The organism is Pseudomonas sp. GM78 (assembly GCF_000282475.1).
Classification (GTDB): Bacteria; Pseudomonadota; Gammaproteobacteria; order Pseudomonadales; family Pseudomonadaceae; genus Aquipseudomonas.
Genome location: NZ_AKJF01000083.1, coordinates 1 through 57,671, shown reverse-complemented (window position 1 = coordinate 57,671; position 57,671 = coordinate 1). Strand labels below are relative to the sequence as shown.

The 57,671-nt window shown below is 58.5% G+C and carries 49 protein-coding genes and 2 pseudogenes (1 of these 51 running past the window's edge); 33 read left to right on the top strand and 18 right to left on the bottom strand.

Annotated elements, in window-relative coordinates; translation table 11 throughout:
- The 4 genes in view from PMI35_RS17510 to PMI35_RS17525 are tightly spaced (at most 32 nt apart) and all read right to left on the bottom strand, a layout consistent with a single transcriptional unit that may run on beyond the window.
- Positions 1 to 630: the 5' portion of an SDR family NAD(P)-dependent oxidoreductase gene (locus PMI35_RS17510; protein WP_008059174.1), read on the bottom strand. It extends 204 nt beyond the left edge of the window; the window shows 630 of its 834 coding nt (coding positions 1-630); the start codon lies at positions 628 to 630; its stop codon lies off the left edge, out of view.
- A 32-nt stretch (positions 631 to 662) separates the two neighbouring features.
- Positions 663 to 1,085: a MaoC family dehydratase gene (locus PMI35_RS17515; protein WP_008059172.1), complete on the bottom strand. Its 423-nt coding sequence runs from the start codon at positions 1,083 to 1,085 to the stop codon at positions 663 to 665.
- 12 nt (positions 1,086 to 1,097) lie between these two features.
- Entirely contained in the window at positions 1,098 to 1,538 is a 441-nt protein-coding gene (locus PMI35_RS17520; RefSeq protein ID WP_008059170.1) for a MaoC family dehydratase N-terminal domain-containing protein, read from the bottom strand.
- Positions 1,539 to 1,548: 10 nt separating this feature from the next.
- Complete coding sequence (locus tag PMI35_RS17525) at positions 1,549 to 2,733, bottom strand: lipid-transfer protein (protein WP_008059168.1); 1,185 nt, start codon at positions 2,731 to 2,733, stop codon at positions 1,549 to 1,551.
- A 113-nt stretch (positions 2,734 to 2,846) separates the two neighbouring features.
- On the opposite strand from PMI35_RS17525, the gene PMI35_RS17530 reads away from it, so the two are divergent.
- The 10 genes and pseudogenes from PMI35_RS17530 to PMI35_RS17575 all read left to right on the top strand — a co-directional run.
- Positions 2,847 to 3,860, top strand: a complete 1,014-nt coding sequence (locus tag PMI35_RS17530; protein WP_008059167.1) for an AraC family transcriptional regulator — start codon at positions 2,847 to 2,849, stop codon at positions 3,858 to 3,860.
- 125 nt (positions 3,861 to 3,985) lie between these two features.
- On the top strand, positions 3,986 to 5,128 hold the full coding sequence (locus PMI35_RS17535; protein ID WP_008059166.1) for an acyl-CoA dehydrogenase family protein: 1,143 nt from the start codon (positions 3,986 to 3,988) through the stop codon (positions 5,126 to 5,128).
- A gap of 1,147 nt (positions 5,129 to 6,275) precedes the next feature.
- Positions 6,276 to 7,397 carry a CaiB/BaiF CoA transferase family protein gene (locus PMI35_RS17540; RefSeq protein WP_008059165.1) on the top strand — a complete coding sequence of 374 codons (1,122 nt, stop codon included), beginning with the start codon at positions 6,276 to 6,278 and terminating at the stop codon, positions 7,395 to 7,397.
- A 125-nt stretch (positions 7,398 to 7,522) separates the two neighbouring features.
- Positions 7,523 to 8,503 carry an AAA family ATPase gene (locus PMI35_RS17545; RefSeq protein WP_008059161.1) on the top strand — a complete coding sequence of 327 codons (981 nt, stop codon included), beginning with the start codon at positions 7,523 to 7,525 and terminating at the stop codon, positions 8,501 to 8,503.
- Entirely contained in the window at positions 8,500 to 9,435 is a 936-nt protein-coding gene (locus tag PMI35_RS17550; protein WP_008059154.1) for a DUF58 domain-containing protein, read from the top strand. Before PMI35_RS17545 ends, PMI35_RS17550 begins: the two co-directional genes overlap by 4 nt.
- Positions 9,432 to 10,022 (top strand): DUF4381 domain-containing protein, encoded by a 591-nt coding sequence (locus PMI35_RS17555; RefSeq protein WP_008059152.1) that lies wholly within the window; start codon positions 9,432 to 9,434, stop codon positions 10,020 to 10,022. Before PMI35_RS17550 ends, PMI35_RS17555 begins: the two co-directional genes overlap by 4 nt.
- A complete protein-coding gene (locus PMI35_RS17560; protein WP_008059150.1) occupies positions 10,009 to 11,001 on the top strand; it encodes a vWA domain-containing protein in 993 nt (330 codons plus the stop codon). The genes PMI35_RS17555 and PMI35_RS17560 overlap by 14 nt, the downstream gene beginning before the upstream one ends.
- 1 nt (position 11,002) lies before the next feature.
- Positions 11,003 to 12,583, top strand: coding sequence for a VWA domain-containing protein (locus PMI35_RS17565; RefSeq protein ID WP_008059149.1), 1,581 nt, complete (start codon positions 11,003 to 11,005; stop codon positions 12,581 to 12,583).
- Positions 12,580 to 14,025 (top strand): BatD family protein, encoded by a 1,446-nt coding sequence (locus PMI35_RS17570; RefSeq protein ID WP_008059148.1) that lies wholly within the window; start codon positions 12,580 to 12,582, stop codon positions 14,023 to 14,025. The genes PMI35_RS17565 and PMI35_RS17570 overlap by 4 nt, the downstream gene beginning before the upstream one ends.
- Positions 14,022 to 14,380 (top strand): annotated as a pseudogene (locus PMI35_RS17575) (haloacid dehalogenase-like hydrolase); the annotation flags it as partial. The gene PMI35_RS17570 and the pseudogene PMI35_RS17575, both read left to right, overlap by 4 nt.
- Positions 14,381 to 14,540: 160 nt before the next feature.
- Here the strand turns inward: PMI35_RS17575 and PMI35_RS17580 are convergent.
- From PMI35_RS17580 to PMI35_RS17590, 3 genes are all read right to left on the bottom strand, one after another.
- The gene (locus PMI35_RS17580) at positions 14,541 to 15,050 is read right to left on the bottom strand and encodes a hypothetical protein (protein WP_008059146.1); all 510 of its coding nucleotides are present in this window, start codon (positions 15,048 to 15,050) and stop codon (positions 14,541 to 14,543) included.
- A 75-nt stretch (positions 15,051 to 15,125) separates the two neighbouring features.
- Complete coding sequence (locus PMI35_RS17585; protein ID WP_008059145.1) at positions 15,126 to 15,536, bottom strand: addiction module antidote protein; 411 nt, start codon at positions 15,534 to 15,536, stop codon at positions 15,126 to 15,128.
- Between the two features lie 461 nt (positions 15,537 to 15,997).
- Positions 15,998 to 16,906, bottom strand: a complete 909-nt coding sequence (locus tag PMI35_RS17590; RefSeq protein WP_008059144.1) for a site-specific integrase — start codon at positions 16,904 to 16,906, stop codon at positions 15,998 to 16,000.
- 172 nt (positions 16,907 to 17,078) lie between these two features.
- Between PMI35_RS17590 and PMI35_RS17595 the strand changes: the two genes are divergently transcribed.
- A complete protein-coding gene (locus PMI35_RS17595) occupies positions 17,079 to 18,059 on the top strand; it encodes a DNA-binding protein (protein ID WP_008059143.1) in 981 nt (326 codons plus the stop codon).
- A gap of 21 nt (positions 18,060 to 18,080) precedes the next feature.
- On the opposite strand, the gene PMI35_RS17600 is transcribed toward PMI35_RS17595, so the two are convergent.
- A complete protein-coding gene (locus tag PMI35_RS17600; protein ID WP_157295658.1) occupies positions 18,081 to 18,749 on the bottom strand; it encodes a hypothetical protein in 669 nt (222 codons plus the stop codon).
- Positions 18,750 to 19,971: 1,222 nt separating this feature from the next.
- Here PMI35_RS17600 and PMI35_RS17605 point away from each other — a divergent pair.
- The 10 genes and pseudogenes from PMI35_RS17605 (at position 19,972) to PMI35_RS17635 (ending at position 34,488) form a co-directional block, all read left to right on the top strand.
- A complete protein-coding gene (locus PMI35_RS17605; RefSeq protein WP_008059140.1) occupies positions 19,972 to 20,625 on the top strand; it encodes a TnsA endonuclease N-terminal domain-containing protein in 654 nt (217 codons plus the stop codon).
- Positions 20,626 to 22,548, top strand: coding sequence for a DDE-type integrase/transposase/recombinase (locus PMI35_RS17610; RefSeq protein WP_008059139.1), 1,923 nt, complete (start codon positions 20,626 to 20,628; stop codon positions 22,546 to 22,548).
- Complete coding sequence (locus PMI35_RS0132600; protein ID WP_032831574.1) at positions 22,526 to 23,521, top strand: TniB family NTP-binding protein; 996 nt, start codon at positions 22,526 to 22,528, stop codon at positions 23,519 to 23,521. Before PMI35_RS17610 ends, PMI35_RS0132600 begins: the two co-directional genes overlap by 23 nt.
- Positions 23,469 to 24,374, top strand: coding sequence for a TniQ family protein (locus PMI35_RS33870; protein ID WP_008059137.1), 906 nt, complete (start codon positions 23,469 to 23,471; stop codon positions 24,372 to 24,374). Before PMI35_RS0132600 ends, PMI35_RS33870 begins: the two co-directional genes overlap by 53 nt.
- Positions 24,375 to 24,433: 59 nt before the next feature.
- Positions 24,434 to 25,596, top strand: a protein-coding gene (locus PMI35_RS0132590; RefSeq protein ID WP_157295655.1) for an IS3 family transposase whose coding sequence is annotated in 2 segments (ribosomal slippage) — positions 24,434 to 24,689 and positions 24,689 to 25,596 — 1,164 coding nt in all. Because the reading frame shifts where the segments join, the coding sequence is not laid out codon by codon here.
- Complete coding sequence (locus PMI35_RS34625; RefSeq protein ID WP_157295652.1) at positions 25,593 to 26,042, top strand: hypothetical protein; 450 nt, start codon at positions 25,593 to 25,595, stop codon at positions 26,040 to 26,042. Before PMI35_RS0132590 ends, PMI35_RS34625 begins: the two co-directional genes overlap by 4 nt.
- 18 nt (positions 26,043 to 26,060) lie before the next feature.
- Positions 26,061 to 27,257: a hypothetical protein gene (locus PMI35_RS17620; RefSeq protein WP_157295649.1), complete on the top strand. Its 1,197-nt coding sequence runs from the start codon at positions 26,061 to 26,063 to the stop codon at positions 27,255 to 27,257.
- Between the two features lie 269 nt (positions 27,258 to 27,526).
- Positions 27,527 to 27,844 (top strand): annotated as a pseudogene (locus PMI35_RS17625) (LuxR C-terminal-related transcriptional regulator); the annotation flags it as partial.
- Positions 27,845 to 27,852: 8 nt separating this feature from the next.
- Complete coding sequence (locus PMI35_RS17630) at positions 27,853 to 31,494, top strand: transporter substrate-binding domain-containing protein (RefSeq protein ID WP_008059128.1); 3,642 nt, start codon at positions 27,853 to 27,855, stop codon at positions 31,492 to 31,494.
- 48 nt (positions 31,495 to 31,542) lie between these two features.
- Positions 31,543 to 34,488, top strand: coding sequence for an HD domain-containing phosphohydrolase (locus tag PMI35_RS17635; RefSeq protein ID WP_008059126.1), 2,946 nt, complete (start codon positions 31,543 to 31,545; stop codon positions 34,486 to 34,488).
- Here PMI35_RS17635 and PMI35_RS17640 read toward each other — a convergent pair whose 3' ends face one another.
- Positions 34,489 to 34,971, bottom strand: a complete 483-nt coding sequence (locus PMI35_RS17640) for a GAF domain-containing protein (protein WP_008059124.1) — start codon at positions 34,969 to 34,971, stop codon at positions 34,489 to 34,491.
- A complete protein-coding gene (locus tag PMI35_RS17645) occupies positions 34,968 to 35,858 on the bottom strand; it encodes an ATP-binding protein (protein ID WP_008059122.1) in 891 nt (296 codons plus the stop codon). The genes PMI35_RS17640 and PMI35_RS17645 overlap by 4 nt, the downstream gene beginning before the upstream one ends.
- Before the next feature lie 117 nt (positions 35,859 to 35,975).
- On the opposite strand from PMI35_RS17645, the gene PMI35_RS17650 reads away from it, so the two are divergent.
- Complete coding sequence (locus tag PMI35_RS17650) at positions 35,976 to 38,339, top strand: ATP-binding protein (protein WP_081504812.1); 2,364 nt, start codon at positions 35,976 to 35,978, stop codon at positions 38,337 to 38,339.
- On the opposite strand, the gene PMI35_RS17655 is transcribed toward PMI35_RS17650, so the two are convergent.
- The 3 genes from PMI35_RS17655 to msrB form a co-directional block, all read right to left on the bottom strand.
- Positions 38,323 to 38,784: a MarR family winged helix-turn-helix transcriptional regulator gene (locus PMI35_RS17655; protein ID WP_008059119.1), complete on the bottom strand. Its 462-nt coding sequence runs from the start codon at positions 38,782 to 38,784 to the stop codon at positions 38,323 to 38,325. The genes PMI35_RS17650 and PMI35_RS17655 overlap by 17 nt on opposite strands.
- Positions 38,781 to 39,266: a glutathione peroxidase gene (locus PMI35_RS17660; RefSeq protein WP_008059117.1), complete on the bottom strand. Its 486-nt coding sequence runs from the start codon at positions 39,264 to 39,266 to the stop codon at positions 38,781 to 38,783. The genes PMI35_RS17655 and PMI35_RS17660 overlap by 4 nt, the downstream gene beginning before the upstream one ends.
- Before the next feature lie 162 nt (positions 39,267 to 39,428).
- Positions 39,429 to 39,824, bottom strand: a complete 396-nt coding sequence (msrB, locus tag PMI35_RS17665; RefSeq protein WP_008059115.1) for a peptide-methionine (R)-S-oxide reductase MsrB — start codon at positions 39,822 to 39,824, stop codon at positions 39,429 to 39,431.
- A 226-nt stretch (positions 39,825 to 40,050) separates the two neighbouring features.
- Between msrB and PMI35_RS17670 the strand changes: the two genes are divergently transcribed.
- Together PMI35_RS17670 and htpX are read left to right on the top strand one after the other, a co-directional pair.
- Positions 40,051 to 41,262: a pyridoxal phosphate-dependent aminotransferase gene (locus PMI35_RS17670; RefSeq protein ID WP_008030363.1), complete on the top strand. Its 1,212-nt coding sequence runs from the start codon at positions 40,051 to 40,053 to the stop codon at positions 41,260 to 41,262.
- A gap of 316 nt (positions 41,263 to 41,578) precedes the next feature.
- A complete protein-coding gene (htpX, locus tag PMI35_RS17675; RefSeq protein WP_008059113.1) occupies positions 41,579 to 42,469 on the top strand; it encodes a protease HtpX in 891 nt (296 codons plus the stop codon).
- A gap of 61 nt (positions 42,470 to 42,530) precedes the next feature.
- Here the strand turns inward: htpX and PMI35_RS17680 are convergent, their stop codons facing one another.
- Positions 42,531 to 43,187: a thiopurine S-methyltransferase gene (locus tag PMI35_RS17680; protein WP_032831569.1), complete on the bottom strand. Its 657-nt coding sequence runs from the start codon at positions 43,185 to 43,187 to the stop codon at positions 42,531 to 42,533.
- 103 nt (positions 43,188 to 43,290) lie between these two features.
- Between PMI35_RS17680 and PMI35_RS17685 the strand changes: the two genes are divergently transcribed.
- Positions 43,291 to 44,058, top strand: a complete 768-nt coding sequence (locus tag PMI35_RS17685; protein ID WP_008059111.1) for a DODA-type extradiol aromatic ring-opening family dioxygenase — start codon at positions 43,291 to 43,293, stop codon at positions 44,056 to 44,058.
- A 25-nt stretch (positions 44,059 to 44,083) separates the two neighbouring features.
- Here PMI35_RS17685 and phnR read toward each other — a convergent pair whose 3' ends face one another.
- Complete coding sequence (phnR, locus tag PMI35_RS17690) at positions 44,084 to 44,797, bottom strand: phosphonate utilization transcriptional regulator PhnR (RefSeq protein ID WP_008059109.1); 714 nt, start codon at positions 44,795 to 44,797, stop codon at positions 44,084 to 44,086.
- A gap of 351 nt (positions 44,798 to 45,148) precedes the next feature.
- Here phnR and PMI35_RS17695 point away from each other — a divergent pair, with 351 nt between their 5' ends.
- The 6 genes from PMI35_RS17695 to PMI35_RS17720 all read left to right on the top strand — a co-directional run bounded on the left by PMI35_RS17695 (position 45,149) and on the right by PMI35_RS17720 (position 50,450).
- A complete protein-coding gene (locus PMI35_RS17695; RefSeq protein WP_008059108.1) occupies positions 45,149 to 46,213 on the top strand; it encodes an ABC transporter substrate-binding protein in 1,065 nt (354 codons plus the stop codon).
- A 127-nt stretch (positions 46,214 to 46,340) separates the two neighbouring features.
- Positions 46,341 to 47,147 carry an alkaline phosphatase family protein gene (locus PMI35_RS17700; protein WP_008059105.1) on the top strand — a complete coding sequence of 269 codons (807 nt, stop codon included), beginning with the start codon at positions 46,341 to 46,343 and terminating at the stop codon, positions 47,145 to 47,147.
- A 5-nt stretch (positions 47,148 to 47,152) separates the two neighbouring features.
- Positions 47,153 to 47,989 carry an ABC transporter permease gene (locus tag PMI35_RS17705; RefSeq protein WP_162135924.1) on the top strand — a complete coding sequence of 279 codons (837 nt, stop codon included), beginning with the start codon at positions 47,153 to 47,155 and terminating at the stop codon, positions 47,987 to 47,989.
- Positions 47,976 to 48,776: an ABC transporter permease gene (locus PMI35_RS17710; RefSeq protein WP_008059094.1), complete on the top strand. Its 801-nt coding sequence runs from the start codon at positions 47,976 to 47,978 to the stop codon at positions 48,774 to 48,776. The genes PMI35_RS17705 and PMI35_RS17710 overlap by 14 nt, the downstream gene beginning before the upstream one ends.
- Entirely contained in the window at positions 48,773 to 49,762 is a 990-nt protein-coding gene (locus tag PMI35_RS17715; RefSeq protein WP_008059092.1) for an ABC transporter ATP-binding protein, read from the top strand. The genes PMI35_RS17710 and PMI35_RS17715 overlap by 4 nt, the downstream gene beginning before the upstream one ends.
- 34 nt (positions 49,763 to 49,796) lie before the next feature.
- On the top strand, positions 49,797 to 50,450 hold the full coding sequence (locus PMI35_RS17720; RefSeq protein WP_008059090.1) for an HAD family hydrolase: 654 nt from the start codon (positions 49,797 to 49,799) through the stop codon (positions 50,448 to 50,450).
- Between the two features lie 110 nt (positions 50,451 to 50,560).
- On the opposite strand, the gene PMI35_RS17725 is transcribed toward PMI35_RS17720, so the two are convergent.
- Positions 50,561 to 51,523, bottom strand: coding sequence for a zinc-binding dehydrogenase (locus PMI35_RS17725; protein WP_008059088.1), 963 nt, complete (start codon positions 51,521 to 51,523; stop codon positions 50,561 to 50,563).
- A 138-nt stretch (positions 51,524 to 51,661) separates the two neighbouring features.
- Here PMI35_RS17725 and PMI35_RS17730 point away from each other — a divergent pair, with 138 nt between their 5' ends.
- Both PMI35_RS17730 and PMI35_RS17735 read left to right on the top strand, forming a co-directional pair.
- Positions 51,662 to 53,743 carry a carboxy terminal-processing peptidase gene (locus PMI35_RS17730; RefSeq protein ID WP_008059086.1) on the top strand — a complete coding sequence of 694 codons (2,082 nt, stop codon included), beginning with the start codon at positions 51,662 to 51,664 and terminating at the stop codon, positions 53,741 to 53,743.
- 131 nt (positions 53,744 to 53,874) lie between these two features.
- A complete protein-coding gene (locus PMI35_RS17735; protein WP_008059084.1) occupies positions 53,875 to 55,632 on the top strand; it encodes a bifunctional diguanylate cyclase/phosphodiesterase in 1,758 nt (585 codons plus the stop codon).
- Positions 55,633 to 55,685: 53 nt separating this feature from the next.
- On the opposite strand, the gene PMI35_RS17740 is transcribed toward PMI35_RS17735, so the two are convergent.
- Both PMI35_RS17740 and modA read right to left on the bottom strand, forming a co-directional pair.
- Complete coding sequence (locus tag PMI35_RS17740) at positions 55,686 to 57,020, bottom strand: OprD family porin (RefSeq protein WP_008059083.1); 1,335 nt, start codon at positions 57,018 to 57,020, stop codon at positions 55,686 to 55,688.
- A 160-nt stretch (positions 57,021 to 57,180) separates the two neighbouring features.
- On the bottom strand, positions 57,181 to 57,671 hold a 491-nt coding region (modA, locus tag PMI35_RS17745; protein ID WP_008059082.1), incomplete at its 5' end, for a molybdate ABC transporter substrate-binding protein.

The following is a 57,671-nucleotide window of genomic DNA, read 5'->3' as shown; positions in this document are numbered from 1 at the left end:
ACCGTCGGCGGTGGCTTCGGTCAGACGAGTCTTGATAAAGCCGTAGGCCACGCAGTTGACGGTGGTGTTCAGGCGCCCCCACTCCTTGGCCAGCGTCATGGTCATGCCGGTGATACCGGCCTTGGCGGTGGAGTAGTTGGCCTGACCGGCATTTCCGAACAGCCCGGCAACGGAGGAAATGTTCACCACTTTGCGAATGTTACGCAGGCCGGCGTCCTGTTCAGCCTTGACCAGGCTGCGGATGACCGGCTGCGCCGCGCGCAGGATGCGAAATGGCGCGGTCAGGTGAACATCGAGCATGGCGTACCACTGCTCGTCAGTCATCTTCTGGATCACGCTGTCCCAGGTGTAGCCCGCGTTGTTGACGATGATGTCCAGCCCCTTGTAATGCTCGACCGCGGTGCCGACGAAGCGCTCGGCGAAGTCAGGCGCTGAAACGCTGCCGATACAGGCGACGGCTTCACCGCCCATGGCCTTGATGGCCTCAACCACTTCCTGAGCCGGCTCGGCGTCAAGGTCATTGACCACCACGCGGGCACCATCGGCTGCCAGCTTCAGGGCGATGGCACGGCCGATTCCACGACCGGAACCGGTAATCAGGGCAACTTTACCTTCGAGTTTCTTGCTCATCTGTCTCTTCCGCAAAAGGTTGAAAAAAGGGGTTAGCCAATGGCGATGGCGATCAGCGCGTCGCCGACGATCTTGACCTGGCCGTATTGGTTGACCGTGGCCACTTCGACCCTGGCGCAGCGTTCGCCGTTGACTTCGACGATCTCGATTACCTGGCCCTTGCAGGTGATGACGTGCCCCAGGTGAGTGATGCCCTGGAAGCGCACGCCAAAGCTGCGCAGCCGGCTTTGCGGAACCCACTGGGTCAGCAGGCGACCCAGCCAGGCCATACTCAACATGCCGTGGGCAAACACGTCCGGCATGCCGGCCTTGCGGGCGAAATCCACGTCGATATGAATCGGGTTGAGGTCGCCCGAGGCGCAACCGAACCGCGCCAGCGTGGTGCGGTCGACCGCCGCCAGCGTCAGGGGTGGCAGCCGGTCACCGACCTTCACGTGTTGCAGTGAATGACTCATGGTCGGGACTCCTCAGTTGCGGACCACGAGCACGGTGCGCAACTCGGCGACCAGCTCGTTTTTGTCGTTGTGGACTTGCGAGGTCTTGACCAGGAACTCCAGGGCACCGTTTTTCTTGTCGAAAATATCGGCGATCCGTGACTTCACGGTGACCGTTTCCCCGGCACACACCGGCTTGTGATAGGTGAAGTGCTGTTCACCGTGAAGAATCTTCTCGATCGGGATTTCCAGATCCGCCAGCATGCTGTCCACGGTGCCGGCATCCAGCTCGGCACCGAACAGGAATGTCGGCGGGACCAGCACGTCGCAGAATCCGGCTCCTTGGGCGGCAGCGAGATCGGTGTACAACGGATCGGTCTCGCCAATGGTCCGGGCGAATGCGCAAAGACGCCCGCGCTCAAGCGTCATCGTGGTGGCGGCCAGTTCGTGGCCGATCCACTTCTTATCGATCATCTGTCGCCCCTCAGACTTTTTCGTAGAGGGTGACGACGCAAGCGCCGCCCAACCCGAGATTGTGTTGCAGGGCCAGGCGCGCACCGTCGACCTGGCGTGCACCGGCCTCGCCACGCAACTGCTGGACCAGCTCGGTGCACTGGGCCAGGCCGGTGGCGCCCAGCGGATGGCCCTTGGAGAGCAAACCGCCGGACGGGTTGGTGACGAACTTGCCGCCATAGGTGTTATCGCCGTCTTCGACGAAGCGCTCCGCCCCGCCGATCGCGCACAGGCCCAGCGCTTCGTAGCTGAGCAGTTCGTTCTGCGCGAAACAGTCGTGCAACTCGACGACCTGGATATCTTGCGGACCGACACCGGCCGCCTCGTAGACTTTCTGCGCGCCCGTGCGGGTCATGCTGAAACCGACCACTTCGCGCATGTCACGCGCATCGAACGTCTTGGGTGTGTCAGTGGTCATGGACTGCGCACGAATGCGCACGGCGCCCTTCAAGTCGTGGCGCTTGAGGAAGTCCTCGGAACAGAGGATCGCCGCACCGGCGCCACAGGTCGGCGGGCAAGCCATCAGGCGCGTCAGCACGCCGGGCCAGAGGGCGGGCGAGTTCATCACGTCTTCGGCGCTGATGACGTTGCGGAACAATGCCATCGGGTTGTTGGCGGCGTGACGGCTGGCCTTGGCGCGGATCTTGGCAAAGGTTTCCAGGCGGGTGCCGAACTCCTGCATGTGCGCCAGGCCGGCGCCACCGAAGTAGCGCAGCGCCAGCGGAATGCCGGCCTGCCCGACCAACTCATCGGTGGCCAGGTCGAAGCGTTCGAAGGGGCTGGGACGGTCGCCGAAAAGTGTGCCCAGTGCACCCGGGCTCATCTGCTCGAAACCCAGCGCCAGGGCACATTCCGCCGCCCCGCCGCTGACCGCCTGGTTGGCCAGGAACAGCGCGCTGGAACCGGTAGAACAGTTGTTGTTGACGTTGACCACCGGGATGCCGGTCATGCCGACTTCGTACAGTGCACGCTGGCCTGCAGTGGAGTCACCATAGACGTAGCCGACGTAGGCCTGCTCGACCTGCGCGTAATTCACGCCGCCATCGACCATCGCAGCGCGCAAGGCGGCAGCGGCCATTTGCGGATAGGGCGCGTTGGCGCCCGGCTTGACGAAAGGGATCATGCCGACCCCGATCACATAGACATTGCGGCTCATAGCGGCTTTCCTGATTTTAGTTGCAGCACGGTGTGGCTTTGTGGGCTTAATGTGATGGCCGTGCGGCAAACCGCCAATGTCATGGCGCCGCAAATGACTTGCAGAATCCACCAATGTCGAATCCAACCCCCGTTATCTTCGCCTCTGTATTCGTCTCTTCCCTGCTCGCCGCAGCCCGCGAACGCGGCTACGAGATCGAGGGCTTCCTGCGCGACGCGGGCATCGATCCACAGCAACCCCAGGACCTGGACCACCACGTCACCGTCGACCAGTACGTCGCCTTGCTGCGCAAGACCATTAAGGGTCTCGATGACGAAGGCATGGCACTGTTCTCGCGAAAATTGCGCCGGGGCAGCTTCATGCTGATGATGCGTTCAGCCCTGATCGGCGGCACCCTTATTGGTGCCCTGCGCGAATTCATTCACACCCTGCGCCTGCTGCAGGACGACCTTGACCCGGTCCTACTGGACGACGGCCGACAGGTGCGCGTCGAGTTGCATTTCCTCACCACGCAGGTCGAGTCTCGCGATTTCGCCCACGTGCTGTTTCTGCGACTGATCTGGCGCGTCATGGCCTGGCTGGAAGGCGGGACCCTGCGCCCCGCCGGCATCGACGTGGCGTTCGCGCAACCCGAATCCGTTGGCGACTACCGCAAGCTCTTCCCCACGGAACTGCGCTTCGGCACGGACTTCTCAACGATCTGGTTCGATTCCCTCGCGTTGCAGGCACCGGTGCGCCGTGACAGTTCTCATCTGCACGAATACCTGGACAAGGCCTTGCTCGATCTTCTGGTGCCCGCCATACCCGCACGCGTCAGCGACCGGGTGCGGGTCTACCTGCATGAAGAACGCGCGCGCCACAGCGGCTGGCCGGACCTTGAACAGACCAGTGCCGCCCTGCACTGCTCGGCCAGTTCATTGCAACGCCACCTGGCGCAGGAAGGCGCCTCTTTCCAGAACATCCGCGACAGCCTACGCCGCGACTGGGCGATCTACCGCCTGAAAACCAGCAAGCTGCCGACCCCGGTGCTAGCCGAAGAGCTTGGCTTCGCCGACAGCGCCAGCTTCCAGCGCGCCTTCAAGCGCTGGACCAACCAGACTCCAGGACAGGTTCGCAAGGGCAACTGACAGTTTGGGGTCAAGTGCAACAGCTTTGGGGTTCGCGGCTATTTGCCCGCGCGGGCCCGGGTTCTAGGCTCGCATTTCGCACGCCGCCATCGGTGGCGAAGCCCAGAACTGCGGAGACCGAGCTTATGTTGCCCCAACTGCACCAACACACCTGGATGGATAGCGACATCGAGGCCTATCGCGACCAGCTACGTCGCTACATCGCCAATGAGATGACCCCACACAACGATGCCTGGCGCGATCAGGGCTACGTACCGCGCGAAATCTGGCGGGGCTTTGGCGAGATGGGTTTCCTGCTGCCGGAAATCGGTGAGGAATATGGCGGCGCGGGCGCGCCGCTGTCCTATCAGCTGGTCGCCCTGGATGAACTGGCTCGTGCCGGATTGCCGCCCAGTACGGCTGTGCACTCCATTGCTACCCACTACATCCTCGACTACGGCACCGCCGAGCAGAAGCACAAGTGGATTCCCCGGCTGGCCAGTGGCGAGCTCTTCGCCGCCATCGCGATGACCGAACCCGATTGCGGCTCCGACCTCAAGACCCTGCGTACACGCGCCCGCCGCGATGGCGACGAGTACGTGATCGACGGTTCCAAGACCTTCATCACCAACGGCTACAGCGGCAACCTGGTGGTGATCGCCGTGCGCACTTCGGACGATGGCGCCAAGGGTATTTCCCTGGTGGTGGTCGAGACCGAAAACCTCAAGGGCTACAGCGTCAACAAACTGAAAAAGATCGGCCTGCACAGCTCGGACACTTGCGAAATGTTTTTCGATGGCGTGCGCGTGCCGGTGGAAAATCTGCTCGGTCCGATCGAGGGCAACGGGTTCATCCAGCTCATGAGCCAACTTTGCTATGAACGCATGTTGCTGGCCGTGCCGGCAGTGGCAGTCATGGAGCGCGCACTTGAACTGGCCACAGACTACGCCAAGGAACGCAAGATGTTCGGCCAGAAACTGTTCGACCTGCAGAACACCAAGTTCAAGCTGGCCGAATGCGCCACCATCACCCACATCGCCCGCACATTCGTCAACGACTGTACCCAGCGTTTGCTCGACGGCAAGCTCGACCCCCAGGCCGCCTACATGGCCAAGCTATGGTGCAGCGACATGCAGTGCAAGGTCACCGACGAACTGCTGCAATTGTTCGGTGGCTACGGGTATATGGACGAATACCCGATCGCGCGGATGTTTGTCGATTCACGCGTACAGAAGATATATGGTGGCGCCAATGAAGTTATGAAGGATCTTATCGCCCGCCAGCTATAGACCTGCGTTCGCCCTTTTTCTTTCAGGCGCCGGCTCTTGGCGTCTGATTTTTTCAATTAAATTCTGTTCATGAAAACGAGCATGCTTCAGTAGCAGCCTCCCTCCTCTCGCGCCCAAAGGAAGCTGGCTCCTCAGCGACGAAAACAGTCGTGCGCGGCAAAAGCTTCGTTTGTAGATCTCGTAGGGGGGGAATAACTTTCATAAACTTGTATCAGGCTCCTTACTGCGCTCGAATCATAGATCTACTATGCAGTGTAGATTGAGCTAGAAGCAAAATATAAAGCGCTGCACAAGGTTACCTAAATCTGTGCATTGGCCATTTAAGCACAATGGTCACATGGAGCTACGCCAGCGGGAAATAACTTTCAGCTAGCTGTGGCACGAGCATCGCCCCCCTCCCCAGGCAACTAATGGTGGCCTTGAGAGTGCCCCCCCCCGGGGGGGGGCTGATGCAGGACAGGCAACAATGCGGCGGCAAAAAACTGTCTGAAAGTAGAGAAAGCGTGACGCTCCAAAAAATGGACCGGCGGTTGACAGTGACTTGCGTACCCCGGATCTGATTGATCCCCAAGGGTGCTCATCAAATTGCTGGTGGGAACAGAATAGCGGAACCGGCTTTGTCCTGCCCTGCAAGTTTGTGACCAACCCTTTACAGGATATCCCTTCCCCAGTAACCCTCCGAAATCAATAGCTTGCTGCTGCCCCTGAACCCCTGTCGGAGGACGACCTAGAAGTCACACGGGCGAGGAGCCTATCATCCTAGCACCTAGCACCTAGCACCTAGCACCTAGCACTGTAACGACTCAGTATGGAGCTTTGCAGTGTTACGAACCAGGCGAAAGTAACAACGGCCAGGTGCAAATTTCAGGAGGTAACCAGATCGATGTTCCGATCCATGCGACGACAGCAATAGGTCATTTTCATTGCATGAAAATCTGCCCGGGCCGATGTCCAATCCAAAAAGCCAGACTGTTAAATTGAACTTGGATCACGTCAACATTGAAGTCTTATGCAATTGTTTTGAGGTGTTTAGCCATTGGCTGCGTGACATCCCATCCATACGATTTCCTGTCGCGATGAGCCACGATCCGACGCAGTGAGGGCGGGCGTGGGTAAATGGATTTGTGAATCCTGATGGGGAAAAATTATGGGACCATTGGCTGGACTTAAAATCATTGAGTTTGAAGGGATAGGCCCTGCGCCGCTGGCGGGGATGCTCCTTGCGGACATGGGCGCCGAAGTTACGGTGATCGCCCGCAAAGGCGGCATTGCGCTGGCAAAGCAATTGGGTGGCGACATCGACATTGATATCCTCCAGCGCGGGAAGCGTCGGGTGATCATCGATCTCAAGCATCCGGAAGGGGTCGCCCTGGCACTGGACCTTTTGAGCCTGGCCGATGCCCTGATCGAGGGCAACCGTCCCGGAGTCATGGAGCGTCTGGGGCTGGGTCCTGAACAATGCCTGGCGAAGAACTCGCGTCTAGTCTATGGTCGCTTAACCGGTTGGGGCCAGGAGGGCCCACTGGCCCAGGCTGCAGGTCACGATCTGAACTACATAGCACTGACCGGCCTGCTCGGATTGACCGGTGGACGCAGCGATCCGCAACGTCCCCCGGCGACCTTGGCGGGAGATGCCATTGGTGCCCTTGGTATGGCATTCGGTATTGTTTCAGCCGCCTTCGAGGCGCGCGATTCCGGCAAGGGACAGGTCGTCGATACCGCGATCGTCGATATGGTTGCGGTGCTCGGTTCTATTGCGCATTTCATTCACGCCGCAGGGCAGATCGGTGGTTCGCAACCCAGTGCGTTCTACGACTCGCCATTCTATGATCTGTTCCAGTGCGCCGACGGCGAATGGGTCTCCCTGGCGCCATTGGAGCCTCAGTTCTATGCGCAGCTGGTTGAACGGCTGCAACTATCGGATGTCGTCATCAAGGCTCAGTATGATCTCGCCCAATGGCCGGCACTCAAGGAGCGATTGACGACGCTATTCCGTAGCAAGCCGCGTGCGCACTGGTGTGCGATGCTGGAAGGCAGTGATGTGTGCTTCGCTCCCGTGCTATCTCCGATGGACGCGGCCGTTCATCCGCACAATGTCGCCCGCAATACTTTCCAGACCCGACCGGTTGTCCAGGCCAACCCAGCGCCGCGCTTCTCTCGTACACCAGGTACGATTCTTCCAATCGATCATCAGGAGCAAGCACCGCTTTTAGCGACAGTCGCGCAAGAGCGGCTGAATCAGTTGCGTCGGATGGGAGTGCTGGCCTGAAGCTTTTTCCGCCCGCGCCTGTTTATTCGCTTGCTCGATAAATCATTCCGAGGCTTGAGTTGATTTCTTGGCTTGTCGACCATGTGATGACTTCGACGTTCGTATTTTGAGTAAGGAAGCTAACGATGACTGCCCTCACTGATCTGAACGCCCTGCAAGCCAGTATCGCCGAAGCGGTGCTTGGCCAGGATCAGGTGATCCGCCAAATGCTCGTCGGCTTACTGGCCAACGGACATTTGCTGCTGGAGAGCCTGCCCGGCCTGGCCAAGACCCGCACGGTCAAAGCCTTAGCCAGACACCTGGACGCGAAGATGAGCCGCATCCAGTTCACCCCGGACTTGCTGCCGTCGGACATCACCGGCGCCGAAGTGCTGCATCAGGTCGAAGGCAAGAACGAGATCCGCTTCCAGCCAGGTCCCCTGTTCGGCAACCTGATCCTGGCCGACGAAATCAACCGTGCGCCGGCCAAGGTCCAGGCGGCGTTGCTCGAAGCAATGGAAGAGCGCCAGATCACCGTGGCCGGCAACAGCCATGCGCTGCCGGACCTGTTCATCGTGGTCGCCACCCAGAACCCGATCGAACAGGAAGGCACGTATCCGCTGCCGGAAGCGCAGATGGACCGCTTCCTGATGAAAGTGCTGCTGGATTACCCGAGCGCGGAAAACGAAAGCCAGGTGCTGCGCCTGCTGCGCGAAGAAGAACAGGACCTGGGCGCCAAGACCGCTGCCGTGCAGGGCTTCGCCCTGTCCCAGGACGTGGTGTTCGCCGCGCGTCGTGAGGTCAGCGCGGTGCACGTCTCCCCGGCCATCGACCGCTACCTGATCGACCTGATCAATGCCACGCGCCACCCGGCCGATTACGACGCCGACCTCGGGCGCTGGATCAGCATCGGCGCCAGTCCGCGCGGCGGCATCGGCCTGGACCGTTGTGCCCGGGCGGACGCCTGGTTGCAGGGCCAGGACTTCGTTTCTCCGGACAACGTGCGCGCCGTGGTGCACCCGGTGCTGCGCCATCGTCTGCAACTGAGCTACGACGCCGTGGCCGATGGCGTGAGCGCCGATCAGGTGCTCGACCGTCTACTCGATAAAGTGGCAATTCCTGCGTGAACACCGACGGCCTGGTGTATGTCTCTCTGGCGCAGTTGATGGCCCTGGAGTTCAAGGCCCGTGATCTGAGTTTTGTTGCGCGCCAGCCCCAAGGCAGCATCCTCGCCGGCAACCATGCTTCGCGCTTGCGCGGCCGTGGCTTGAACTTTGATGAATTGTGCCCCTATCAGCCGGGGGACGATTTGCGTCACCTCGACTGGCGCGCCTCCCTGCGCACCGGCAAACCGGTGGTACGGACTTTCACCGAAGAGCGTGACCGTCCGGCGCTGATCCTGGTGGACCAGCGCATGTCGATGTTCTTCGGTTCGCAACGCAGCTTCAAATCCACCGTCGCCGCCGAACTCGGTGCCCTGGCGGCGTGGATGGTGTTCAACGCCGGCGACCGCGTCGGCGGGCTGGTGTTCAACGACCGGCGCATCGACAGCATCGCCCCGCTGCGCAGTCGCAAACGGATCGAAGCGTTGTGCAGCCGCATCGCCCAACAGAACCAGGCACTCAATGCCGCCAACCCGGACGCCGAAGGCGAAGACCAGCTCGACAAGGTCTTGCAGCATTGCCTGGCCGTGGCCGGTCACGATCACCTGATCTGTATCATCAGCGACTTCGCCGGGGCCGGCGAACGCACCTTGCAACTGATGCGTCAACTGACGGCACATAACGATGTGATTGCCATGCAGGTCTATGACCCATTGGCGCTGAACCTGCCGAAAAACGGTCGCTTGCTGATCACCCAAGGACAGTTGCAGGTGGAACTGGCGGTGGAACGACATCAGGTGCATCAGCCACTTGGTGATTTTCTCATCGGCCGGCTCAAGGACGTCGCTACATTGCTGCGCCGCAGCCGGGTGCCGTTGATGATGTTCAGCACCGCCACAGAGGCCCGGGAACAACTGTGCGCCGAACTGGGCAAGCTCGCCGGGAGGCGCCGATGAACCCCACTGTCCCGAGCATCGACCAACTCAGGGAAATGGCACTGCCGGTGCCGGTCAGTTTTGCGCCGCAGACGTGGGGTTGGTGGGCGTTGCTGGCGCTGCTGATCGTTGCGCTGCTGGTGACAGGCGTGCGGCGCTACCGGCAATGGCTGCGTGATCGCTATCGGCGCGAGGCGTTGGTGCGGCTGGAAGAATTGCGGCAGCGCAGCAATGACCTGAGTGCGTTGCGCGAGCTTCCGGAGCTGCTCAAGCGCGTCGCGATCTCTATGCCTTCAAGACACACCACAAAACCTGTGGGAGCGAGCCGGCTCGCGATGGCGTCCGGTCAGTCAACATCCATTTTAAATGTACCGGCCCCATCGCGAGCAGGGTCGCTCCCACAGGGGCCTGCTGCGCTTGGAAAAGAGGATTGGCAGGCATTTTTGCAGCGGCACAGTAAACAGCCGCTACCCGTCGACTTCAGCCAACAACTGTCGCTGCTGGCCTACGCCCCCGACGCAACATTGCGGGACATGCCCAATGAACAGCGCCAACAGCTGTTCGACACCTGGAAAACCTGGGTGGAGCGTCATCATGTGGCAGCTTGATTACCCCTGGCTGTTACTGCTGCTGCCATTGCCGTGGCTGGGTTATCGCTACCTGCCCGATTACCATGAAGCGCGCAGTGCCGTGCGTGTGCCGTTTTTCAACGCCATGAGCCGGGCGGTGGGTGAGGCCCCAAGTCAGGCCGGCACCCGCAGCAATCGTTGGCAGTTGCTGTTGAACCTGCTGGTGTGGGGGCTCTTGCTGCTGGCCGCAGCCCGGCCGGTGCTCGTGGAAAAACCCATCGAACGCCAGCAACCGGTGCGCGACCTGATGCTCGCCATCGACCTTTCCCAGTCCATGGAAACCACCGACTTCGCCGACGCCAACGGCCAGAAGATCAATCGTCTGGCGGCGGTCAAGGAAGTGGTGCGCGGCTTTATCGACAAGCGCAAAGAGGATCGCCTCGGGCTGATCGTATTCGGCAGCGGCGCGTATCCGCAAGCACCGCTGACCCTCGACCACGCCAGCCTGTCGTTGCTGCTGGACGATACGGGGATCGGCATGGCCGGCTCCAACACGGCCATCGGTGATGCCATCGGGCTGAGCCTGAAACTGCTGGATCAGGCCCACGAGCGGGAAAAGGTGCTGATTCTGCTCACTGACGGCAACGACACCAGCAGCGCCATCACCCCGGACCACGCAGCATCCATGGCCGCCGCCAAAGGCGTGGTGATTCATACCATCGGCATTGGCGACCCGAATGCCGAAGGCGAAGCCAAGGTCAACCTGCAAGGCTTGCAAGACATTGCCGAAGTCACTGGCGGACACTTCTTCCGCGCCGAAGACCGCAATGCCCTCGACCAGGTCTACAGCACCCTCGACAAACTCACCCCGCATCAAGTGAAAACCCTCAGCCATCAGCCCAAACGCGATCTGTTCTGGTGGCCGCTGGGCGCTGCCGTTGCCCTGCTCGCGACTTATCACTTGGGCGCCCTGCTGCTTCCCCGCCTGATGCTCGCGCGTCAGCGGCAGGAGGCCTGAGATGGACATCAACCTCAGCGACTTCCATTTCCTGCGCCCCCTGTGGCTGTTGCTCGCGATCTTCGGTGGGCTGCTGCCGTTGCTGTGGCGGCGCAACCGGGATCTGCAACGGCGCTTGCGCAGCAACATCGCCGCGCACCTGCTGCCGCATCTGCTGATCACCCCGCAAGACCGGCAACGCCTGCGTCCGGTGAACCTGGTGTGTGCGCTGCTGGTACTCGGCGCCATTGCCGCCGCCGGGCCGACCTGGGAGCGGGATCGGCCAGATTTTCTGGAGAACCGTGCGCCACTGATCATTGCCGTCGACCTGTCGCCGTCCATGGACGCCAGCAATGTTCCACCGAGTCGCCTGGAAGCAACCAGGCACAAGCTCCACGACTTGATCCAGCGCCGCGCCGGGTCGCGCAGCGCCTTGATTGCCTATGCCGGCAGCGCGCATCTGGTATTGCCCGCCACCGACGATGCGGCGCTGCTCGATACGTTCATTCAGGCCCTGAGCACCGACCTGATCAGCAAGCCGGGGAAAAATGTCGGCGCGGTCATCGATCAGGCCAAGCGCCTGCTCGCCACCGAGAAAACCCCCGGCACCCTGCTGCTGATCACCGATGGCGCCGACACTTCGGCACTGGCCGGGTTGGATAAACAGCTGACTGGCAGTGCGCTGCAAGTGCTGATTCTGGCGGCTGGCAGCACCGATGGCGGGATCATTCGCGATACCGCTGGCCGGCCGCGTACCGGCAGCAACGGTCGCCCGCAACTCGGCAGTTTCGATCAGGACGCCCTCAAGCAGCTTGCAGCAACGATGGATGCCCCGCTGGGCAGCCTGACCCTCAACGATGACGACCTGGACTGGGTCGAACTGCACGCCCGGCAGCACTTCCAGTCTGCCAGTGACGAACAGCATGAATTGCACTGGAAAGACGCAGGTTACTGGCTGTGCTGGCCGCTGCTGTTGATCGCCTTTTTCAGCGTACGCAAGGGCTGGAGCTTGAACTGGATGGCTGGGTTGTTGCTGGCGGCAGGCTTGGGCTTGCAACCGGTGCCGGCGCGGGCCAATGCGCTGACCGACGCTTTTTTTACCCGCGACCAGCAAGGTCGCTGGGCCTTCGAACATCAGCACTTCCCTAAGGCGGCGGCCTTGTTTGTCGATCCGTACTGGAAAGGCGTTGCCGCCTACCACGCGGCGGATTTCGACCTGGCACTGGCCAGTTTCGCGCGCCTCGACACACCGCAGGCCTATTTCTATCTGGGCAACATCTACGTGCGGCGCTTCAAGTTCGATCAGGCCATCGCAACCTATCAACAGGCGCTGAAGTTGCAACCGCAGTTTCCGGAAGCCACGGCCAACCTGGCCCTGGCCATTGCCTTGCAGAAAGACACCGAAAGCGCCGAGAAAAACACGCCTGAGGTCAAACCCGACGAAATCAAGATGGACAAGGCGCCGGGTAAAGGCCAAAGCAAAAAGGTGGAAACCCAGCAAGCGGCCTCGGATGAGCAATGGTTGCAGAATCTCACCACATCGCCGGCGAAATTCCTCAAGCAGAAATTCAGCTTGCAGGATCAGGCGGGGGCCAAGCCATGACCTACCTTCAGGACCGAATCGCTGCCATCGCGGGCAAGCCCCCTCCCACAGGGACTATGTGTCGTACACATATTGTGGGAATCACTTCAATCAACTGTGGGAGCGGGCTTGCCCGCGAAGGCGCCAGATCAATCACCGCTGCCATTGTCATCATACTTCTATGCCTGACTAGCCTCGGAGCTTGGGGCAATGAACCGGAACTGAGAGTCAGCGCCAGCCTGCAACCCGCCGACCCCGTCATGGTCGGCAGCCTGGTCAAGTTGCAACTCGATGTATTCACCGACTCCTGGTTCACCAGCGCCCCCACCCTGCCCGACCTGAAACTGCCCGGTGCGCTGGTGATGCCACCGGACGGCCACGCCGAACACCTGAACCAGACGATCGACGGCCAATCCTTCAGCGGCATGCGCTACAGCTACCTGATCACCCCGAACCTGGCCCAGGGCTTCGACATTCCGGCACTGACCGTTCAAGCCACACCGGGCCAGGCCAGCCACGAACTCAGCGCCCAAAGTCAGCCATTTCACTTCAACGCCGCACAGCCGCCGGGATTCCAGCCTGGGGAGCCAATGCTGGTGGCTCAAGGGCTACGGTTTACCCAAAAGACCATCCATTCGGCCACGCCGCTGAAGGTCGGCGACAGCATCAGCCGGGAACTGACGCTACAGGCCGACGGCGCCCTGGCCATGTCACTGCCGACACCGACGCTGGACGCCATCAAGGGCCTGAGCCGCTACCCGAAAGCAGCGCAAATCCACAACCTGGATGACGGCCGCGGCAACTTCACTGGCGGCCAGCGCATCGACAGCGTGACGTATCGAATCGACACTGAAGGCCACTACAGCCTGCCATCCGTCGAACTGAAATGGTGGGATGCCAGCAGCCAGCAAACCCGCACGGCCACAGTGCCAGGCGTGACCTTCGAAGCCGTGGCCAACAGCGCCTACAAGCCGGTGTTTTCAATCACCGAAGACCTGAAAAAACTCGGCCAGCACAACCGCCCGCACCTTTCCGGGCACTGGTTCGGACTATTCGCACTGGCGTTGGCGGTGGTGGCCCTGGGCTGGTTCAGTCGCCCGCTCGTACAACGCGCACACCTCAAGTGGCAAGCCCACCGCCGCGCCCGGCACGCCGCCTGGCTCGAGTCCGCCGATTACGCATGGCAGCAGATTCCGGCACAACTGGAGAGCAAACCGACGCAATTGAGCGCCCTGTACCTGTGGACCCGACGCAGCCACCGGGGCCTGAAATTGACTGGTCTCGGCCCGCGCCTGCAAAGCTTCCTGCGGGCCTGCTACGGCCGCGAAACGGACAAAGAGCAGGCCCTGCGCCAATTCAGGGAATCCTTGTCTACGCTGCATAGTCAGGCCGAGTGCAACAGAGAATCAGTCTCTCCTGCTCTTCATCCGCTCAACCCCGTCCATGAGAAGGGTTTCCCATGACCGATTCGAAATCGTTGCACCATCCTCGCGTATTCAGCTTCCTGCTGACCCTTGCCTTGAGCCTGCCGCTGCTGGTCCAGGCAGCCGAACCCCTGCCCTCGTGGAACGATGGGCCGTCGAAAAAGCAGATCATCGAGTTCGTGCAGGCGGTGACCGATCAAAACAGCAAGAACTTCGTCAAACCCGAAGACCGCATTGCCGTGTTCGATAACGACGGCACCTTGTGGAGCGAGCAGCCGATGTACTTCGAATTGCTGTTCGCCCTCGAGTCAAACGCACCGCGCCGCAGCACCCGGAATGGAAAACCACCCAGCCGTTCCAGGCCGTGCTGGAAAACGATCACAAGGCCCTGGCTGTTGAGGCCGATGCCGAATTGACCTACGTGCCGAAGCAAGACTGCCCCACCTTCAAATCGGTACAACCCCGGCACAGGCAATGTTTTTCGAGGACTCAGACTGGGTCAGTGACATCTCGGCAACTGGGTCAATTCGGCGTCAGCGCCAACACCTCGCCATTTACCGGGCGTGACGTGGGCCTGTAGTCGAGGGTTCCTGGGGAAGAGTAGGAGTATCCGAAACGAATGCTTTCGGGTCCATATGGAAGCGCTCGGCCAGGGCGAGTGCCATTCTAGGGCTGATCAATCTATCGCCAATGAGAACCTTGGCCACCACGAATTTGTCGCCAATTTCGGGCAGATCCGAGCCGGTCAGTTTCAGCGTCTCCATCAAGTCCTTGAGCAGTTGCACCGGTGTGATGGTGGCCTTGATCGCAGCGTTAAACGCTCTGAGCTGTTCGCCTTTTTGTTCGTAAGCCAGAATCGCGTCTTCAAGCTCAATAAGGATCCGCTCCTCATACTTGTTGAGTACATGTCCGTCGGTCAGTTCATCAAGCAGTAGAGTGGCCCGAGCGTAATCCTCTGGCTCCTCGATGCCGTTCACGAATTGACCGCGCAGCTGCTCCAGAAGCATTTGAAGACTTTCGAGCGCAGCGCGCACGCTCTGCGAATTTTCAAGAACAGCGGTCATGGTTTTGTTCCTCTTTTGTTACTAGCGTACCACGCGGTAGCGGTGGCGTAGTCAGCATGGCCACTGGTTTGGCAGCTACCGTAATTTTGCTGCCGCAGTTTTTTTTGCAACACCCGCAGCGGGGTTCGTGAAATTTGGAGCCGAGTAGTTTGCTGTAATCGGCTGCACGGTGAGTTCTACTCCTACTGCCATTAATAGCTTCCTGACAGTCTCAAAGCGAATTTTTGCCCCGCCTTTAAGGGATTTATAAAGGCTCTCTCGATCAACTCCCGCCTCTTGGGCAACCTCGTTCACGCCTTGGGCAGCGACGACCTCGGCGAGCGCTTTCATGAGCATTTTCGAGTCTTGAGCCTTCATATTTTCTGCAAGATACGCGCTGATGGTTTCCGGGCTGTCGAGGAAGCACGAAGCTTCGTAGAGGCTGGTATCGGAAGTGTCAAGGTCAAGGATCGACATGTCCTCAGGATTGAATTTCGATTCGTTCATCTCATTTACCTCCTGACGACAATCACTTTTGCCGGCTTGATTGCTCTCATTTTGTCGGATTTTTCACTTCCCCTAAGAATTAGGTAAACAGTCTATTCAGTGAAAAATTCTGTAATCCAGGTCGACAAAAATACGCATCTACCTCACGCGGTCGCCTACCGGATCGTAATCTCCCAAAAATTGCCTTTCCGGTCTCGGTTCAATCGCGATAGAACAGTTGTCTTCCCTGAACCCCCTCACACCGTCGAGCCAACGGTTTACACAGGCGGGTTAAACATTTCGTCAGCGACCGATCCGGCTCCATTATTAACACGGTAGGCCTACCATACTCTGCTCACTGAATAGGGCGGCTTGCCGCTCGACAACCGGCGAAGCCTTACTGCCGAGATCGTCCAGGAGTCAGTGGCGGCAATGCCCCCATGCCCTTGCCGCCAGGTCATCCCCTTGGGCCGTCAGTGCGCTCAACGTGCCCAATCACCGAAGGGCGCATCAGCCTCAACATAGCGCACCGCCGACTGCACGTCGCGCCAACCGACGTACTCCATCAACGCCTTGCTGCTCCACTTGTTGCGACTGGCCCAGGTGGCAAAACCGCGGCGCAGTGAATGCGCGGTATAACCCTCGCCAGCCACACCGCTGCGCAAAAATGCCAGACGCAAAATGCGCGAGAGACTGTTCGGGTTGACCGGCTCCTCCGCTAAGTGGCCCCAGCGATCGATGGCGCGAAACACTGGCCCGTGGTGGAGGCCACTCACCGCCAGCCATTGCTGGTAGGCATCCACTGGACAGAGCCGCTTCAGCGCCGGAAGCACCAAAGTACGACCGCGATGGTCGCGGTCGGTCTTGCTGCTGGCGAGAAAGATGTCCAACGCTTGCCCTTCGCGCACCTGGATATGCTCGACGCGCAGCCGGCACAGTTCGTCGCCCCGCAATGCACGCCAAAAGCCCATCAGGATCAACGCCTGATCCCGCGCCGCGCGCAACTTCACCGCCACCTGATCCGAGCTCAATTGCCCGACCAACCCCTCGACGCACGCTTCCAACCGCTGTAACTGCAACGCTTCGGCCTGCTTGATCGGTTGCGGGTGCAGCGCCTGAATACCACGCAAGACATCGCGCACCCTCGACGCCTTGGTCGGGTCATCGAAGCCGTACTGCTGGTGCCACTGTGCCAAAGCCGCCAGGTGCGTGCGCAAGGTGTTGCTGGACAATTGAGCACCGTACGCCGCCAGGTAGCGCACGACGCTTTCACTGGAGGCCGGCAACACCCCGCCCCACTCCACTTCAAAGTGTTCAACGGCTTGTGCATAGCGGCGCTGCGTGCTGTCGCGTCGCGCCGCTTGCAGGTACCGCTCGGCTGAATCGCTCATCCCACCTCCCGCATACCGCGATTTCGAGCCCCGGCCTCGAAAAAGGTTTGTTACGTTCAAGAATTCAGCATTCTCGAACGCCAGTCCGTCCGAATTACTGCCGTCCTTAAGGCAGGGTTACAGCTGTAATTGCATACTCCGTAAACCAGTACGAAATCGTCGGAGTCAGGCCATGGCACGCGGAGGCATTAACAAGGCCGTGGTGCAAATCGCTCGCGAAGCGCTGCTCGCCCGCGGCCAGCACCCCAGCATCGACGCCGTGCGCGTGGAGCTGGGCAACACCGGCTCGAAGAGCACCATTCAGCGCTACCTGAAGGAGCTCGGTGCCCGAGAGCAGGCGCAGCCGCCTACACCCGACGAGGAACTGCACAGCTTTGTCGCCGGTTTAAGCGCTCGCCTCACGGTGCTGGCCGAACAGGCGGTCGCCGAGGATCGCCAGCGCCTGCAGCGGGATCGTTCGGCGTATGAGCAGCAGCGGCTGCAGCACCAGGCGCAAATCGATCAACTGCAGGGCGCTTACGCTGGCCTCGATCGTGAGCTACAGGCCCTGCGTGAGCACGAGCGAACACTCCAGGAGCAACTGCGCCAAGCGGACGGCGAATGCCAACGTTTGGGCCAGCTGGAACACGACCTGGACCAGCTGTTGGTCGAACGGGCGGCGCACATTCAATCGCTGGAGGACAAGCACCGCCAAGCTCGTGAAGCGCTGAAGCACTTTCGCCAACAGCATCTGTCGCAACGAGAGCAGGAAACCCAGCGACACGACGCTCAGGTTCAGCAGTTGCAACACGAGTTGCGGGGACTACGTATCAGTCTTTCGGACAAGCAGGATGAACTTGCCCACCTATTCCAGGACAACGAAGGGCTGGTCGGTGAACTGCGCAATCAGGGCCAGCAAGATCGCCAACGTGAACGTGCACTGCAGCAGTTGTTGCAACAAAACCAGGAAGCGGAAGTCCGCGAGCAGAGCGTGCAGACACGGGTCCAGGCATTAACCGCCGAGCACGCCGGCCTGCGCGAACGGGTCAAGCGTCAGGTGCTCACGGAACGGCAGAACCGTCGCGAGCTGAGGTTCCAGCGGCAACAGATCGCGCGCTTGGAAGAGTTGCTCAGCCGCTGGGCAACGCTGCCCTCGCCCACCGGCGACAGCTAGCTTTCTTCTCCCCGGCCGCGGCTAGCTGAAGCCCTTTGCGACGGGCGTAGGCCCGGTCGCTGGCGAACCGTAAACGTCTGGCCATTCACCCACCGCAAAACGGTCACGCCGGTGGCCCTTAAGCGCCGCCTCGACCTTCCTAGCAATCCTTGACGGTAGTTCAACAGAGGGTGGCGGGCGGGCCAGCGTCGAGGACTCCTGTCGCAGCATTTCCTGGTCCGGCCGGTAAAGCTGCAACAGAGTGCACGCGTGGAGGTCCCAACCGGCGATCCAGCCGTGACCGCGCATCCATTCACCGTAGCGCTCCATGGCCTCACAGTTCAGCTCGAAGGCGGCGAAGTCTGACGGCCAATCATCAACAAATTCAAACAAACCGCGCAGGTAAATTTTATTGAGCAACTCGTACAGCGGTTCGCGGACGAAGCACATCGGTTCAGCCATACACACCAGGATCAGATAGCTCAGAAAATGTGTGCGTAACCAGCGACGGTGGGGCGCGAACTGTTTGGATTTAGAGCCCAATAGGGCAAGGACACATCCCAGGTTGTTCCAATCGGGACAGCCAAACAGGCGACGCATTAGGAAGGAGCTATGCGCCGGCAGCATATAGCCGTTTTCCAAGTGCAGTGTCTGCGCCAAATGATCGGTAGGGCGCCGCTCATCCCAGAGTGTACTCAGGGCGTTCCACAACGAGTTGGTCCAGCAAGGTCGCACTGCAGGATAAGCCATCAGCAATGCGCTCAACCACGGGTCGCGTAACTCACTGCCCGCTAGTAACCGTGCCCACTTGTTGTTAGGGGGTAAGTCCGACGCTTTCTGATGATGCTGCTGCCAAGCTCCACCACATTGGGTCAGCGCGCCCCCGTTATGCCGACATCCCCAGCAACTCAGCAGGATATGAGCAAACACTCGGTTTCTAAGGCGCCGGACTAACGAAATGCGGCCCATGGCACGACCTTCCATTGCAACTTCCAACACCTGTAGTGAAGCACTGTTTTGTCCACAGCAAATGTGTGCCGGAGTCTAACAGTTAACACACACTTATAAAAATTTGAAAAAAGCATTTTATATCAATGAGATAGCTAACTAAAAAAATAACTAAGAGGTAGACGATTTTAAAAATAAATAAGCGTTTAATAACATTAACAACTCTGAGATACCGGCTAACCTTCTGTGCGGCGCCTGGAGCGATATTATGAACACCATACTTAATCGGTATCGTTTACGAAGAGAAGCGACTGCACGTCGCGTCAGTGCAGAATCGGCTTTTAACTCGCCTCGCCTACTACCCCTACTGTCGATCTCTCCGCTCCCATCAATCACTCCACCTGAGCGCAACGAATCGCTTGAGCACCACGCCTTCGCCTATTCCTCTCAACAGGCCAGCACACCCCCCAACCTGAATTTGTTTCGCCGGGATAGTTTCGTGTTCGCGGGGGATTTTTCTCGCGATCCCAAACATCGCTTGTCCAGCTACCTGCTGGGCGCACTCGGGATGAAGGTCAGCGTCGAACCGTTGTCGACATGGGTACCCGACATCCGTGTCGACGAACCTTTGAGTGGATGTCCACAAGTCGTAATACTTTTCGATACACACACAGGCCATGTAATCGGGCTACGCATTTGCGCCAGGCATGAAGTGTACGAATGGGTATTTAGAAAGATCGGAGCTCGGGCGAATCAGCAACCATCACTACCCGATGGCCGGATGGGCCGGACACGGGACGTCATCAAGCGGTACCCACGAACCAGTCAATCGTTACCGCCCATTGATCAACCAGCAACTGTTGAGGCTTATGAGAGGAGCCGGTGGCATTCCGTCGGCCACAACCGCCGCGATAAATCTCATTGACCTCACTGGCTCTAATTGAGCAGTACAGGGTGAACAACGACTTACTGGAGGAAGCAAGCCATGGATCTTTCGCTCAACACCCGCAGTCTTCATCCAGGTTATACCCTCGGCCCAGCTAGGCCGGTGGTATGCGGAAGGCACGGCAAGCTTGTGACCTTCTTTGCCTCACAAAAAAATGATGCGCCCGTAGGCTGCGAGTCGTTGCTGGAAGCCGACTATTGTCTGTTTTTGGAATACCTGCCGTCAGTCATCAGCTACCGGGCACAACCCTTTACCGTCTATTTCCGCGACCCTGCTCTGCGCTACACCCCCGACTTCATTGCCACTCTGGATGACGGTCGGGAGGTACTCTATGAAATAAAAAGCAACAGCAGTGGCCGCGACCCAAGGTGGCAACAGCGTCGTGCGCGTCTAGAGGAGTTGCTGGGTATTAATGGATTGAGTTTCGAATACGTTGAAGAGCATCAGTTCCGTCATCCCATACTGCTGAATAATCTTCGTATTCTGCACCACTTCGGTTTCAACGGTAGCCCTTCCAGTCCCCCGTCGATCGTTCGCCTGTTGCTTCAGCAACCGGATCAGCACGCCACAATTGGAGAACTGATCCGATTGGGCGCGCGTCAGGAAGACGTTACCTTTGCGCTTTTTCATCAGTTTCTTCGCTGCAATCTCCAGTGCCCGTTGGACCTGCGCAGTAAGGTCTGGGCCGATTAAATGAACGAAACTCTGCAGATTGTTGTTGGCGAGCATTACCGTTACCACGGTACTGACTATCAAGTAATGGATATCGACGGCGAGCGCATACAACTACGATCGCTTCGAGCGAGCACCAGCCCGGTGTTTCAGACCTTTGAACGCTTAGTACGGGCCCATCAGAGTGGTGCGTTACGAAAAATTCAGGAAGCCCCTTTCCCCCCTGACGCGACGCTAGTGAGCGCCGCTGTAAGTGCCAATCACAAAGCGAAAGCAGACAGAAAAGAATTTTTCTTACTGCAGATCCGGGACGACTGTGGCGGACGCCTTCCCCGCAAGCGAGTGGAGGAGTTAGCAAAAGAAATTGCAGCGCAACGGGGTGAGCCTAATGTGCCGAGCTATGGCACCATCTACCTATGGAATAAGGCCTATCTGGCAGGCGGCGAGAACATTCTTTCATTGGTGCCTAAAACACGTCGTTCTACCCTGCACCGCCTGCACCGCCAGCCTGAGGAGGTGCAGGAACTCATCAAGTTAACTATCGACCAGCTTTATTTCACTCGCACCCCTTGCAACAAAACCGAAGTGATAGACGCCATTGATTGCGCCATCCGAACGTCCAATCAGAGCCGGAGTCCGATTCATCAGCTGCCCGTTCCTTCGAGCAGCACCTTGTACCGGATCATCGTTGAGTTGGATCGCTATGAGACGGATCTTCGTCAATTGGGGTATCACGCCGCAATCAAAAATCAAAAATGGAGCCGCAAATTCCATCAACCCTATCGTCGGTTTGAATTGGTGGAGGGTGATACTCACATCCTGGACATAGAGACGTGCGATAAAGACGGCCATCCAATAGGTCGAGCGTACCTCACCGTCCTACTGGAAGTACGCACGCGCATGATTGTTGGCTGGGACATATCCTACAACCCGCCATCCTTAGAAAAAAATATCCGGGCGTTGAGGTACTCTCTCCGCAGCGATACCCCATATGGAGGTCTTGCTAGTAACTATCGTTTTGACAACGGCGCCGATTACACTGCCGAACGATTAAGAACCATACTGAGAGGACTGGGCGCAAATGTCACTTTTTGCGAGCCGGGAAATGCAGATCAAAAACCCCACATCGAAAGTTTCTTTAAGTCATGGACTACTTCCATCGTCCATAACATGCGCGGCACGACATTTTCGAAGCCCAATCGATATGACTCTGAGGGCAACGCGATCTATACGTTAGAAGACCTAAAAGAGCGCTTTGAAGACTGGCGTGACACCTTCTATCACGCTAACTTTCATAGCGGAATCGGAATGGCACCTATAGAGTTATGGGAGCACGACGAAACCGATCGCCACGAATTCGCCTTAAAAAAATACAGCGAAGATGACTTAAACAGGCACTTCTTGAGCGTTGCCTATGTTACTCCGAATAATGGCCGATTGCGGCATAGAGGACTCGCCTGGACTGGACCGGGGGTGAGTTTTCTCGCCGGCAGGCGACCCGGTAAAAAGAAACCGCTTCGGCTATATTACGACATTAGCGAACTGGGACACGCGTGGGTTTGCGACCCGCAACAACCTGGGCACGTGTACCCGGTCGACGCAGTCGATCCCGTTTACCAAATCGGCCTAACCATGCACTTACATGAACTCGTCAAAACGCGACTGGGTAGCAAAAAAAAATCAATCAACTACCGGGCTGCCCGCGAAGCACGTGTACGTATTCTCCATGAACTCGCTATTGCCAACACCAAAGGCCGTAGAAAAAATCGAGAAATTGCTGACGAACATGGCGATTTCAAAGCGCTTGCTGAGTCAGATTCTGCTCAAACTGCTTGCGACCCATTAGCGAATCCTGAGGATATCGAGCAATTTCATATACATCCCGAAACCCCTGATAATTATCAAGTGGTGGTGGCCAAAAATGAATACGACCCTCCGAAATAATATACTCAAAGAATTCAGCCAACAAACGATTTTCTTCCCTAATTTTCGCTTTGCCTACTCACAGCTTCAAAAATCCGTCGAGACAACGAGCTTACGCGAAACCCCCAGTTGTGCATTTTTAATCGGTCGCTCTGGCTCTGGAAAATCCAGGCTGTGCGAGTTATTCCGCGATTCCTTTGGACCGGTCAGCGAAGCATTAGAAGATGATGGAATACATAAGATTATTCCAGCACTATATTGCCTCGTCCCGGCGCCAGTTACAATCAAAGGCTTCTGTTTGACACTACTCAAACAACTTGGGCAATATTCGCCTCATAGCAATGTTCACGAGCTAAACAACTTGCTGATCCCACGCTTAAAAACATGTAAAGTTCGCGTACTGATATTTGATGAAATTCAACGCCTACTGAGGCCAGATGCCGAAAAAACACGCGACGGCACGTTAGATTGGCTGGTCGCACTGTTGACCCTCAGCCATATCCCAATCATATTATCGGGCACTGAAAAGTGCAGTGATTTGTTCAATGACGCGCCGTTTGCGCGCCGGTTTTGCTACGTGGCCAACCTGGAATATTTTAAGTACAATGACTCTAACACCTCTGACTTTCATCTGACCCTGCAAGGTTTAGACAAAGAACTGTACCGACTGGCCAACTTCTCTGGCGAGGAACACCTGCATGATGTATCAATCAAGCTCCCCCTCTATGTGGCGAGCACGGGCAATCTAGAATATGTGCGACAAATTATCTATGAGGCAGTAAGCATTTGCCTTGGTCGTGAGACTTCCACCCCCACTCTCAGGCGAGCTGACTTCGTCGACGCCTGCCGAAGTTTGCTGCTGCCCCTCAATCTTGCCAAAAGCGCCAACCCGTTTACCGTCCCTCTAAGCAAGAGCCTGTCATTAATCGAGAAATATGAAGATGAAAAAGCTTATCTTCGTTCCCACCCCGTTCCCCGAAGAAAGCCCACATAGCCTGATAAAACGTGCCGCGCAATGCCACGGCTTTTCGACTACGGGAAAACTTAACGGCCTATGCATTGGCCCGCAAACTTTTCGATCAACATCGCTCACACAGAACTCAGATTTTGCAAAACTATTTGTTGCTGAGGCAGGTATTAATGGGCCAAGAGTCCTGAATGGTTTCTATGCAATGATCGAAGGACCCAAGCAACGACGACGTTTTGTTATTGGGGGCATAGAAATTCCGATCACATATATACGTCTGCGCAGCGGCGCATATTGTGATGGTTGCTTCAATGAAGGCTGGGAGCGCCAAATTCGGGATCTGAAATTTTCAGAGTTTTGTCCTTATCATCAGAAAAAATACCTTACTCATTGTCCGGACTGCCACATGCCAGTCGAATGGTGGCATGCACTCGATGGAAAATGCAGGCATTGTGTTAAACCATTGAAGTGTCAGTCCTGTTCGCTTGAGGAATGTCGACTAGAACGCATGCTGGTCGAGCTGATGCGTAGCCGCAGCCAACTCGATTTCGATCAATTACTTGCCATCACTCGCCAGCTAGGCTACATACCCGAAAGACCAACGGTACCAGATGCGACTCGGCGAATGATATTCATTGGGGCATTTTCCATCATGACCGATGATTCCCGGGCAATTCTGGAGCACCTATTTAAATTACAGAGCCTGCACCCTGATGTGGAGAAGTTCTGGATTGCAGCGCGTTTTGTCCTGGTCACCACTCCTGCCGCACGAGAAGCATCAAGAATATTTTTGGAAACAAAATACCAACCTTTGCCTAACTTAACCTATTACCATGCTCCGTTCCTGCTGACCTTACGCCAGCTCCGCTCTGTTTTGTAGTGGTCTAATGAAACCGGACACCCATTTAGGCGAGAATGCTCGCCAGATCGAGGTGTCAGATGACCAAACAACGCCGTTCCTTTTCTGTTGAATTCAAACGCGAGGCTGCCGACCTCGTGCTCAACCAAAACTACAGCTACATCGAAGCCAGCCGTTCACTCGGCATTGGTGAGTCGGCACTGCGTCGCTGGGTTGACCAGGTTCAGAAAGAGCGCCAAGGCGTCACCCCTCAGAGCAAGGCGCTGACGCCGGAACAACAAAAGATTCAGGAGCTGGAAGCCCGGATCGCTCGACTTGAGCGAGAAAAATCCATACTAAAAAAGGCTACCGCGCTCTTGATGTCGGAAGATCACGAGCGTACGCGCTGATCAATCAGTTGAGCGTCCATGAGCCAGTCGATTGGCTGTGCAAGGTGTTTGAAGTCACTCGTTCGTGCTACTACGCCCAGCGCCTTAGGCGCCGCACGCCTGATGTTGAACGGCTTCGGTTGCGCAGCCGGGTGAGCGAGTTGTTCACGCAAAGTCGCAGTGCTGCGGGCAGCCGCAGCATCCTGTCGCTGATGCGTGAAGACGGTGAGCAGCTCGGTCGATTCAAAGTACGCAGCTTGATGCGCGAGCTTGATTTAATCAGTAAACAACCCGGCTCCCATGCCTACAAACGAGCGACAGTAGAAAGACTCGATATCCCGAATACCTTGAACCGTGAGTTTGATGTGCCAGCCCCGAATCAAGTCTGGTGCGGCGACATCACCTACATTTGGGCCCAGGGGAAATGGCATTACTTGGCGGTCGTGCTGGATCTTTGCACGCGCCGGGTGGTGGGCTGGGCGTTGTCGGAAAAGCCGGACGCTGAACTGGTGATCAAGGCCCTGGATATGGCCTACGAGCAGCGTGGCAGGCCTTCGGGTCTGCTGTTTCACTCCGATCAGGGGTCGCAATACGCAAGCCGGCTATTTCGTCAGCGATTGTGGCGTTATCGCATGCGCCAGAGCATGAGTCGCCGAGGAAATTGCTGGGACAACGCGCCAATGGAGCGCGTGTTCCGCAGCTTGAAAACGGAATGGATACCGACCACGGGCTACAGAACGGCTCAAGAAGCCCAGCGCGATATCAGCCACTTCTTGATGCATCGGTACAACTGGGTTCGACCCCATCAATTCAACGGTGGGCTGGCGCCAGCTCGGGCCGAAGAAAAACTCAACGTCGTGTCCGGGATTAGTTGACCACTACAGTTTTGAATACTACCACTGCAGAAATGGGCGAAATCAAGAAGCATACGCCGTTTGCGCGAAGATCAATATATTCTTGCTTTACTGTAGACGACGCAGCTATTCTCGCAAAAAAAGCTAAAGATTTTTTATTAACGGACGGCGGGCGCTTACCTATCCCCAAAAAAGAAATGTTTAGCAGGGCAAAAGTTAGTCAGATTTTAGGCATATCAGTTGAAGCCATAAAATCATATATCGAATACAACCTACTCAAGCCATACCTAGGCTATAAACATACCCCATTCTTTTTTCCTTCAGACATAGAGAAGTTTTCTATTCGTTACGAGCCATTTCAGAGCCTTGTAAAAATAACTGGCATGTCATCACGCAAGCTATACGCAACACTTGTGTCAATGGACATTAAAATAATACCCGATCGAAATCTTAAAAAAACCCATTGACTTATCGAAAAAACTGATGTGGATCGCCTCAATGATGCAAAAATAAAAAAAAGCAAAAAAACGTACCAGCGAAAATATTTGCCCTCCGTCAACTTTTCAAAAAAGCCACGGACTGATTACATTACGTTACGCGAAGCAGCAAAGGAACTGCAAATGGACGTAGACAATGTAGTTTCCGCCATACGAATAAATATACTGAAGGGGGGTTCTCTCGGAAAAAAAATGCTACTCCTGATCCCTAAAACTGAAATACAAAAATTCAAAAATAAATTTATGACTGCTACACAAGCAGCCAAAATTATAAAAGTCTCCTGCCCCCAAGCATTTGATTTATTCTTTGGTCTAGGAGTGCGCGCGCTCATTGGACCAATGGTAGATGGCACTCGCAATTACATCTATAAAGCAGCAGACATCATGCGAGTAGCAAAACTAGCAAAAGCGGAGGACCCGAGTGAACACTTCAATTACTGCAGTAAAACTTTCGCCGCAAATCGGCTCCACATCTCAACTGAAACTTTATCACAGCTAATGGCAACTGGCTCCGTAAAGTACATACAAGGAAGGGTGGGCGCCTATTTCAGGCCTAGCTGGCTGAATAATTTCGAAGAGCGCTTCATCATGCCAAAGGAACTCTTGAAACTAGCAGGCTTGCCATCAAATATGGCTCATCAAATGATCGATGCGCTCAAGGGTATAGGAATAACACCCATAAAACTAAAGACAACTGGTCAACAGTTAAATCTGTACAACCGTGCAACCATACGTGATTCGCACGATAAGTTCTTTAGACAAATGGCCTACCTGAATACATCTAGAGAATACAGAACCGATAAAAATCATTCGAGTAAACCCCCACCAAAAGGATACAGCCCGTTAAAAGACCTCATCAACACCTACGGCATTTCAAGCAATGACCTAACAAATCTATTTATAAAATTTGGCTTTATCAGCACCATAATCAACAATCGAACAAAATACATATCTACTAGCGACAAAAAAAAATGTGAATTTATTCTGGATAACTACTGCACCTGCGCAATGGCTAGCAAAAGCACGCCAGGCGGATACTGCAAAATTAATAACCTACTGCGCTCTGGCATACTCGAAAATGAAAGACCTATCCCAGACAACTATACCCAAACCAAATTAATAAGCAGATCAAAACTGAAAATATATCTAGACTCCCTGCCACCCTCCCCCCCCAACAAACAATAGAATCATAACTAAAACCTTCTACCCCTCGCTTTCCAGCCACAACATTAATAAAAAACTCAACAATACAAGCTACCTTTTCCACATTTACCTCCAGTGAAAATCCAGAAATCATGCTGCTAATGTAGCCCCCCTACGCCCTGAGGTTCAGCCAAGTCGGACTACGCCTGGAAAAAACTCAACAATACTATTTTTTTTGAAACCTCGCTTAAGCATTCTTGAAAAAAACGCCTAAAAAGCGACGCTCTAGTATAAATTTTATTGAAATTGACCGGGAAGAACTCAGCGAACTGGTAAGCGCCATTAAAGCGGTACTGTCTGGTTACAACTATTTTCCCAGTGAAGCCCTGAACCCTGCTCGCGGTGACGAAGCGCGGTGCGCCGAACTTGAACTGTTCAAATCAGTCAATGACCGAGAGCTCATGGTCATGCAACTTTTTGCACAAGGTCGAAATAACAAGGAAATTGCCAAAGGCATGTTCCTGAGCAACAAGACCGTCAGTACCTATAAAAAACGACTGATGCAGAAACTCAAGGCCAAATCACTGGTTGAACTCATCGAGATGGCAAAACGTAATGCATTAGTGTGAGACACAGGATGCCGAGCCGCTTGAAGGACTACCTGCTGATCATGACCACAGGCTTGTGCCTGTGCACCTCGTTGCACGCAGCGCAAACCCCTGAACAATTCACTTTGCTCAGTCGTTCAGCGCCCCTGCACCTGGAAGTCGAGCTGGATCAATCACAACGACATTGGGCCCGGGGAAAAGAGCAACTGATCCTGGGTACTTCAGCGCCAGACTATCCCCCCTTCGACCTGACCAGCAGCGGTCATGACTACGAAGGTTTTACCGCCGATTACGCGGGCATTCTTGGCGAGGTCCTTGGCCTGCCCATCAAAGTTCAGCGCTTCAGCTCCCGGGGAGCTGCGATCGAAGCGCTCGAAAATGGTGAGGTAGACCTGTTGGGCAGCGCCAACGGATTCGAGGCGAGCAATGACCACATCGCGCTTTCGAGGCCCTATGCGGTCGATCAACCGGTCCTGGTAACACGTGAAGGCGAAACCCGGCCGCTCAATGATGGGCTTTCCGGGTTGCGGCTCAGCATGCTGTACCACTACTTGCCCCTGGAAGAGGTGAAGGCCCTGTATCCGAAGGCAATCATCACGTCCTACCCCTCCTACCAGAACGCGATCAATGCCGTTGCTTTCGGCCAGGCCGATGTTTTTCTCGGTGACACCCTTTCAACCCATTACATGATCAACAAGGGCTATCTGAACAACATTCGCATGGCCAGTTTCGGCAAGCACGAAGCCCATGGTTTCAGCTTTGCCGTGCACAAGACCAATCCACAACTGCTCGACATCATCAACACGACGCTCGCGGCCATCCCCGCCAGCGAACGGGAAAACATCGCCAAACGCTGGAGCGCCGGGAGCGATATCCTGCTCACCGATCAAAAACTGCAGCTCAGTCACAGTGAGGAGCGCTGGCTGGCGCAACACCCGGTGGTCCGGGTGGTCGTCAATGAGGCCTATGCGCCGCTGACGTTTTTCGACAGTGCTGGCAACTTTCGCGGGATTGCCGCGGACCTGCTTGAGTTGATCAGGTTGCGTACCGGCCTGCGCTTCGACATTCAGCGCAGCCGCAGCGACGCAGACATGATCGAGCGAATCAAAACCGATCAGGCTGACCTGATCGCCGCGCTGCTCCCCAGCGCGCGACGGGATACCTTGCTCAACTTTACCCGCCCGTACCTGCAGAACTCCTTCGTTCTGTTGACACGCAAGGCGCACGACAGTCCGACAAACCTTGCACAACTTCAGGGCAAGAGCCTGGCCATTGCCCGTGGGAACCCCTTGATCGACTATCTGCGCAGCGAATTCCCGCAGATCCGGCTGATCAAGACCGCGGACACCTTCAGCGCCGTGGAAATGCTTGCCGAAGGCCGGGTGGAAGGCGCGGTGAACTCTCTGGTGATCGCCAACTACTTCATCGCCTCGCAACTGTTCGAAACCGATCTGCAGATCAGCACCACCATCGGCACCCGGCAGGCGGCGTTCTCCCTGGCAACCGGGCGCGACGCCAAGGAACTCAATGACATCCTCAACAAGGCACTGTTGAGCATCGCCCCGCAGGAGCTGGGCGTCATCAACAGTCGTTGGCGCGGCTATTCGGCCTCCTCGCAAAGCACCTGGCGCAATTATCAACGGGTGTTCTATCAGATCGTCATCGGTGCAGGATTGCTGTTGTTGATCTCCGTGACCTGGAACGCCTACATGCGGCGCCAGATCAATCAACGCCGGGCGGCCGAGCGCGCGTTGAATGATCAATTGGAGTTCATGGGTTCATTGGTCAACGGCACGCCCCACCCGATTTACGTGCGTGATCGCCAAGGACTGCTGCAAAGTTGCAACGACAGCTACCTGCAAGCCTTCAACGCAAAACGCGAAGACGTGATCGGTAAAAGCGTGATCCAGGGCAGCCTGGGCAACGCCTTCGAAGCTCTGGAGTACCAGGCCGATTACCAGCGTGTCGTGACCGAGGGCACGCCCATGATCCTTGACCGTGCGATGCACATTGGCGGTCGCCGGTTGACGATCTATCACTGGATTCTTCCCTATCGCGACTCAAGCGGCGAGGTGCAAGGGATCATTGGTGGCTGGATCGACATCAGCGAACGGCGGCAATTGTTCGATGAGCTGCGTTGCGCCAAAGAGCGTGCCGACGAAGCCAACCGGGCCAAGACCACGTTCCTGGCAACCATGAGCCATGAAATTCGCACCCCGATGAATGCCGTCATCGGCATGCTCGAACTGACGCTCAAGCGCATCGAACTCCACCACCCGGATCGTCCAGCCATCGATGTGGCCTACCACTCGGCGAAGGACCTGCTGGAACTGATCGGGGACATCCTCGATATTGCCCGCATCGAGTCCGGGCACCTGAGCCTGAACCCGGAACGGGTCAATCCAGAAGAAATCGTGACCTCGGTGGCGCGTATCTTCGATGGCCTGGCCAGGCAGAAGGGGCTGGAACTGCAACTGGAACTCAACCCGGCCAACCCGACGATCGACGTGTTGCTCGATCCCTTGCGCTTCAAGCAGGTGTTGTCGAACCTGGTGAGCAATGCCATCAAGTTCACCCAGCACGGCCAGGTCAGGATCATTGTCGCCCTGCACGAGACCTGCGAACCCGACCAGGTTCAAATGCTGCTGCTGGTCGAAGACAGTGGCCAGGGGATCAGCCATGAGGATCAACAACGCCTGTTCGAACCTTTCGCCCAGGCCGGTAATGCCGGGCAGTCGGCCAGGGGCGGTGCAGGGCTTGGCCTGGTGATCAGTCGCAGCCTGTGCGAAATGATGAACGGCAACCTGCAGTTGAGCAGCAAGCCGGGCGTCGGTACCCGGGTAAGGATTTCCTTGCCATTATCCACACTGCCTCGCGAATCCAGGGAACAAGCAGCTGAGTCCCCCATCCACTGCGCCACGGCCCCATTGAATGTGCTGGTGGTCGACGACCACGCGGCCAATCGCTTGCTGATGTGCCAGCAGCTGGAATTCCTGGGCCATCGATACAGCGTCGCGGCCGATGGCCAGGCGGGCCTGGACGCGTGGAAATCCGGCGCATTCGACCTGGTGATCGCCGATTGCAACATGCCGGTCATGAACGGCTACGAACTGGCCCAAGCCATTCGTCAACATGAGCAGCACACGCAACAGCCGCGCTGCACCCTCCTGGGCTTTACCGCCAACGCTCAGCCGGAGGAGATTCAACGTTGCAAACAGGCCGGGATGGACGACTGCCTGTTCAAGCCACTGTCCCTGGCCGCCTTGAGTCAATGGGTCAAGGGAATCCAGCCTTCGGTCGTCGCACCGGCCTTCAGCCTGCAAGGTTTGCATGTGTTGACCGGAGGCAACCCGACGATGAACCTGCGTCTGCTGACCGAACTGTTGAACAGCAACCGCCTGGATCGACTGAGCCTGCAGGCGCTGTCCGGCACGCAGGACCCACAGGCATTTCTCGACATTGCCCATAGAATCAAAGGCGCTGCCCGAATCGTCCAGGCCACCCGGTTGATCGACAGCTGCGAGGCGCTCGAAGCCATCTGCCATGCCGGCTTATCCAGCGAGAAAGTGAGCGAATGCTGCAGCGCCGTGGAGCACGCACTGCTCGAACTGGAGCAGGCATTACTGCAACAAATCGAGCAAAACGACCGCTGTACACTGAGCGAGCCTTAACTATGCTTGGACGCGGAGCAGTGCGTTAACTATCACGGAGTGACCTGCATGCCCAGCCCACTGCGCCCGGATCAGCGGCGGTTTCCCCTGCACGTGCATATCAGCGTGATGTTCACTTGCCTGCTGTTGCTGACCGGGATCGTGCTGGGCATTTTCCACTACCGGCAAACCACCCAGATCATTCTGTCGAGCAGTGAAAAGCTGTTCAGCCGGATTGAACAGGACGTGCGCCTGGACCTGCACGCCACCTATCAGCCGATTCGCCAGCTGCTGAGCCTGTTGATGCACAACCCTGCAACCCTGGCCCCCGATCTGCAACAGCGCCTGGCGCTGCTCAAGCCCTTCAGTCAGTCGCTCAAGGACAACCCGGACCTGGCTTCGCTGTACCTGGGATACGACACCGGTGACTTTTTCATGGTTCGCCCGCTGCGCACACCCGATCTGAAAGCGTTGTTCAAGGCCCCGGATACCGCGGCCTATCAGGTCTGGAGCATCGAGCGAAACAGCGGTGGCCAGGCGCACTCGCAATTCCTGTTTTTCGATCAGGACCTGACGCTCGTCAGCCGCCAGGACAACCCCGGTGAAACCTATGACCCGCGTGACCGCGCCTGGTTTACCAGCGCCAGCCAGGACCTTGGCCAGATCACCACCGAACCCTACGTTTTTTTCTCGACCCGAAACGTCGGTACCACCCTGGCGCGGCGCAGCGGCGAGCATGCCGTGCTCGCTGCCGACCTGACCCTGGCCGAGCTCTCGGCCACCCTGGCCAAACATGTGGTAACGCCCGCTACCCAGATCGTGCTGTTCAATGCCCAAGGCAATGCCATCGCTTATCCCGACAACCGCCGCCTGATCGTCGACGATCAAACCGCCCGCCTGAGCAAGGCCGCCGACCTGAGTCCCGCCCTGGGCGCGCTGCTCGACAAACCTGTACCGGGCAATCGCCTGACTGCCATGGGTCGCCAATGGATCGTTGCCCGCAGCAGCATGCAGGAAGGCGGCCCTCAGGGTTTGCAACTCGCGATGTTGGTACCCGAGGATGAATTGCTCGTCGACGCCTACCGCATGCGCTGGCAAGGCGCGCTGATTACCCTGGCGACCCTGTTGTTGTGCGTACCTCTGGGATGGCTGACGTCGAGGATCCTGGTCAAGCCTCTGCGCGCCCTGGTGCAGGAAGCGGATGCCATTCGCAGTTTCGATTTCAACTTTCCAGTGACACGCCGCTCTCCGGTGCTTGAGGTCGACCAGCTGAGCCTGTCCATGGGGCGCATGAAAGACACCCTGGCGAGCTTCTTCCAGATCACTGACAGCCTGAGCGCCGAAACCCGGTTTGCCCCATTGCTGGAGCGGGTGCTGTTTGAAACGGTCAGGATCGGCCAGGCCCAGGCCGGCCTGATCTACCTGCGCGAAGGGGATGGCGATCTGATGGAACCCCAGGGCCTGGTGATCAACGACACGGCACACGCCCTGTCTTCATTCGACCTTCGCGCACACGGGTTCCAGGACGCGCACAGCCCCGCCTGGCTGCAGCAACTGGCGACGGCCGACAACGTCGTCACCCACCTGGGCTTCGAACAGGCGGGTGATCTACAGAAAGTCCTGCTGGCAATGGTTTGCCCCCGGGTTCACCTGATCGGCATCCGCTTGCACAATCGTCACAACGAAACCGTCGGCCTGCTGGTGTTTCTGCTGGCCGACAGCGGTCAACAGAGCGACCTGGACAAACTGCGTCCCGACCGCATCGCGTTCCTGCAGGCGGTGTCCGGTGCGGCCGCGGTGAGTATCGAAAGCCAGCGTTTGCAAGACCGGCAAAAACAGCTGCTGGACGCCTTCATCAAACTGCTGGCCGGCGCGATCGATGCCAAGAGCCCCTACACCGGTGGCCATTGCCAACGAGTACCGGCCCTGACGCTGATGCTCGCCCAAGCCGCGGCAGCCAGCCAGGACCCGGCCTTGCGCAGCTATCAGCCCACGGACGACGAGTGGGAGGCGCTGCACATCGCCGCCTGGCTGCACGACTGCGGCAAGGTGACGACTCCGGAATACGTCGTCGACAAGGCCACCAAACTCGAAACCCTGAACGACCGCATCCACGAAATACGCACCCGCTTCGAAGTGCTCAAGCGCGATGCCTGGGTCAACTATTGGCAAGCCATTGCCCAAGGTGGCGACGAGCACCACCTGGCGCAAAAGCGCGATGCCAGCCTGGCGGGGCTCGATGATGATTTCGCCTTCATCGCCCGCTGCAATCTCGGCGGCGAGACCATGGCCGAAGCCGACCTGCAACGCCTGCGCAGTATCGGTCAACGCACCTGGACGCGAACCCTGGATGACCGGCTGGGCGTTTCCTGGGAAGAGAACCAGCGCCAGGCCCGCACGCCGGCACCGACACTGCCGGTCTGCGAAACGTTGTTGGCGGACCGGCCCGAGCATCTGTTCGAGCGCGCCGAAGCCGAATTGATTGCCGAGGACAACCCCTGGGGCTTCAAGCTCGATGTTCCGCGATACAAGTACAACCGCGGCGAGCTCTACAACCTGAGCATTGCCCGGGGCACCTTGACCGCTGAGGAGCGCTACATCATCAACCACCACATGGTGCAGACGATCATGATGCTCAGCCACCTGCCCTTTCCCGAGCACCTGGGCAACGTCGCGGAGATCGCCGGCGGCCACCACGAAAAAATGGACGGCACCGGTTATCCGAAACGCTTGAAGCGTGAGCAGATGAGCCTGCCGGCGCGAATGATGGCGATTGCCGATATCTTCGAAGCGCTGACCGCCGCGGACCGCCCCTACAAGAAAGCCAAGCCCCTGAGTGAAGCGCTGGGCATCATGGCCATCATGTGCCGGGATGCCCACATCGACCCGCAGCTGTTCGAACTGTTCATCAACGCACAGATTTACCTGCAGTACGCCCGGCGCTTCCTCGACCCACAGCAGATCGATACGGTGGATGCGTCAAGCCTGCTGGTCAAGGCAGGCTTGAAAGTGTGATCAGCAGTCGGTCAGGCGCAGGAAAATAGCCGCCAGTTGTTCGATACCCGCTTGATCCTGCACCGTGAAACGCGCCAGTTGCGGGCTGTCGAGGTCGAGCACGCCGATCAGGCGACCGTCCTTGACCAGAGGCACGACCAGTTCGCTGTTCGACGCACTGTCGCAGGCGATATGCCCGGCAAACGCGTGCACGTCTTCGACCCGCTGGGTCTGCAAGGTCGCGGCCGCCGTCCCGCACACACCGCGACCGAACGGAATCCGCACGCAGGCGATTTGCCCTTGAAACGGCCCCAGCACCAGCTCTTCATTGCGATTGAGGTAAAACCCGGCCCAGTTCAAGCCCTCGAGCTGGTTGAACAGGAACGCCGAAAACTGCGCGGCGTTGGCAATGAAATCGCGCTCGTCCGCCAGCAAGGATTCCAGCTGCGCATGCAGCATGCCGTAGCCTTCGAGGCCCTGGCCGCTCTTTTGTAAATCGATCATGCCTTGTGCTCCAACAGTTTCAGCCCCACCCAATAGCGGGCAAATTGATACGCGCAACGTCCGTTGCGATTGCCACGTCCCGTGGCCCAGCGCACTGCGAGGATGTCCAGCTCTTCCGTGCGTTGCCACGGCAGGCCTGCCTTGCCGGCCAATTGACCGATCCAGTGTTCGACCACGTCGAGGAAGTGTTCCTGGGTGAACGGATAGAACGACAGCCACAACCCGAAGCGATCCGACAGGGCGATCTTGTCTTCCACTGCCTCGCTGGGGTGCAATTCACCATCGACCCGTTTCCAGTTTTCGTTATCGCTTTCCTTTTCCGGCACCAGGTGGCGACGGTTGGAGGTGGCGTACAGCAACACGTTGTCCGGCGCCTGTTCGAGCGAACCGTCGAGAACGCTTTTGAGCACGCGATAATCGCCCTCGCCCGACTCGAACGACAGGTCATCGCAGAACAAGACGAAGCGCTGCGGTAGCTTGGCGATCTGCTCGACCACTCGCGGCAAATCCGCCAGGTGATCCCGCTCGATTTCGATCAGGCGCAGCCCGGCCTCAGCGTGCTCGGCCAGCAAGGCGCGCACCAGCGACGATTTGCCGGTGCCACGCGAGCCCCAGAGCAGGGCGTGGTTAGCCGGCATGCCATCGAGGAACTGGCGGGTATTTCGCCCCAGTTGCTCCACTTGGCGGTCGACGCCGATCAGGTCGCTCAGGCGCATGTCCAGGCTGACCTGCAGCGGCAGCAGAAAACCGCTGCGCCCCTCGCGTTGCCAGCGCGCGGCCAGGCAATGGGTCCAGTCGATGGCTTGCCGAGGGGTGGGCAGCAGCGGTTCGATACGGGCCAGAACGGCATCGGCACGTTCAAGAAAAGCATTCAATCGGGAATCCACGTCTTCTCCTCGGGCACGTTCACAGTAATGATGGCGATACAGCGACGAAATACAGCGTTCGATGAACGGTCAACCGCCCTGTATCAGGGCTCGCGGGATCACCCTGCATGATCGACTATGCTTGAGCAGCGAAGGAAAACGGAAGTGGTTCAACACCCCATGGACATCAAGTTCACCAACCGGCTGTCTTACAAACAGGCACGGCTCACCGTGCTGGTCGGTTTCGTTCTGGGTATGCTGCTCAGCGTGCTGCAAATAGGCATCGATTATGCCAGTGAAGACGCCTCCATCAACCGTGAAATCCTGTCTTTGCTCGAAATCAGTCACAACCCCGCCTCGCGCATCGCCTACAACATCGACGCCGAACTCGCCCAGGAACTGACCCTGGGCCTGTTGCGCTCGCCTGCGATCATCGGGGCAAAACTGACCGACAACAACGGCAATGTCCTGGCCAAGGTCAAGCGTCCCGGCCTGCAAAGCGGCTATCGGGTGTTGAGTGACCTTCTGTTCGGGGCCCATCGGCAGTTTGAAGACCGCCTGTACCTCAATCATATGCCCAGCGAATCTCTGGGTACCCTGCAACTGGACGTCGACACCTACTCGTTCGGCTACCGGTTCCTGCGGCGGGCCGAGGTGACCCTGATCAACGGTTTCGCCCGCAGCCTGCTGCTGAGCGGAATCCTCCTGGCGCTGTTCTACGTGATGCTGACCAAGCCATTGGTGCGGGTTATACGCGAACTCAGTGGCCGCGATCCGCGTAGCGCCGAGCCAACCTCACTGGAATGTCCGGCGGGACATGCCAAGGATGAAATCGGCGTGCTGGTGAAAGTCGCCAACCAGCAATTCGAAAACCTCGCCACCGAAATCCAGCAGCGACGCAACGCCGAAAACCGCCTGACCGACTATCTCGGCCAGCTGGAAAACATCGTTTCGGCGCGCACCACCGAACTCAAGGCCATCAACGCCCGGCTCAGCCAATCCAACCAGGAACTGGAAGTCGCCCGCAGTACCGCCCTGGACATGGCCGAAGCGCGCTCAGTGTTCCTGGCCAACATGAGCCACGAAATCCGCACGCCCCTCAATGGCCTGCTGGGCATGATCGCGCTGTCGCTGGACGGCCCGCTGAGCGCCGAGCAACAGCAACAGCTGGCCATCGCCCATGACTCGGGCAAAGTGCTGGTGGAGTTGCTCAACGATATTCTCGACCTGTCGAAATTCGATGCCGGCCAGCTCGAACTCGAGCACATCCCGTTTGACTTGGGCTCGCTGATCGAAGACACCGCCAACCTGCTGTCGCAGAATGCCGCGCCAAGTGTCGAACTGACCTGCCTGATCGATCCGGACTTTCCTGCGCTGGTGCTCGGCGATCCGACACGGGTCCGGCAGATCGTCAGCAACCTGCTGTCCAATGCGCTCAAGTTCACCCGTTTCGGCCGGGTCGATGTGCGTCTGTCGACCAGCCACGATGGCGTCAGCATCGAAGTCTGCGACACCGGCATCGGTATCCCCCGGGATGCCCAGGTGAAGATTTTCCAGCCTTTCACCCAGGCCGGTGCCGGGATCACTCGTCAGTTCGGCGGTACCGGACTGGGCCTGGCCCTGACCCACAACCTGTGCGAAGCCATGCAAGGCCGGCTCACCATCAGTTCTGAACCCGGTTTCGGCAGCCAGTTCTGCGCGCAATTGCCACTGCCCAGTCACACCAGGGCACTGGCCCCGGCGCCCCTGCAGGGCAAGGTCATTGCGATTACCGCCGCCAGCAGCGGTCTGGCGGAACTGTTGAGCAGTGTGTTGCCCGGTTGGGGGCTTAATTATCAGCAGCGCTCGATCGATGACCCGTTGCTCGGCCTGAACCCCGATGTCCTGATCACCGATTGCCCCGAATGCCTGTTCAACCTGCGCCCCACCCTCGGCGCGCCGATCCTGCTGGTGACCGCTTACGGCAGCTTCATGCCCAGCGAACAAGCCAGCGCCCTCGCCCCCCTGCAGCAACAGGCACGGCCCCTGGCCCGCAATGCGCTGTATCAGGCCTTGCGGCGAATCCTGCTGGCGCAAACCGACACGCCCAACGATACAAAGGTCGACGCCCACGTCCCGCAGCGACGTGCGCGGGTGCTGCTGGTCGAGGACAACCCGGTCAACCAACTGGTGGCCAAGGGCATGCTCGGTAAGCTCGGTTGCGACGTGATCGTCGCCGCGCACGGCGCCGAGGCGCTGGACCAATTGGAGAGCCGCGACTTCGATCTGGTGCTGATGGATTGCAACATGCCGGTCATGGACGGCTATGAAGCCAGTCGGCAGATCCGTCGCAGCGGGCGCTGGCCGCAACTGCCGATCGTCGCCCTGACCGCCAACGCCATGTCCGAAGAACGCGAACGCTGCCGAGCGGCGGGCATGAGCGACTATTTGGCCAAACCTTTCCGGCGGGAAGAGCTGGCCTCCCTGCTGGACGTGTGGATACCCGTTACGACAGTGCCTTGATCTGCCCCAGCAAGTGGTCAAGGCCGTCGCGCAGCTCATTCAGGCGATCCAGGTCCACACCGCTGTCACACAACAGGCGGGCCTTGAGCGGCCCGACCTGATCACGCAACACGGAGCCTTTGGGCGACAGGCTCAGGTGCACCTCCCGCTCATCGCGCGCCGAGCGCTGGCGCTGAACCAGTTGCAATTGTTCAAGACGCTTGAGCAAGGGCGTCAGCGTGCCGGAGTCCAACGCCAGGCGCTCACCCAGCGCCTTGACCGTCGGTTGCTCCGGTGCAGTCGCCTGCCATTCCCACAACACCAGCATCGCCAGGTACTGCGGATACGTCAGGCCCAACTGCTCGAGCATCGGCTTGTACGCGCGAATCACCGCGCGGGACGCGGCGTAGAGCTTGAAGCAGAGCTGGCTGTCGAGGCTCAGCGAGTCGACGGACAAGCTGTTCATTTGAGCAGTGCTTCGATCTCGGCGCTCAAGTCCTGAGGCTTGGTTGCCGGGGCGAAGCGCTTGACCAGCTGGCCGTCCTTGCCGATCAGGAATTTGGTGAAATTCCACTTGATGCCCTGGGAACCGAGCACACCCGGTGCACGTTTTTTCAACTGCACGAACAAGGGATGGGCGCCGTCGCCATTGACTTCAATTTTTTTGAACAGCGGGAAACTGACACCGTAGTTCAGCTCGCAGAACTCGCTGATCGCCCCTTCGTTGCCCGGTTCCTGCTTGCCGAATTGATTGCAGGGGAAGCCGAGCACCACCAGGCCTTGATCCTTGTAGGTCTGCCACAGCTCCTCAAGGCCTTTGTATTGCGGGGTGAAGCCGCATTTGCTGGCGGTGTTGACCACCAGCACGGCCTTGCCGGCGTAGTCCGCCAGGGTCTTTTGTTCGCCCTTGATGGTGGTGCAAGGGATGCTTAGGAGGTTGTCGCTCATGATTGAGGCTCTGGATTCTGGAAGATGAGCTAAACATAGCGAGCAATTGAATTGCGCGCAATGTAATTAGTTAATTGTGCGCTCTTGTAGGAGCACGGCTTGCCGGCGATGGCGTCCTTGAGATTGTCATCGCGAGCAAGCTTTGCTCCTACAAGGCCCGCATTACGAGCGTGGCTTCAGGTCCAGGCACACGGAGTTGATGCAGTAACGCAGACCGGTTGGCGGCGGACCATCCGGGAACACGTGGCCCAAATGCGCGTCACATTTGGCGCAGACCACTTCGGTGCGGATCATGCCGTGGCTGACATCACGAATCTCGGTCATGGCGCTGTCGCCGATCGGCGCATAAAAGCTTGGCCAGCCGCAGCCGGAATCAAATTTGGTTTTGGAATCGAACAGCGGCTCGTTGCAGCAGATGCAGTGGTAGATACCGTCGGTCTTGGTGCCGTTGTACTTGCCGGAAAACGGCCGTTCGGTGCCCTTGAGGCGGCAAACGTTGTACTGCTCCGGATCGAGCATGGCCTTCCATTCTTCCAGGGTTTTTTCCAACTTTTCCATCATCACACCTCAGCAGCTGAAAAAGCCCGATCTGTACCTTTTCCACGGATCGGGCGGCACGTATGATTGCGCCTCGTCAAACGCCAGTCTGGCAGCCAGACCACGCGCATTCAAACGGATTTATGGGTGCTGCCTCTCATGGCGTCAGGCCTGTGTGATTACGCAGGATTCCCAGCACGGTTGTTCACACGCCGCCTGGATCGTTCATTTTCGGGAACACATCGCCATGCAGGTCAGCAAATCGAACAAGCTCGCCAACGTCTGCTACGACATTCGCGGCCCAGTGCTCAAGCACGCCAAACGCCTGGAAGAGGAAGGTCATCGCATCCTCAAGCTGAACATCGGCAATCCGGCGCCCTTTGGTTTCGAAGCGCCGGACGAAATCCTCCAGGACGTGATCCGCAACCTGCCGACCGCCCAGGGTTACAGTGACTCCAAGGGCCTGTTCAGCGCGCGCAAGGCCGTGATGCAGTACTACCAGCAAAAGCAGGTGGAAGGTGTCGGCATCGAGGACATCTACCTGGGCAACGGCGTTTCCGAACTGATCGTGATGTCGATGCAGGCCCTGCTCAACAACGGTGACGAAGTGCTGGTACCGGCTCCCGACTACCCGTTGTGGACCGCCGCGGTGAGCCTGTCGGGTGGTAACCCGGTGCATTACCTGTGCGACGAGCAGGCCAACTGGTGGCCGGACCTGGCCGACATCAAGGCCAAGATCACCCCGAACACCAAGGCCCTGGTGATCATCAACCCGAACAACCCGACCGGTGCGGTGTATTCGAAGGAAGTCCTGCTGGGCATGCTGGAACTGGCCCGCCAGCACAACCTGGTGGTGTTTTCCGACGAGATCTACGACAAGATCCTCTACGACGATGCCGTGCACATCTGCACCGCCTCCCTGGCGCCGGACCTGCTGTGCCTGACCTTCAACGGCCTGTCCAAGTCCTACCGAGTGGCTGGTTTCCGTTCCGGCTGGATCGCCATTTCCGGCCCGAAACACCACGCCCAGAGCTACATCGAAGGCATCGACATGCTGGCCAACATGCGCCTGTGCGCCAACGTGCCGAGCCAGCACGCGATCCAGACCGCGCTGGGTGGCTATCAAAGCATCAACGACCTGGTGCTGCCGCAAGGGCGCCTGCTTGAACAGCGTAACCGCACCTGGGAACTGCTCAACGACATTCCTGGCGTGAGCTGCGTCAAGCCGATGGGCGCGCTGTATGCGTTCCCGCGGATCGACCCGAAGGTCTGCCCGATCCACAACGACGAAAAGTTCGTCCTCGACCTGCTGCTCTCGGAGAAATTACTGGTGGTGCAAGGCACGGCTTTCAACTGGCCATGGCCGGACCACTTCCGCGTCGTGACCCTGCCGCGCGTCGATGACCTGGACATGGCCATCGGACGCATTGGCAATTTCCTCAAATCCTATCGCCAGTAAGCGGCCTGTCACCGTGCGATGGCAGAAACATCGCACGGTGATTCATTCTGCAACACATGCTCGCGCCCTACCCGTGACCTCACTCTTGATGCCTGAGCAATGACCCATTGCCGGGTCATGTCGAGTAACGACGGGCACTCGGTTGCCAGCTGGCTGGCAAATCACTTTGCCATCCCGTGTCGGAAATGCCCTGCAAACAGCTACGCTAATGCTGTAGGACACAGTTTGAAATAGTCACTCGGTTGAATACCCCGTTGCAGCACCTTATATACCCCGCAGTACGCTACATCTTTAGCATGAGGAGATTTCTACAACCATGATGCGCATCCTGCTGTTCTTGGCCACTAACCTGGCGGTCGTGCTGATTGCCAGCATCACCCTGAGCCTTTTCGGCTTCAACGGGTTCATGGCGGCCAATGGGGTTGATCTCAACCTCAATCAGCTGCTGATTTTCTGTGCGGTCTTCGGTTTCGCCGGTTCCCTGTTCTCGCTGTTCATCTCCAAGTGGATGGCGAAGATGAGCACCAGCACCCAAATCATCAGCCAGCCGCGCACGCGTCACGAGCAATGGCTGCTGCAAACGGTCGAGCAACTGTCCCGGGAAGCCGGGATCAAGATGCCCGAAGTCGGGATCTTCCCGGCCTATGAGGCGAACGCCTTCGCCACCGGCTGGAACAAGAACGACGCACTGGTCGCGGTCAGCCAGGGCCTGCTGGAGCGTTTCTCTCCGGATGAAGTGAAAGCCGTCCTGGCCCACGAAATCGGCCACGTGGCCAATGGCGACATGGTCACCCTGGCGTTGATCCAGGGTGTGGTGAACACCTTCGTGATGTTCTTCGCACGGATCATCGGCAACTTTGTCGACAAGGTGATCTTCAAGAACGAAGAAGGCCAGGGCATTGCCTACTACGTGGCGACCATCTTCGCTGAACTGGTCCTGGGTATCCTGGCCAGCGCCATCGTCATGTGGTTCTCGCGCAAGCGCGAATTCCGTGCCGACGAAGCCGGTGCAAACCTGGCCGGCACCGCCGCGATGATTGGCGCGTTGCAACGCCTGCGTGCGGAACAGGGCCTGCCGGTGCATATGCCTGACACCCTGAACGCCTTCGGCATCAACGGTGGCATCAAACAGGGCTTCGCCCGCATGTTCATGAGCCACCCGCCGCTGGAAGAGCGCATCGACGCACTGGCACGTCGTCGCGGCTGAGAGAGACCGCAGTAAACAAGAAGGCCCGCAGCGATGCGGGCCTTTTTGTCTGCTGACGCTTTTACCGACTGGAAACCCGATACACCCGCTCTTCAAGCCGCGTGACACCCGCCTCCAGAAACTTCCCGCTCTCGCTCAGCACATCCTGGTCTTCCAAAACCTTCAGCGCCCACGAAGCACCAAACAACCGCTGCACTTCTTCATCGAGCACGGCAAACGGCGGCCCCTCCATTTGCGCTTGGTCGTAGTCCAGGGTAATCAACAACCCGTTGGAGTCCTTGGGCAGGATCCGCGTCAAATGCGCGGCATAGCGCTGACGCATTGGCGTCGGCAGGGCAATCAATGCGGCTCGATCATAAAGGGCCGAGCAGTCGGCGACATCGCCTGGCGTCAGGTCGAAGAAGTCGCCACACCACAGTTCGATGGAGCCAGCCCGATAAACCTTGAAAGGTCCCTGTTCGTCGACCGCTGGGTCAAAATGGTGCTCGCTGAAGAAATCCTCGACAGCCTTTTCCGACAGTTCGATCCCCAGCACCTCATGACCCCGCTGCGCCAGCCACAGCAGATCCAGGCTCTTGCCGCACAACGGCACCAGTACGCGAGCCCCCTCTTCCAGGCCCAGCGCCGGCCAGAATCGCTGCAGATAAGGGTTCACTTGCGGCAAGTGAAAACCGATCTGGTTCGATTTCCATTTTTTGTGCCAAAACTCCGGCTGCATAAATAACCCCGAAAATTCGATCAAAACACCCTAAAACTTATATTAGATTTAGATCAATGATCTGACAGAAGATGGGGATATCTTAACTCTCAGGAGCTCATCCATGTTCCCCAGCCTGTACATATCCCATGGTTCGCCAATGCTGGCCCTGGAACCTGGTGCCAGTGGGCCGGCTCTCGCTCGCCTGGCGACAGAGATGCCCAGGCCAGACGCCATCGTGATTGTTTCCGCGCACTGGGAAAGCGATGAACTGCTGGTCGGCGGCAACCCGCAGCCGGACACCTGGCATGACTTCGGCGGTTTTCCACGGGCACTGTTCGAGGTGCAATACCCTGCCCCCGGTAACCCCGGGTTGGCCGAACAAGTGGTCAATCTGTTGCAAGACAACGCCCTGCCCGCCCGCGTCGACGGCAAACGCCCCTTCGACCATGGCGTCTGGGTGCCACTGTCGTTGATGTATCCGCAGGCCGATATCCCAATTGTGCAGGTTTCACTGCCCACCCGAGGCGGCCCGGCGCTGCAGGCCCGCGTTGGCCAGGCGCTGAGCAGCTTGCGCGAACAGGGTGTGTTGTTGATCGGCTCCGGTAGCATTACCCACAACCTGCGCGAGCTGGACTGGCATGCCGGCCCCGAGAACGTGCAACCCTGGGCCCAGGTGTTTCGCGACTGGATGATCGACAAGCTGGCGGCCAACGATGAAACCGCCTTGCACGACTATCGTCGGCAAGCACCGAATGCGGTGCGTAACCATCCCAGCGATGAACATCTGTTGCCGTTGTACTTTGCCCGCAGTGCCGGGGGGCAATTCAGCATTGCCCACCAGGGATTCACAATGGGCGCACTGGGCATGGACATCTACCGTTTCGGATAATGGCTAAAACCTGCGGCTGCCAGGTTCAAGCCACATCGACCCCCACATGGATCGCATCGTGGCGCCAGAACTCCAGGTCACAATCGATCAGCCGCCCATGCTGATCGTAGTTGACCCGGGCGATGCGCAGTCCAGGGCTGCCCACCGACACCCGCAAGGCGGCCGCCGCGTCTGCCGACAACGCCGTCGGTACGATCTCGAAGCGCACCCGCCCGTAGTGCAGGTCGTAGTGCCGCGCATACAGTTCGGTGATCGACTGATTCAGGTCGAAATCCAGAATGCCCGGAAAATACTGCGGATTCAGGTAGTGCTCCACGTACAACACCAGTCGCCCATCGATACGCCGCGAACGACAGACCTGAATCACGCTCGACAACGCCGGCAACTGTAACCAGGCACAGACCGCCGCCGATGCCGGCTGCAAACGCGCCGAAATGACTTCGGTGGACGGCACCCGCCCCTGGGCGCTGACCATGGCGTGAAAGTGGCTGCGCTGCATCAGGTTATAGGCCAGGCGCGGCGGCGACACGAACCAGCCGCGACGCTCTTCGCGATAAATCTGGCCCTGGGCTTCGAGCTGCAGCAACGCCTCGCGCACGGTAATGCGCGTGGTACCAAACAATTCACTGAGCTTGCGTTCGGCTGGCAACTTGCTCCCTGGCGCCAGCAGCCCGTGATCGAGCTGTTCCTGAAGCACCTGGCCAATGGCCGTCACTGCTTTTGTTGCCTCATCGCGCATCAACGTTACCTATCTGGACTAGACCAGCACTCTTTCAGGGCAGAACCGGCGGTAAAACCGGCTGTTTGAAGATCCTGCAAGCGTAGGCAATGCAGATGACCGAGAGATGACAAAGCCGCCCGACGGTCACGCCAACACTGTGCAAAACATCGGCCAAATCCCTTGCGCAATGGGGCTTCGCCCATGGTCTACGCTTACTTGGCACCGGCCAATACCGGGCAAGTAAACGTCCACCGGGGCGACGAACGACATCAAAGTGTCATCGAGCCGCCTTAGATTGGCTCAGGTATTGCTGACCTAGACCAACACAACCGCAATCGCAGCGTTGAAAACGCCCATAGGAGCTTCGGAATGAAACAGCTTTTCCTGGCATCACTGTTAGGCTCGACCATTGCCATGTGCACCGCCGCCATGGCGGCTGATGATTTGAAAACCCTTGAAGCCGCTGCGAAAGCGGAAGGCGCCGTCAACAGTGTCGGCATGCCCGATGACTGGGCCAACTGGAAAGGCACCTGGGAAGACCTGGCGAAGAACTACGGCCTCAAGCACATCGACACCGACATGAGCTCGGCCCAGGAAATCGCCAAGTTTGCCGCCGAGAAAGACAACGCCAGTGCCGACATCGGCGACGTGGGCGCAGCCTTCGGCCCGATTGCGGTGAAACAGAACGTTACCCAGCCCTACAAGCCATCCACCTGGGACCAGGTACCGACCTGGGCCAAGGACAAGGACGGTCACTGGGCGCTGGCCTATACCGGCACCATTGCCTTCATCGTCAACAAGAAGCTGCTGCACGGTTCCGAAGTACCGACCAAGTGGGCTGACCTCAAAACCGGTAAATACAAAGTGTCGATCGGTGACGTGAGCACCGCCGCCCAGGCTGCCAACGGCGTTCTGGCCGCCGCCTACGCCAACGGTGGCGACGAGAAAAACCTGCAACCGGCACTGCTGCTGTTTGCCGACCTTGCTAAACAAGGTCGCCTGTCGATGTCCAACCCGGTCATAGGCGCCATGGAAAAAGGCGAGATCGAAGTCGGCGTGGTCTGGGACTTCAACGGCCTGAGCTACAAGGCCAAGATGGCCAATCCGGATGACTACGTGGTGCTGATCCCGTCCGATGGCTCGGTGATTTCCGGCTACACCACCATCATCAACAAATACGCCAAGAACCCGAACGCCGCCAAGCTGACCCGCGAATACATCTTCAGCGATGCCGGCCAGATCAACCTGGCCAAGGGTAACGCCCGTCCGATCCGCGCCGAGCACCTGACCTTGCCAGCCGAGGTCCAGGCCAAGCTGCTGCCGAACGAGCAGTACAAGAAGGTCACGCCGATCAAGGACGCGGACGCTTGGGAGAAAACCTCCAAGGCCCTGCCGCAGAAGTGGAACGAAGAAGTCATTGTTGAAATGAAGTAATGCTTCATCTGTAGGAGCTGCCGCAGGCTGCGATCTTTTGATCTTGCTTCTTAGAGGCAAAGTCAAAAGATCGCAGCCTGCGGCAGCTCCTACACCGTTCGGTTTTAATTGCGGAGTCATCGCCCCTATGAAGCACAACGTCATCCTTGTCGTGCTCGACGGCCTCAACCATGAGGTCGCCCGCCACGCCATGGGGCACCTGCAGGCCTACGTCGGCGCAGGACGCGCCGCACTCTACAAACTGGAGTGCGAGCTGCCGGCTTTGTCCCGACCGCTTTACGAATGCATCCTGACCGGTGTCACGCCGATCGACAGCGGCATCGTTCACAACAACGTCTCGCGCCTGTCCAACCAGCGCAGCATTTATCACTACGCCACTGCTGCCGGCCTGAAAACCGCGGCGGCGGCCTATCACTGGGTCAGTGAGCTGTATAACCGCTCGCCTTTCGTGGCGGCCCGGGATCGCCATACCGACGACCCCAACCTGCCGATCCAGCACGGGCATTTCTACTGGAACGACCATTACCCCGATTCCCACCTGTTCGCCGACGCCGAAAACCTGCGCCTGCGCCATGGGCCGAATTTCCTGCTGGTGCACCCCATGAACATCGACGACGCCGGGCACAAGCACGGCCTCGACACCCCGCAATACCGCAACAGCGCGCGCTCGGTGGACATCATCATCGCCGACTACCTGCAAGGCTGGCTCGACGCCGGCTATCAGGTGCTGGTGACGGCCGACCACGGCATGAACAACGACCGCTCCCATAACGGGCTGCTGCCGGAAGAGCGCGAAGTGCCGCTGTTCGTGTTCGGCGATGCCTTCAGCTTCAATGCCGATGCCGCGCCGAAACAAACCGAAATTTGCGGCACCGTCTGTGAACTGTTGGGTGTACCCCACGACAAACCCGTGTGCCGGGAGCTGCTCAAGTGAATGCCATGACTCGCGGCAAATGGCTGGCTGCCCTGTGCCTGATACCTTTCACCCTGTTCTTCATCGTCTTCGAAATCGCCCCGCTGGTGTGGGTGATGACCAACAGCCTGGAGTCGGAGGAGTTCGGCTGGGGCCTGGCCAACTTCACCAGGATCTTCAATTCGAAGTTCTATATGCAGGCGATCCAGTACAGCCTGGAGATCAGTTTCTGGTCCAGCGTGTTCGGCATCATCATCGCCGTGCTGGGCGCCTATTCCCTGCGCCGGGTCGACTCGAAGCTGCGCAACTTCGTCAACGCCTTCGCCAACATGACCAGCAACTTCTCCGGCGTGCCCCTGGCTTTTGCGTTCATCATCCTGCTGGGTTTCAACGGCAGCTTCACTATCCTGCTCAAGCAGGCCGGCATCATTCAGGACTTCAACCTGTATTCGAAAACCGGGGTGATCATTCTCTACACCTACTTCCAGATTCCCCTTGGCGTGCTGCTGCTCTACCCGGCCTTCGACGCCTTGCGCGAAGACTGGCGCGAGTCCGCCGCGCTGCTCGGCGCCAACGGCTGGCAGTTCTGGCGCCACATCGGCCTGCCGGTGCTGACCCCGGCACTGCTTGGCACCTTCGTGATCCTGCTGGCCAACGCCCTCGGCGCCTACGCCACGGTGTACGCCCTGACCACCGGCAACTTCAACGTGATGCCCATCCGCATCGCGGCGATGGTCTCGGGTGATATTTCCCTCGATCCGAACCTGGCCAGTGCCCTGGCCGTGGTGCTGGTGGCGTTGATGACCCTGGTGACCATCGTGCATCAGCTGCTGTTGAAGAGGAGCTACCATGTCTCGCGCTGAACTGGGCCCTGTCGGCATCTACCACCGGGTCGTGGTCTACCTGCTGTTTGCCATCCTGTTGCTGCCGTTGCTCGGCACCTTCATCTATTCGATTTCCAGCAGTTGGTCGGCGACCATCCTGCCCAGCGGTTTCAGCATCAAATGGTACGCGCAGTTGTGGAGCGACCCGCGCTTCCTGAGTGCTTTCGGCCAGTCGCTGCTGGTGTGCCTCGGCGCGCTGATCCTCTCGGTGGTGCTGATCCTGCCGCTGCTGTTCGTGGTGCATTACCACTTCCCGAAACTCGATGCGCTGATGAACATCCTGATCCTGCTGCCCTTCGCCGTGCCACCGGTGGTGTCGTCGGTGGGGCTGCTGCAGCTCTACGGTTCCGGGCCGTTCGCCATGGTCGGTACGCCGTGGATCCTGATCGGTTGCTACTTCACAGTGGCCCTGCCGTTCATGTACCGGGCGATCACCAACAACCTGCAGGCGATCAACCTGCGCGACCTGATGGACGCCGCCCAACTGCTCGGCGCCAGCACTTTTCAGGCAGCGATCCTGGTGGTGCTGCCGAACCTGCGCAAGGGCTTGATGGTGGCGTTACTGCTGTCGTTCTCGTTTCTGTTCGGCGAGTTCGTGTTCGCCAACATCCTGGTCGGCACCCGTTACGAAACGCTGCAGGTCTACCTCAATAACATGCGCAACAGCAGCGGCCACTTCACCAGTGCGCTGGTGATTTCCTACTTCTTCTTCGTACTGGTTCTGACCTGGGCGGCCAACATCTTGAACAGGGACAAAAGCGAATGAGCTATGTCAGCGTCCAACATCTGCAAAAGAATTACGCTGGTACCACCGTGTTCAGCGACATCAACTGCGAAATCCACAAAGGTGAGTTCGTCACCCTGCTCGGCCCGTCTGGTTGCGGCAAATCCACCCTGCTGCGCTGTATCGCCGGCCTGACGTCGGTGGATGGCGGCAAGATCCTCCTCGATGGCGTCGATATCGTGCCATTGAGCCCGCAAAAACGCGGAATCGGCATGGTGTTCCAGAGCTATGCGCTGTTCCCCAACATGACCGTCGAGCAGAACGTCGCCTTCGGTTTGCGCATGCAGAAGGTCAACGCTGATGACAGCCAGAAGCGCGTCGCCGAAGTATTGAAACTGGTGGAGTTGCAAGATTTTGCCGCCCGTTACCCGCATCAGTTGTCCGGCGGCCAATGCCAGCGCGTTGCCCTCGCCCGTTCCCTGGTGACCCGGCCCCGGCTGTTGCTGCTGGATGAACCGCTGTCAGCCCTCGACGCTCGGATTCGCAAGCACCTGCGCGAACAGATCCGTGCGATCCAGCGCGAGCTGGGCCTGACCACGATCTTCGTCACACACGATCAGGAAGAAGCGCTGACAATGTCCGATCGCATTTTCCTGATGAACCAGGGCAAGATCGTACAAAGCGGTGACGCTGAAACCTTGTACACGGCGCCGGTGGATGTCTTCGCCGCCGGTTTCATCGGCAACTACAACCTGCTGGATGCCGACAGCGCGTCGAAGCTGTTGCAACGGCCGATCAACCACCGCATCGCCATTCGCCCGGAAGCCATCGAACTGAGCCTCGAAGGCGATCTCGACGCCCAGGTGCGCAGCCACAGCCTGCTCGGCAACGTGATTCGCTACCGGATCGAAGCCCGCGGCGTGGAACTAGTGGTGGATGTGCTCAACCGCTCGGCGTCCGACCTGCATCCCGATGGTCAGCGCCTGGCGCTTTCCATCGATCCGACGGCCCTGTGTGAGGTAGCCTGATGCCCTTGCTGACGTTGAAGAGAGAACTGCACTGATGGCCCTGGCAATTTTTGATCTGGACGAAACCCTGATCCACGGCGACTGCGCCTCGTTGTGGAGTGAGCAAATGGTCCGCCTCGGCTGGGTCGACGGCGAATCCTTCCTGCGTCGCGACAAGGAATTGATGGACGCCTACGGCAGGGGTCACCTGGCCATGGAGGACTACATGGCCTTCAGCCTGGAACCCTTGATCGGCCGCACGCCCGCCGAAGTCGAGCACCTGGTAGGCCCTTGGGTGGAAGACTTCATCGAGCCGATCATCTTCAGCGACGCCACCAAAACCATCGCCGCCCACCGCAAGGCCGGCGACCGGATCCTGGTGATCTCGGCCTCGGGCGTCCATTTGGTCAAGCCGATTGCCGAACGCCTGGGCATCGATGAAATTCTCGGTATCGAACTGGAAGTGGCGCACGGGGCGTATACCGGCAAGACTGTCGGCACCCTGACGTACCGCGAAGGCAAGATCACCCGATTGCTGGAATGGCTGGATGCCGAAGAGGAGAACCTGGAAGGCGCGAATTTCTATTCCGATTCACGCAATGATCTGCCGTTGTTGCTGAAGGTGGATTTCCCGCACGTGGTCAACCCAGACCCTGTGTTGCTAGAGCAGGCGGAAAAGGCCGGCTGGCCGATCCACACCTGGAAGTAACCGAGATCCCTGTGGGAGCGTGGCTTGCCCGCGATGAACGATAACGCGGTCTGTCAGTTAGACCGCGTCGCCTGAATCGCGGGCGAGCCCGCTCCCACAGGTCCGTGTTATCAGGTCAGGCTTTCGTCGATCACCAGCACCAGCTTCCCCGCCACCTTGTTACTCGCCAACTCGGCAAACGCCGCTTCGGCATCCTTGATCGGGAACGCCCTGGCCAGTTGCGGGCTCAAGCGCTTATCCGCAAACAGCGGCCAGACGTGCTGGCGCAGATCGCTAAACAGATCCGCCTTGAACTGATCATCTCGGCTGCGCAGGGTCGAGCCCAGCAGTTGCACGCGCTTGGCCAGCACCTGCGCCAGGTCCAGCTTCGCCTCGCGCCCTCCCATCAGGCCAATCAGCACCCAGCGGCCATCCGTCGCCATCAGTTTCAGGTTCAACGCGGCGTAGTTGCCGCCTACCGGGTCGAGTACGACGTCGAACGGCCCCAGGTCGCGCAAGCTGTCCAGATCGTCAGTGCGCACCACACCGCCCTGGGCGCCGAGCGCTTCGCAGTAGGCCAGCCGTTCAGCGGAGCCGACACTGACCCAGCACGGGTTACCAAACGCCTTGCACAGCTGAATGGCAGCTGAACCAATTCCACTTGCTCCCGCGTGCAGCAGCACTTTTTCGCCTGGTTTCAGCGCAGCCAATTGAAACAGGTTCAACCAGACCGTTGCATACACTTCCGGTAATGCCGCCGCCTCGACCAGCGACATTTCGTCGGGAACCGGCAACACGTGCCGCCCGTCGACCACCGCCTCCTGAGCCATCCCGCCCCCGGCCAGCAAGGCGCAAACCCGATCGCCCACCTGCCAGGACGAACCCGGCCCAACCTCGCTGATCACCCCCGAGCACTCTAGACCAAGCACTTGGCTGGCACCCGGCGGTGGTGGATAAAGGCCTGCCTTCTGCAACAAATCGGCACGATTGAGACCCGCTGCCGCCACTCGAATGCGAACTTGCCCTACATCACACGCAGGACTGGGCTCTTCAACCCACTCCACTTGACCGTCAACGCCTTGCAATGCTTTCACAGTGCCTCCATAGTGAGTCTGGACTGAGCCCGAAGCTGTAGCGCCGGGCTTTTTGCATTATGCGGCCGGTCCTTGTGGAACCGGCGACTTCAAAGACGGCCTAATATGCGTTATCAATTGTCCCCGCGTCGAATCAACATGAAGCGTTTGTTCCCCAGCACTGCCCTCGCCCTTTTCATCGGTATCGGCCTGCTGCCGATGTCGAGCAGTTCTTTTGCAGCCAATAGCTGGGACAAGCTTCAGCCCGACCGTGACGAAGTCATCGCCAGCCTGAACGTCGTGGAGTTGCTCAAGCGCCATCACTACAGCAAGCCGCCGCTCGATGATGCGCGCTCGGTGATCATCTACGACAGCTACCTGAAGTTGCTCGACCCATCGCGCAGCTACTTCATGGCCAGCGACATTGCCGAATTCGACAAGTGGAAGACCCAGTTCGACGACTTCCTCAAGAGCGGCGACCTCAACGCCGGGTTCACCATTTACAAGCGCTACCTGGACCGCGTCAAATCGCGTCTGGACTTCGCCCTTGCCGAGCTGAACAAGGGCGTCGACAAGATCGACTTCACCACCAAGGAAACCTTGCTGATCGACCGCAAGGATGCCCCTTGGCTCAAATCCACCGCGGAACTCGACGACCTGTGGCGCAAACGCGTCAAGGACGAAGTGCTGCGGCAGAAGATCGCCGGCAAGGATTCCAAGCAAATCCAGGAAACTTTGACCAAGCGCTACAAGAACCAGCTGGCGCGCCTGGACCAGACCCGCGCGGAAGACATCTTCCAGGCGTACATCAACACCTTCGCCATGTCCTACGACCCGCACACCAACTATCTGTCGCCGGATAACGCGGAAAACTTCGACATCAACATGAGCCTGTCCCTGGAGGGCATCGGCGCCGTGTTGCAGAGCGATAACGATCAAGTGAAGATCGTGCGCCTGGTACCGGCAGGCCCTGCCGACAAGACCAAGCAAGTCGCGCCTGCCGACAAGATCATCGGTGTTGCCCAAGGCAACAAAGAGATGGTCGACGTGGTGGGCTGGCGCCTGGACGAAGTGGTCAAGCTGATCCGCGGTCCCAAAGGCACCATCGTGCGCCTGGAAGTGATCCCGGCCAGCAACGCGCCGAACGACCAGACCAGCAAGATCGTGCCGATCACCCGCGAAGCGGTGAAGCTGGAAGACCAGGCCGTGAAGAAGTCGGTGCTCAACCTCAAGCAGGATGGCAAGGACTACAAGCTCGGCGTCATCGAGATTCCGGCCTTCTACCTGGACTTCAAGGCCTTCCGTGCCGGCGATCCGGACTACAAGAGCACCACCCGCGACGTCAAGAAGCTGCTGACCGAGTTGCAGAAAGACAAGGTCGACGGCGTGGTCATCGACCTGCGCAACAACGGCGGTGGTTCCTTGCAGGAAGCCACCGAGCTGACCAGCCTGTTCATCGACAAGGGCCCGACCGTACTCGTGCGTAACGCCGATGGCCGCGTCGATGTGCTCGAAGATGAAAACCCGGGCGCCTTCTACAAAGGCCCGATGGCGTTGCTGGTCAACCGCCTGTCCGCTTCGGCTTCGGAAATTTTCGCCGGCGCCATGCAGGACTACCACCGCGCACTGATCATTGGCGGCCAGACCTTCGGCAAAGGCACCGTGCAGACCATCCAGCCGCTGAACCATGGCGAGCTCAAGCTGACGTTGGCCAAGTTCTACCGGGTTTCCGGACAGAGCACCCAGCATCAGGGCGTACTGCCGGACATCGATTACCCGTCGATCATCGACACCAAGGAAATCGGCGAAAGCGCCCTGCCGGAAGCCATGCCGTGGGACACCATCCGCGCGGCGATCAAGCCTGCGGTCGACCCGTTCAAACCGTACATCACCCAGCTCAAGTCCGAGCACGACGTGCGTACGAACAAAGACGCGGAGTTCGTATTCATTCGCGACAAACTGGCCCTGGCGCAGAAACTGATGGCAGAAAAAACCGTCAGCCTCAATGAAGCCGAACGTCGTGCCCAGCACGCCGATATCGAAGCCAAGCAGCTCGCCATGGAGAATATCCGTCGCAAAGCCAAGGGCGAAGAGCCGCTCAAGGAACTGAAGAAAGAAGACGAAGACGCCATCGCGGCCGAGGACGACAAGACCAAGCCGGAAGACGATGCCTACCTGAGCGAGACCGGGCGCATCCTGCTGGATTACTTGAAGCTCAATACCGCGGTAGCCAAGCACTAAGCTGATGGCAATTTAATGCTGACGCTCCCCGGAGCGTCATCAAATAGTCATCATTCTGTCGTGAAATAACGGACCGGTAGCGCCTCTTAACCAAGAGCACGCCCGGTCCTTTTTTTTCGCCAGAGATCGCCATGACCACAACCGAACAGCTGAGTGCCTTGAGTTCAATCCTGGCTCAAAGCGGTTTGCACAGCCTGTTCCAACCCATCATCAGCCTTTCCGAGCGTCGCATCCTGGGCTACGAAGCCCTGAGCCGCGGCCCTTCCAACAGTCCGTTGCACTCCCCTGTCGCCCTGTTCGCCGTCGCCCGCCAGGCGGGTCGCCTGAGCGAACTGGAAATCGCCTGCCGGCAGAGCGCGTGCCGGCGCTTCAACGAACAACAACTGCCCGGCAAACTGTTCCTCAACGTCTCCCCGGAATCCTTGCTCGAAGCGGCCCACCAACCCGGTCGCACCTTGCAGTTGCTGCAGGACTTCGGCATTGAACCGAACCAGGTGGTGATCGAACTCACCGAGCAGACCCCGACCGACGACTTCCAGCTGCTGCACACCGCCCTGCATCACTATCGAGCCATGGGGTTTTCCATTGCGCTGGACGATCTGGGCGCGGGTTACTCAAGCTTGCGCCTGTGGTCCGAATTACGCCCCGACTACGTGAAGATCGACCGCCACTTCATCGACGGCATTCACCTGGATGCCCTCAAGCGTGAGTTCGTTGGCTCGATCCTGCAAATTGCCAACGCCTCGCGGGCGCAGGTGATCGCCGAAGGCATCGAATTGCCGGAAGAACTGGCGGTATTGACCGAAATGGGCATCGACCTGGTCCAGGGCTATCTGCTCTGTCGGCCACAGGAGCATCCGCCGCGCGATGCCCGCGCCTTGATGCCCAGGCGCGACAGCAGCGCCGTGGCGCTGGGCGAGGACGGCAGCGACCTGAGCGCCCTGCTCAACGACCAGCCAGCGGTGGCCCGCCACACCCCGACCGCTACCGTGCTCGAAGCCTTCCGCCGCCAGGCCAACCTCAACTCGCTGGCAGTGCTGGATGAGCAAGGCCAGCCGTGCGGGATCGTCCATCGGCATTCGCTCTCGGATGCCCTGCTCAAGCCGTTTGCCACCGACCTGTTCGCCCGCAAGCCGATCAGCCGCCTGATGAGCGACGACTTTCTCGCCGTCGAGATAGGCCAGTCGCTGCAGCAGGTCAGCCGGCTGATCACCAGCCGCGCCCGGCAACGCATCGAAGAAGACTTCATCATCACCCTCGATGGCAATTACCTGGGCCTGGGCCGGGTGATCGACGTGCTCAAGCTGATCACCGAACTGAAAATCCAGCAAGCGCGCTACGCCAACCCGTTGACCTTGCTGCCGGGCAACGTACCGATCCAGCAATGCCTGACCCGACTGCTGCAACAGCAACGCGAATCGCTGATCTGCTACGTGGACATCGACAGCTTCAAACCCTTCAACGACATCTACGGCTACGGCCGTGGCGATGAAGTCCTGCTGTGCCTGGCACAATGCCTGAACGAGCGCATCGACCCCTCCCGCGACTTCGTCGGCCATATTGGCGGCGATGATTTTCTGCTGGTCCTAGGCCCGGACGACTGGCGCAAACGTTTGAACCAGCTGCTCGACGACTTCCACAGCCAGTGCCGACGCTTCTACCGCAGCGAACACCTGGAAGCCGGCTGCTTCACCGCCCCGAACCGCCAGGGCCTGCGCCAGGAATTCCCCTTGTTGTCACTGTCGATTGGCGTGGTGCATCTACACCCGGAGGCCTGTGGGCAGCTCGATGCCAGCCAGTTGGCGGAGATGGCTTCGCAGGCCAAGCATCACGCGAAGAATGTGCCGGGGTATAGCGTGCATGTGATTGATAGTTTGGCGCAGAGGTAGAAAAGACGCATACGCTGCCTGGCGTCGCTCCAGGCAGCGGATCGATCCCGAGCTTACAACAGCGGGATCGAGTAGCTGACGATCAGGCGGTTCTCGTCCTGGTCGCGAACGCCCGGGATATTGGTGCGCCAAGTGGCGTTTCTCCACTGCAGGCCGAGATTTTTCAGCGCGCCGGATTGAACGACGTAACCCACGGTCAGGTCGCGCTCCCATTCCGAATCGCCGTTAGCCGCCTGCGCACCGCGATTGTTGACGGTATCGATATCATCGCCATGCAGGTAAACCAAACCCGCCGTCAGGCCAGGTACGCCAACCTTGGCGAAGTCATACGAGTAGCGTGCCTGCCAGGTGCGTTCGCCGGCACGGGCGAACTTCTGGATTTGCGAATCGGTGATGATGTAGGCCGACGATCCGTCGCCCTGGTTCAGCCACGGGAAATCGCTGCTGCCGTTACTGACCTGGTAACCGCCACCGAAGGTGTGACCGGCAACGGTGTAGAGGAACAGGCCGCTGTACAGGTTGTTGTCGACCTTGCCTTTACCGCTTGGCACGCCATTGTAGTTGCCGTTGCTGAAGTAAGCGGCCGTGTCGCCATTGGCGCCATCATCGGAGCTGTTGAAGTAGCGCAAATCCGACTTCAGCACGCCGGGGCCGATTGCCCAGTTGTGCACCAGGCCCAGGAAGTGCTGCTTGTAGAACTCTTGCAGGTTGCCGTAGTAGTACTGGGCTGTCAGGTCCTTGGTGAGTTTGTAGTCACCACCGGCGTAGATGAACTTGTTGCTGTTGGCAACGCGTGGATTGGCGCCCCCGATGGACATCTGCTCATTGTTGCTGGAGTTGCGGCCCTTGACGTGTTCAATCTGGCCGCCGATCAGCGTCAAGTCCTTGAACTCGCCGGAAGTGACCTGGCCACCCTCCCAGGTTTGCGGCAGCAGACGGCCGTCGTTGGTCACGATGACCGGCAGTTTTGGCTGCAGAGTACCCAGCTTCAGCTCGGTCTGGGAAACCTTGGCCTTGGCAGTCAGGCCCAGGCTGGAGAAATTATCAACGGCCTCGCCATTGGATTTGCTTGGGAAAACAGTGCCACCGTAAGAGGTTGCAGTGGCGCCGTTGGTGCCGCCACCCGAATCCAGCTTGACGCCCAGCAAGCCGATCGCATCGATACCGAAGCCGACAGTGCCTTGGGTATAACCGGAGGTGAATCGCAGGTCGAAGCCTTGGCCCCACTCTTCGCTCTTGTTCGGACCGGTACCCTCACGGTAGTCCTGGTTGATGTAGAAGTTGCGCAACCCCAATGTTGCCTTGCTGTCTTCGATGAAACCGGCGGCGCTTGCCTGTTGAGCGAGCACGGCCGAAGCGACCGCCAGGGCCAAAGTGGATCGGTACATGGATAACACTCCAATTACTTTTTTTATTTTTGCGCGCAAGACAGCGCTGACACCCATCGAGAAGTGAGTGTCGACTACTGATTAGTTGATTTCTTAAACAGAGAAATGGCACTCAAACCAGGCATAGAGCAATGCCCCAGCCTGGCATCCTCAGTGACATTTAGAGTTGATAGCCGTAGGACTTGATCACAGCCGCCGCTTTTGGGCCCTTGAGATAGGCAACCAGTGCCTTGGCGGCCGGGTTGTCCTTGCCCTTGTTCAGGATCACCGCGTCTTGTTTGATCGGGTCGTGCAGATTGGCCGGAACGATCCAGGCCGAACCGCTGGTGATCTTGCCGTCCTTGTAGATCTGCGACAGGGAAACGAAACCGAGTTCGGCATTGCCGGTGGACACGAATTGGTAGGCCTGGGTGATGTTCTGGCCTTCGACGATCTTGTCCTTGACCTTGTCGGTCAGGCCTTCTTTGGCCAATACCTGGGTCGCCGCCAGGCCATAAGGCGCGGCTTTCGGGTTGGCGATGGACAGATGCTGATACTGGTTGCCGCCCAGCACTTTGCCCTTGGCATCGACGTAGCCTTCCTTGGCCGACCACAGCGCCAGCGTGCCGACGGCGTAGGTGAAGCGCGAACCCTTGACGGTGTCGCCTTCGG

Bases quoted from the DNA above. Each gene is read 5' to 3' on its own strand.
- PMI35_RS17525 (WP_008059168.1), bottom strand. From the start codon at position 2,733: ATGAGCCGCAATGTCTATGTGATCGGGGTCGGCATGATCCCTTTCGTC.
- PMI35_RS17720 (WP_008059090.1), top strand. From the start codon at position 49,797: ATGGCCCTGGCAATTTTTGATCTGGACGAAACCCTGATCCACGGCGAC.
- PMI35_RS17700 (WP_008059105.1), top strand. From the start codon at position 46,341: ATGAAGCACAACGTCATCCTTGTCGTGCTCGACGGCCTCAACCATGAG.
- PMI35_RS0132600 (WP_032831574.1), top strand. From the start codon at position 22,526: ATGAATACGACCCTCCGAAATAATATACTCAAAGAATTCAGCCAACAA.
- PMI35_RS17660 (WP_008059117.1), bottom strand. From the start codon at position 39,266: ATGAGCGACAACCTCCTAAGCATCCCTTGCACCACCATCAAGGGCGAA.
- PMI35_RS17560 (WP_008059150.1), top strand. From the start codon at position 10,009: ATGTGGCAGCTTGATTACCCCTGGCTGTTACTGCTGCTGCCATTGCCG.
- PMI35_RS17535 (WP_008059166.1), top strand. From the start codon at position 3,986: ATGTTGCCCCAACTGCACCAACACACCTGGATGGATAGCGACATCGAG.
- PMI35_RS17635 (WP_008059126.1), top strand. From the start codon at position 31,543: ATGCCCAGCCCACTGCGCCCGGATCAGCGGCGGTTTCCCCTGCACGTG.
- PMI35_RS17705 (WP_162135924.1), top strand. From the start codon at position 47,153: ATGACTCGCGGCAAATGGCTGGCTGCCCTGTGCCTGATACCTTTCACC.
- PMI35_RS17610 (WP_008059139.1), top strand. From the start codon at position 20,626: ATGAACGAAACTCTGCAGATTGTTGTTGGCGAGCATTACCGTTACCAC.
- PMI35_RS33870 (WP_008059137.1), top strand. From the start codon at position 23,469: ATGAAAAAGCTTATCTTCGTTCCCACCCCGTTCCCCGAAGAAAGCCCA.
- PMI35_RS17585 (WP_008059145.1), bottom strand. From the start codon at position 15,536: ATGAACGAATCGAAATTCAATCCTGAGGACATGTCGATCCTTGACCTT.
- PMI35_RS17640 (WP_008059124.1), bottom strand. From the start codon at position 34,971: ATGATCGATTTACAAAAGAGCGGCCAGGGCCTCGAAGGCTACGGCATG.
- PMI35_RS17605 (WP_008059140.1), top strand. From the start codon at position 19,972: ATGGATCTTTCGCTCAACACCCGCAGTCTTCATCCAGGTTATACCCTC.
- PMI35_RS17655 (WP_008059119.1), bottom strand. From the start codon at position 38,784: ATGAACAGCTTGTCCGTCGACTCGCTGAGCCTCGACAGCCAGCTCTGC.
- PMI35_RS17580 (WP_008059146.1), bottom strand. From the start codon at position 15,050: ATGACCGCTGTTCTTGAAAATTCGCAGAGCGTGCGCGCTGCGCTCGAA.
- PMI35_RS17515 (WP_008059172.1), bottom strand. From the start codon at position 1,085: ATGAGTCATTCACTGCAACACGTGAAGGTCGGTGACCGGCTGCCACCC.
- PMI35_RS17555 (WP_008059152.1), top strand. From the start codon at position 9,432: ATGAACCCCACTGTCCCGAGCATCGACCAACTCAGGGAAATGGCACTG.
- PMI35_RS17715 (WP_008059092.1), top strand. From the start codon at position 48,773: ATGAGCTATGTCAGCGTCCAACATCTGCAAAAGAATTACGCTGGTACC.
- PMI35_RS17710 (WP_008059094.1), top strand. From the start codon at position 47,976: ATGTCTCGCGCTGAACTGGGCCCTGTCGGCATCTACCACCGGGTCGTG.
- PMI35_RS17685 (WP_008059111.1), top strand. From the start codon at position 43,291: ATGTTCCCCAGCCTGTACATATCCCATGGTTCGCCAATGCTGGCCCTG.
- PMI35_RS17740 (WP_008059083.1), bottom strand. From the start codon at position 57,020: ATGTACCGATCCACTTTGGCCCTGGCGGTCGCTTCGGCCGTGCTCGCT.
- PMI35_RS17520 (WP_008059170.1), bottom strand. From the start codon at position 1,538: ATGATCGATAAGAAGTGGATCGGCCACGAACTGGCCGCCACCACGATG.
- PMI35_RS17650 (WP_081504812.1), top strand. From the start codon at position 35,976: ATGCTTGAGCAGCGAAGGAAAACGGAAGTGGTTCAACACCCCATGGAC.
- PMI35_RS17530 (WP_008059167.1), top strand. From the start codon at position 2,847: ATGTCGAATCCAACCCCCGTTATCTTCGCCTCTGTATTCGTCTCTTCC.
- PMI35_RS17545 (WP_008059161.1), top strand. From the start codon at position 7,523: ATGACTGCCCTCACTGATCTGAACGCCCTGCAAGCCAGTATCGCCGAA.
- PMI35_RS17570 (WP_008059148.1), top strand. From the start codon at position 12,580: ATGACCTACCTTCAGGACCGAATCGCTGCCATCGCGGGCAAGCCCCCT.
- PMI35_RS17730 (WP_008059086.1), top strand. From the start codon at position 51,662: ATGAAGCGTTTGTTCCCCAGCACTGCCCTCGCCCTTTTCATCGGTATC.
- PMI35_RS17590 (WP_008059144.1), bottom strand. From the start codon at position 16,906: ATGAGCGATTCAGCCGAGCGGTACCTGCAAGCGGCGCGACGCGACAGC.
- msrB (WP_008059115.1), bottom strand. From the start codon at position 39,824: ATGGAAAAGTTGGAAAAAACCCTGGAAGAATGGAAGGCCATGCTCGAT.
- PMI35_RS17735 (WP_008059084.1), top strand. From the start codon at position 53,875: ATGACCACAACCGAACAGCTGAGTGCCTTGAGTTCAATCCTGGCTCAA.
- htpX (WP_008059113.1), top strand. From the start codon at position 41,579: ATGATGCGCATCCTGCTGTTCTTGGCCACTAACCTGGCGGTCGTGCTG.
- PMI35_RS17565 (WP_008059149.1), top strand. From the start codon at position 11,003: ATGGACATCAACCTCAGCGACTTCCATTTCCTGCGCCCCCTGTGGCTG.
- PMI35_RS17680 (WP_032831569.1), bottom strand. From the start codon at position 43,187: ATGCAGCCGGAGTTTTGGCACAAAAAATGGAAATCGAACCAGATCGGT.
- PMI35_RS17630 (WP_008059128.1), top strand. From the start codon at position 27,853: ATGCCGAGCCGCTTGAAGGACTACCTGCTGATCATGACCACAGGCTTG.
- PMI35_RS17540 (WP_008059165.1), top strand. From the start codon at position 6,276: ATGGGACCATTGGCTGGACTTAAAATCATTGAGTTTGAAGGGATAGGC.
- PMI35_RS17695 (WP_008059108.1), top strand. From the start codon at position 45,149: ATGAAACAGCTTTTCCTGGCATCACTGTTAGGCTCGACCATTGCCATG.
- phnR (WP_008059109.1), bottom strand. From the start codon at position 44,797: ATGCGCGATGAGGCAACAAAAGCAGTGACGGCCATTGGCCAGGTGCTT.
- PMI35_RS17595 (WP_008059143.1), top strand. From the start codon at position 17,079: ATGGCACGCGGAGGCATTAACAAGGCCGTGGTGCAAATCGCTCGCGAA.
- PMI35_RS17670 (WP_008030363.1), top strand. From the start codon at position 40,051: ATGCAGGTCAGCAAATCGAACAAGCTCGCCAACGTCTGCTACGACATT.